The sequence below is a fragment of the Pedobacter sp. Leaf41 genome (assembly GCF_001422545.1).
Lineage (GTDB): Bacteria > Bacteroidota > Bacteroidia > Sphingobacteriales > Sphingobacteriaceae > Pedobacter.
In genome coordinates this window covers 1,499,460-1,550,853 of record NZ_LMLE01000001.1, presented here as the reverse complement: position 1 = coordinate 1,550,853, position 51,394 = coordinate 1,499,460, and the positions used below count along the sequence as shown (strand labels likewise).

Annotated in this window: 34 protein-coding genes, 1 tRNA gene and 1 pseudogene (1 of these 36 running past the window's edge); 24 read left to right on the top strand and 12 right to left on the bottom strand. The window is 39.9% G+C overall.

Features of this window, described 5'->3' with window-relative positions:
* From ASE92_RS06490 to ASE92_RS06460, 6 genes and pseudogenes are all read left to right on the top strand, one after another.
* Positions 1 to 474: gliding motility-associated C-terminal domain-containing protein (locus ASE92_RS06490; protein WP_157255644.1), on the top strand; the 474-nt coding region annotated here is incomplete at its 5' end.
* A gap of 57 nt (positions 475 to 531) precedes the next feature.
* Positions 532 to 1,506 (top strand): type IX secretion system membrane protein PorP/SprF, encoded by a 975-nt coding sequence (locus tag ASE92_RS06485; RefSeq protein ID WP_235527295.1) that lies wholly within the window; start codon positions 532 to 534, stop codon positions 1,504 to 1,506.
* Between the two features lie 1,187 nt (positions 1,507 to 2,693).
* Positions 2,694 to 3,953, top strand: a complete 1,260-nt coding sequence (locus ASE92_RS06475) for an esterase-like activity of phytase family protein (RefSeq protein WP_200926339.1) — start codon at positions 2,694 to 2,696, stop codon at positions 3,951 to 3,953.
* A gap of 1,053 nt (positions 3,954 to 5,006) precedes the next feature.
* Entirely contained in the window at positions 5,007 to 5,201 is a 195-nt protein-coding gene (locus ASE92_RS21455; RefSeq protein ID WP_235527294.1) for a hypothetical protein, read from the top strand.
* Complete coding sequence (locus tag ASE92_RS06465) at positions 5,162 to 5,593, top strand: DUF4369 domain-containing protein (protein WP_235527303.1); 432 nt, start codon at positions 5,162 to 5,164, stop codon at positions 5,591 to 5,593. Before ASE92_RS21455 ends, ASE92_RS06465 begins: the two co-directional genes overlap by 40 nt.
* Positions 5,594 to 5,792: 199 nt before the next feature.
* Positions 5,793 to 7,449, top strand: a pseudogene (locus ASE92_RS06460) (protein-disulfide reductase DsbD family protein).
* Between the two features lie 441 nt (positions 7,450 to 7,890).
* Here the strand turns inward: ASE92_RS06460 and ASE92_RS06455 are convergent.
* Together ASE92_RS06455 and ASE92_RS21255 are read right to left on the bottom strand one after the other, a co-directional pair.
* A complete protein-coding gene (locus tag ASE92_RS06455; protein WP_162237745.1) occupies positions 7,891 to 8,277 on the bottom strand; it encodes a TlpA disulfide reductase family protein in 387 nt (128 codons plus the stop codon).
* Positions 8,201 to 8,362, bottom strand: coding sequence for a hypothetical protein (locus ASE92_RS21255; RefSeq protein WP_162237732.1), 162 nt, complete (start codon positions 8,360 to 8,362; stop codon positions 8,201 to 8,203). Before ASE92_RS21255 ends, ASE92_RS06455 begins: the two co-directional genes overlap by 77 nt.
* 741 nt (positions 8,363 to 9,103) lie before the next feature.
* Between ASE92_RS21255 and ASE92_RS06450 the strand changes: the two genes are divergently transcribed.
* From ASE92_RS06450 to ASE92_RS06420, 7 genes are all read left to right on the top strand, one after another.
* Positions 9,104 to 12,022 (top strand): triple tyrosine motif-containing protein, encoded by a 2,919-nt coding sequence (locus tag ASE92_RS06450; protein WP_056849212.1) that lies wholly within the window; start codon positions 9,104 to 9,106, stop codon positions 12,020 to 12,022.
* Between the two features lie 396 nt (positions 12,023 to 12,418).
* Positions 12,419 to 13,303, top strand: a complete 885-nt coding sequence (locus tag ASE92_RS06445) for a polysaccharide lyase (protein ID WP_056849211.1) — start codon at positions 12,419 to 12,421, stop codon at positions 13,301 to 13,303.
* A gap of 492 nt (positions 13,304 to 13,795) precedes the next feature.
* Positions 13,796 to 16,936, top strand: coding sequence for a TonB-dependent receptor (locus ASE92_RS06440; protein ID WP_056849210.1), 3,141 nt, complete (start codon positions 13,796 to 13,798; stop codon positions 16,934 to 16,936).
* Positions 16,937 to 16,946: 10 nt separating this feature from the next.
* On the top strand, positions 16,947 to 18,476 hold the full coding sequence (locus ASE92_RS06435; protein ID WP_082454958.1) for a RagB/SusD family nutrient uptake outer membrane protein: 1,530 nt from the start codon (positions 16,947 to 16,949) through the stop codon (positions 18,474 to 18,476).
* Positions 18,477 to 18,644: 168 nt separating this feature from the next.
* Positions 18,645 to 19,952, top strand: coding sequence for a glycoside hydrolase family 30 beta sandwich domain-containing protein (locus ASE92_RS06430; RefSeq protein ID WP_235527293.1), 1,308 nt, complete (start codon positions 18,645 to 18,647; stop codon positions 19,950 to 19,952).
* 16 nt (positions 19,953 to 19,968) lie between these two features.
* On the top strand, positions 19,969 to 21,720 hold the full coding sequence (locus tag ASE92_RS06425) for a cellulase family glycosylhydrolase (protein ID WP_056849208.1): 1,752 nt from the start codon (positions 19,969 to 19,971) through the stop codon (positions 21,718 to 21,720).
* An 89-nt stretch (positions 21,721 to 21,809) separates the two neighbouring features.
* Positions 21,810 to 22,922 (top strand): multiheme c-type cytochrome, encoded by a 1,113-nt coding sequence (locus ASE92_RS06420; RefSeq protein ID WP_056849207.1) that lies wholly within the window; start codon positions 21,810 to 21,812, stop codon positions 22,920 to 22,922.
* 413 nt (positions 22,923 to 23,335) lie between these two features.
* Here ASE92_RS06420 and ASE92_RS06415 read toward each other — a convergent pair whose 3' ends face one another.
* From ASE92_RS06415 to ASE92_RS06400, 4 genes are all read right to left on the bottom strand, one after another.
* Positions 23,336 to 23,701, bottom strand: a complete 366-nt coding sequence (locus ASE92_RS06415) for an Arm DNA-binding domain-containing protein (protein WP_056849206.1) — start codon at positions 23,699 to 23,701, stop codon at positions 23,336 to 23,338.
* 224 nt (positions 23,702 to 23,925) lie between these two features.
* A tRNA-Lys gene (locus ASE92_RS06410) sits at positions 23,926 to 23,998 on the bottom strand.
* Positions 23,999 to 24,161: 163 nt separating this feature from the next.
* Positions 24,162 to 24,860 (bottom strand): NUDIX domain-containing protein, encoded by a 699-nt coding sequence (locus ASE92_RS06405; protein ID WP_056849205.1) that lies wholly within the window; start codon positions 24,858 to 24,860, stop codon positions 24,162 to 24,164.
* Positions 24,860 to 25,531: an HAD family phosphatase gene (locus ASE92_RS06400; protein WP_056849204.1), complete on the bottom strand. Its 672-nt coding sequence runs from the start codon at positions 25,529 to 25,531 to the stop codon at positions 24,860 to 24,862. Before ASE92_RS06400 ends, ASE92_RS06405 begins: the two co-directional genes overlap by 1 nt.
* A 129-nt stretch (positions 25,532 to 25,660) precedes the next feature.
* On the opposite strand from ASE92_RS06400, the gene ASE92_RS06395 reads away from it, so the two are divergent.
* Positions 25,661 to 26,812, top strand: coding sequence for an aldose epimerase family protein (locus ASE92_RS06395; protein ID WP_056849203.1), 1,152 nt, complete (start codon positions 25,661 to 25,663; stop codon positions 26,810 to 26,812).
* Between the two features lie 165 nt (positions 26,813 to 26,977).
* Here ASE92_RS06395 and ASE92_RS06390 read toward each other — a convergent pair whose 3' ends face one another.
* From ASE92_RS06390 to ASE92_RS06370, 5 genes are all read right to left on the bottom strand, one after another.
* Positions 26,978 to 28,147: an alpha-hydroxy acid oxidase gene (locus tag ASE92_RS06390; RefSeq protein ID WP_056849202.1), complete on the bottom strand. Its 1,170-nt coding sequence runs from the start codon at positions 28,145 to 28,147 to the stop codon at positions 26,978 to 26,980.
* 95 nt (positions 28,148 to 28,242) lie between these two features.
* Positions 28,243 to 29,064 carry an amidohydrolase gene (locus ASE92_RS06385; protein ID WP_056849201.1) on the bottom strand — a complete coding sequence of 274 codons (822 nt, stop codon included), beginning with the start codon at positions 29,062 to 29,064 and terminating at the stop codon, positions 28,243 to 28,245.
* Between the two features lie 8 nt (positions 29,065 to 29,072).
* Positions 29,073 to 29,402 (bottom strand): L-rhamnose mutarotase, encoded by a 330-nt coding sequence (locus tag ASE92_RS06380; protein ID WP_056849200.1) that lies wholly within the window; start codon positions 29,400 to 29,402, stop codon positions 29,073 to 29,075.
* A 1-nt stretch (position 29,403) separates the two neighbouring features.
* A complete protein-coding gene (locus ASE92_RS06375) occupies positions 29,404 to 30,258 on the bottom strand; it encodes a fumarylacetoacetate hydrolase family protein (protein WP_056849199.1) in 855 nt (284 codons plus the stop codon).
* Positions 30,259 to 30,286: 28 nt separating this feature from the next.
* The gene (locus ASE92_RS06370; RefSeq protein WP_056849198.1) at positions 30,287 to 31,051 is read right to left on the bottom strand and encodes an SDR family NAD(P)-dependent oxidoreductase; all 765 of its coding nucleotides are present in this window, start codon (positions 31,049 to 31,051) and stop codon (positions 30,287 to 30,289) included.
* A 338-nt stretch (positions 31,052 to 31,389) separates the two neighbouring features.
* Between ASE92_RS06370 and ASE92_RS06365 the strand changes: the two genes are divergently transcribed.
* The 7 genes from ASE92_RS06365 to ASE92_RS06335 all read left to right on the top strand — a co-directional run bounded on the left by ASE92_RS06365 (position 31,390) and on the right by ASE92_RS06335 (position 46,656).
* Positions 31,390 to 34,134: a hypothetical protein gene (locus tag ASE92_RS06365; protein WP_056849197.1), complete on the top strand. Its 2,745-nt coding sequence runs from the start codon at positions 31,390 to 31,392 to the stop codon at positions 34,132 to 34,134.
* Entirely contained in the window at positions 34,134 to 35,687 is a 1,554-nt protein-coding gene (locus ASE92_RS06360; RefSeq protein WP_056849196.1) for a glycosyl hydrolase family 65 protein, read from the top strand. The genes ASE92_RS06365 and ASE92_RS06360 overlap by 1 nt, the downstream gene beginning before the upstream one ends.
* A 141-nt stretch (positions 35,688 to 35,828) precedes the next feature.
* Positions 35,829 to 37,406 carry a glycoside hydrolase family 28 protein gene (locus tag ASE92_RS06355; RefSeq protein WP_056849195.1) on the top strand — a complete coding sequence of 526 codons (1,578 nt, stop codon included), beginning with the start codon at positions 35,829 to 35,831 and terminating at the stop codon, positions 37,404 to 37,406.
* Between the two features lie 6 nt (positions 37,407 to 37,412).
* The gene (locus tag ASE92_RS06350; RefSeq protein ID WP_056849194.1) at positions 37,413 to 40,220 is read left to right on the top strand and encodes a glycoside hydrolase N-terminal domain-containing protein; all 2,808 of its coding nucleotides are present in this window, start codon (positions 37,413 to 37,415) and stop codon (positions 40,218 to 40,220) included.
* Between the two features lie 84 nt (positions 40,221 to 40,304).
* Positions 40,305 to 43,793, top strand: coding sequence for a malectin domain-containing carbohydrate-binding protein (locus tag ASE92_RS06345; protein WP_056849193.1), 3,489 nt, complete (start codon positions 40,305 to 40,307; stop codon positions 43,791 to 43,793).
* A 311-nt stretch (positions 43,794 to 44,104) separates the two neighbouring features.
* Positions 44,105 to 45,673 carry a sodium:solute symporter gene (locus tag ASE92_RS06340; protein ID WP_056849192.1) on the top strand — a complete coding sequence of 523 codons (1,569 nt, stop codon included), beginning with the start codon at positions 44,105 to 44,107 and terminating at the stop codon, positions 45,671 to 45,673.
* Between the two features lie 50 nt (positions 45,674 to 45,723).
* The gene (locus tag ASE92_RS06335; protein ID WP_056849191.1) at positions 45,724 to 46,656 is read left to right on the top strand and encodes a dihydrodipicolinate synthase family protein; all 933 of its coding nucleotides are present in this window, start codon (positions 45,724 to 45,726) and stop codon (positions 46,654 to 46,656) included.
* A gap of 160 nt (positions 46,657 to 46,816) precedes the next feature.
* Here the strand turns inward: ASE92_RS06335 and ASE92_RS06330 are convergent, their stop codons facing one another.
* A complete protein-coding gene (locus ASE92_RS06330; protein ID WP_056849190.1) occupies positions 46,817 to 47,686 on the bottom strand; it encodes an AraC family transcriptional regulator in 870 nt (289 codons plus the stop codon).
* 228 nt (positions 47,687 to 47,914) lie between these two features.
* Here ASE92_RS06330 and ASE92_RS06325 point away from each other — a divergent pair, with 228 nt between their 5' ends.
* The 3 genes from ASE92_RS06325 to ASE92_RS06315 form a co-directional block, all read left to right on the top strand.
* On the top strand, positions 47,915 to 49,546 hold the full coding sequence (locus ASE92_RS06325; RefSeq protein ID WP_056849189.1) for a fucose isomerase: 1,632 nt from the start codon (positions 47,915 to 47,917) through the stop codon (positions 49,544 to 49,546).
* 17 nt (positions 49,547 to 49,563) lie between these two features.
* Positions 49,564 to 50,232 carry a DUF3826 domain-containing protein gene (locus ASE92_RS06320; RefSeq protein WP_056849188.1) on the top strand — a complete coding sequence of 223 codons (669 nt, stop codon included), beginning with the start codon at positions 49,564 to 49,566 and terminating at the stop codon, positions 50,230 to 50,232.
* 535 nt (positions 50,233 to 50,767) lie between these two features.
* Positions 50,768 to 51,394 carry the 5' portion of a SusC/RagA family TonB-linked outer membrane protein gene (locus tag ASE92_RS06315; protein WP_056849187.1) on the top strand. 2,535 nt of this gene lie beyond the right edge of the window, so 627 of the gene's 3,162 nt are visible here — the first part of the coding sequence; the start codon lies at positions 50,768 to 50,770; the stop codon falls past the right edge of the window.

Below are 51,394 nucleotides of genomic sequence, written 5' to 3'. Positions count from 1 at the left end.
TACTCGGCCTTTGATAAATTATCGGTTGAAATTGTAACGCAGCCTAAAAACGGCAGAGTGGTGGTAAACGCCGATGGAACGGTAACCTACACACCAAATGCGGGCTTCACCGGCGAAGATGTGTTCACCTATCGCGTTAAAGATGCCTTCGGCTACTACACCAACGTGGCATCGGTAACACTTACGGCCAATTTCATAGGCATCAAAGTGCCAAACCTGTTTACGCCGAATGGCGATGGCATAAACGATGTGTTCGAGATCAGGGGATTGAACCAGTACCAATCCAACGAATTACAGATCGTTAACCGTTGGGGCAATGAAGTTTTCAGGGCCAAAGGTTACCAGAACAACTGGACAGGTGAGGGGCTGAACGAGGGCACTTATTATTACCTGCTCCGTGTTAAAAAAGCTGGAAGCAATGAAGTTGAAGTGTTCAAGGGTTACATTACTTTGATCAGGGCATTTAAAAACTAACACATGAAGCTTAGGGAAATCAGGAGTTCAGMCCTGATTTCCCCTTAAGATATTAAGATGATGAAGAAATTATTATTGTTATTCGGGTGCTCCATCCTGTTTTTTGCAGTACCGGTTGTTGCCCAGCAAGATGCTCAGTACAGTCAGTACATGTTCAACGGCATCTACATCAATCCGGCCTATGCGGGTTACAAAGAGGTTTTGAATGTGCACAGTTTTTACCGCAGTCARTGGACGGGGATTACCGGCGCACCCAAAAGCATGTCGCTCGCGGTAGATGCGATTGCAAACAGTGGCAACGTGGGGCTGGCGCTTCAGGTATCGAGCGATAAACTGGGTGCACAGACCAATCTGGCCGTTTATGGCAATTACGCCTACCGGATCCGGTTAAACGATGATGGAAGTTCGCGRTTGGCTTTGGGTTTAGGTGTTGGAATGGCCCAACTGGGCATTGATGGTTCGATGCTGAATCCCAACGATCCAGAACCTTTTCAGCCGGTCGGCGTACAGAGCACCATTGTTCCGGATGCCAGGGCAGGGGTTTATTTTGCAAATGACAGATATTATGCCGGCTTCTCGGTTGATAATCTGATTGCCACMTACATCAACATTGATCGTTACGCATTCATCCCTCAGCCAAAACCSCATTACTACCTTACTGCAGGGGCTCTGTTTCCCATAAATGAAGATTTCCAGGTCAAGCCCTCGTTCCTGTTGAAGGATGACAGGGGCGGACCGACGAGTCTGGACGTCAATGCTTTTTTGATGATCAARGARTTTTTGTGGGTTGGTGGATCTTACCGGACAGGGGTAAAGCTTTACGATAAAAGCTACCTTCAGAGAGACCTTACACCCAGAAACTCGGCAGTGGCCGCGATTCAGGTTTTTCCGACCGAAAAGCTGAGAATTGGTTATGGGTACGATTTCTCGATTGGTCCATTACAAGGGTACAGCGGGGGTACACACGAAATTTCGATTTCCTATTCCTTCATCAGGCCAAATATCAGAATGGCGACACCAAGGGTTTTCTAATAAACCAAGGGTTTTCTAATAAACGCAGACTTTCCATAAATGCTTCCTGATCAATCCGCCAGGCAGACACATCATTTTAAACCATTTACACAGAAGTAAGCTGGATGGTCCATTACAAGGGTACAGCGGGGGTACACACGAAATTTCGATTTCCTATTCCTTCATCAGGCCAAATATCAGAATGGCGACACCAAGGGTTTTCTAACAAATTAACGGCGAGCATTTAGGGTTACTTAAAAGCTTTCTCCTTTGCATCAAGGTTTACAAGGGATAGGGATGAAGCCAAAAATCTTAATGCAGAAAATCATCCTCAAAGAACTGAACCATGCCCACACTTCACTAGAAAGGGTCAAGCACATAGCATCAATCGTAATCCTTTAGAAACCAGATCTGTTACCTCGCCAAATATAGGTTTGATCAAACTCCTGAACATACAGGCTTGGTAGAATTGTGTAGAGAAATGAATAGGGGAATTTTGTACCATAATTATTGTGCGCCCTGATTCTATTTCGTGGTGCTGGACATGATCAGCCACCGTATCATTTCAGTATTTTCGAGAAGCACCAGGGCTTGTTAACCGCCTATGTCAGCGGATGAGTATTTGTTAACAAGGGTTGTAGTATTCAATAATGAAGCCCATTGAAGCAAAGATATATAAAGATCCGACACACTACAACGCGGATTTTGAAAACATTAAGCTGCTTTGGTTTAATTTTAAAAGAAGCAAAAGTGCTAAAAACGGGTATAAAACTTGGAGAAGGTGTTGCAGGGGTAGTAAGAAGCAGTATTCGTTGATTTATTGGAGGGCGAAATAATTCATTTCTCTCAAAAATTCTCTTTGGAGGCAATGTTTACAATGTCGGGGACATAGCAGAAAAAAATGATTTTAGCATTACTGACCTTTTCAGAAGAGAAAGTCAGATTTCTTTATAATCAATAACCTTTCAACAAGCAAAGGTTGGCTATTAGGTTTATGTGCTACAACTAAAGATTGTTGATGAAAATATCATAATTGTGTGCTTTATATTCTATCGGCCGGGGCAAACGCGAGGGGTCGTAAAAAAATATAGGTTGGAGAATTTGTTGCTACAGTAACATTATCTTCATATCCGCTTGCTTGATTTGCGCTTTAATTAATCAATCTGTAAATGAAGAAAGAACTAATTATTCTCAGTCTCGCCTTGTCAATGGGCATTTTGTCATGCAAAAAAAATCCCGGAGATCAGGGGTCGGCTACGGTTGTTTATCCGGATATGGCCGAGGCAGCTGATCCTGCGACATTATTTACCACTGCCACCGGCGTTAAGGTTTATAATGGCGGCTTTGGTTCAGCTGTAGCAGTTGATCCCAACGATGCTTCGGTCTTTTACATGCTCACCGACAGGGGATCGAATGTGGCAGGTCAGCTGGCCAACTCGATCATTATTGGAAAACCGGACTTTACGCCCCAGATCGGAAAGTTCCGCCTGAAAGATGGGAAATTGGTTCTGGAGCAGACTATTGAGCTTAAAAATTCGTTGGGTGCAAAACTGAATGGCATACCAAATCCAATTGGAATGGGCGCTTCAGGCGAGACCGCTTATGATCTTCAGGGTCAGGTGATCACGCCGAGTGCGGATGGCATCGATTCGGAAGGGTTGGTAAGAGCTTCAGACGGCACCTTCTGGGTAAGCGATGAATATGGGCCACACCTTGCGCATTTTGATGCAAGTGGTAAAACCATAGAGCGCATTAATCCTTTTGGTACCGGAACAGGAGGAAGAAAGATTCCCGCGGTATTCGCTAACCGAAGGCCCAACCGTGGGATGGAGGGGTTAGCGATTACCCCAGACGGCAAAACACTGGTGGGTATGATGCAGTCGCCTATGTACAATCCTACCAGGGGCGCAGTTTCAAGTTCCGTTGTGCTCAGAATTCTAACCTTTGATATTGCTACAGGCGCAACCAAGCAATATGCTTATTTGATGGACAATTCTAGTCTGACCGGAGTAAGCGATATCGTTGCGGTTAATGCTACGACATTTCTGACTATCGAAAGAGATGGATTGTTTGGTGGGGATGCAACGAGTCCTGCAGCCTTTAAAAAAGTCTTCAAAATAGATATCAGTATGGCTACGGATATTTCCGATCCTGCCAATGGTGCTACAGGAAAACTCTACGGAGGAAAAACGGTTGAGGAACTCAACAACCTCGCAGGATTAAGCTCCGCGGGCATTGTTCCGGTAAGCAAAACATTGGTACTTGACCTTTTGAAAGATCTTCCTTCTGTTTATCCACATGACAAGGCGGAGGGATTAGCCTTATTGCCTGGAAATTTGCTGGTTATATCCAATGATGATGACTTTGGGGTGGTTGACAATGGAGCGAGCGGCTTTGCTCAAAAAATACTTCCTATTACCAAATCAGTTGACCGGAACCGTTTGTCTTTTGTAAAAGTAAAGCTCTAAGCATTTGCCAAATCCTAAATATGCTTTCAATATTTATTAAGGATTCCAATATTGTTTTATTTCTTTAGGGTTAGGCGTTGAAAGTGTGTTATCACTTCTAATACCTAACCATTTTTTTTGTGACTGGAGAGCTCAACTCATCTCATTGAGCTTATAATATGGAGAGTTCGAAGGTCGTCTATATATAAAATACTGTTGTTAAGCTTCGGTAGGCTTTAATGCTATAGCGAGGCGTCCTGTTGTGAAGTTTTATAGTATGTTTAACTTCTCCTGTTGGTGGAAACATTTAATCAAAAATTGATGTCCGCTTAATGTTCTGTTCGTAGAATTAGTGTGTAGAAAATTATTCATAAAATTTACCTTAGTTAGTTTCAAAGAGCCATAGCGGATGCTGTGGCTCTTTCCTTTCAGGTGCTTTTTTTACGCGTTATGATTATGGTTGAAACCCGCAGCCTTAGCTATTGTCATCTTAGAAAATCAAATTCCACTCTTTTCTATATCCTTTCCATTTAATTTTATGGCTAATTCAAAGCACTCCTGCTAAAGGAATTTACAATTACGGGTGATTAAAAGAGTCTGTTTCAATTCTCGGGTCTAGCCGAAAAGTCGAGCAGATGTAATTGCCCTATCAGAAGCGGCTATTTTCACCAAAATGCCCACCTATCGCCGTACGAACTTGGGTTGGGATTATTTTTCTTTTTATATAAAATTTAACTTTTTTGTATTTCTACTACTCCATTCGCGCTTTACAACTGTCAGTACATTAATTAACCTAAAAGTTGCCAACAATGTATTAAGTAAGATCTAAGAGACAGCTGGCTTTTTGAAAAAGCTTTGGCTGAGGACATAAATGCCTCGTAAAATGGTGGTCTGATGAATTTTTAGATAAAACTGAAAACTGCATCTGTAATTGTCGTGATAAAAAGAATAGTTGGATTTATCTGATAATGTCTTTTCGGATAAAATGCGACTGACGAGTTGTTTTCGAAAGAATTGAAGACACCGCAACGAATAAAATATTCACTTTAAATTTATAAAAATAAAATTATGAAAATGTTCAATATTAAAATACTGCCTTATTTGATGGGGACCACGGTGCTTTGCATGACACTTAATGCCAGCGGTCAGAAAAAGCGGAGAGCGCAATCGAAGTTTCAGGCAACTTTGATGATAAGGCAAATTTTGAACTTAGCCTCCAGTACAGAAAGATTGGAGGAGGTAGGATGGACTTTGACAGCGCAAAAGTAGTAAAAGGCGTGTTCAGCTTCAAAAAAGTGACAAAGGAACCTATAATTCTTACGATTGAAGTTAAGGGAAAAGAACCTGGAAGGGGCGGACCTAGAAACTATGAAAGTTTTTACTTGAACCCCGGTGAAGTAAAAATGACTGGTTCAAGTCAATTTAAAAAAACACATGTTTCGGGATCCGGGACCATCGGAAATAAAGATTACAGGGCGTATTTGGATTCGGTGAACTATTATATATCACAGATTAATGCAATTAATAAAGCGGTTCCGGCTAATCTTCCAAAAGAAGCCAAAGAAGCACGATATAGTAAAAATATGGATTCCATATTTGCTGTCCGTGATAATCGGGTATTCCTGAAACAAATTAAGGAAAATCCTAATAGTTTACTCTAGGTATTAGCCCTGAACGAGTATGCCTCTGAGCCGGTATGGAGGCCCCGAAAGAAAATTCAGCCCGAACTTATCGAGCAACTTCTCTCGACATTACCTGAAAAATATCAGTCTTATCCTTCATTGGTTTCACTCAAACAAGAACTCCAGGTTTCCAAAGCGACAGGTGCGGGCAAACCCATTAATTTAGCAGTGAAGTAAGATGAAGTGTATTAAATGTTTTTCGTTACTCTTAATTTTTCTGCTCTCCATTTCGATTAGCAGTTATGCGCAGGAGAATGTGCCACCGGGAGATCTGGAATTTACAGACATTACCCCGCCTGTTGATTCAGTTGTAAAGAAAGAGGATAGTATAATTAAAAAACCCTTAAAGACAGCCTCGATTGAGGTTAAGGCGCCAACGGTGGAGAAACTGGAAAAGACCACATTTTTGGGGATTTTTATTTCTGGTTTTGTGGGCGGATTGGCAGCGCTATTGATGCCCTGCATCTTTCCGATGCTTCCTCTGACGGTAAGCTTTTTTACCAAAGGCGCATAGAAAGGGAAAGCTTTTTCCATAGCGGCTTTATATGGATTTTTTATCATCTTAATTTATGTTGTACTGGGGCTGCTGGTGACAGTCGTTTTTGGGGCAGATGCACTGAACAGTCTTTCGACCAATGGGATTTTTAACTTTTTATTCTTTTTACTGCTGGTCATTTTCGCGGCTTCCTTCTTTGGAGCATTTGAGCTAACCCTTCCATCCAAATGGGTAAATAAGATGGATGCAAATTCTGATAAGGGTGGTGTTGCAGGCCTTTTTTTTATGGCTGGAACGCTGGCGCTGGTTTCTTTCTCTTGCACGGGCCCGATCATTGGAACACTCCTGGTTCAGGCAGCGACAACCGGTGCCTTATTGGGGCCTGCAATAGGTATGTTTGGCTTCTCACTTGCGCTTGCGATTCCCTTTGTTTTATTCGCACTTTTTCCCTCTGCCATGAGCGCACTGCCAAAATCCGGCGGCTGGCTGAACAGTGTAAAGGTGGTTTTGGGATTTCTTGAGCTTGCCTTTGCTCTTAAGTAATGTAGATCTGGCCTATCACTGGGAGTGGTTTGACCGGGAGATCTTCTTGGTACTGTGGATTGTGATCTTTGCGATGATGGGTTTTTATTTGTTGGGTAAGCTAAAATTTTCCCATGATAGTCCGGTTGCCTATGTCTCTGTTCCAAGGCTCTTTATGTCGGTGATCATTCTTTCCTTTACCATATATTTAGTGCCGGGATTATGGGGTGCACCGTTGAAATCTGTTTCTGCTTTTCTTCCTCCGATGGAGACGCAGGATTTTGACCTTTATACCCAATCTCTGATTGGCGGTTCTCATAGCCCAGAACAACGTCCATTGGATGAAAAGCCGCATAAGTATGCGGATATCTTCCATTCTCCGCTGAAGCTGAATGCTTTTTTTGACTATCAGGAAGGAATAGAATATGCCAAAAAGGTGAATAAGCCAGTGTTGATCGACTTTACCGGCCATGCTTGTGTGAATTGCCGGAAGATGGAGGCTAATGTATGGCCTGACCGTGATGTGTACAAGATGATCAGTCAGGATTATGTACTGATACAGCTTTATGTGGATGACAAAACTGATTTGGCCCCTGAAGATGTTGTGATTAGTTCGACAGGAAAAAAACTGAATACCATAGGCAAAAAATGGAGTGAACTGCAGGCTTCAAAGTTTAATTCTAATTCCCAACCCTTTTATGTACTTCTGGACCCGAGAAAAGAACAGCTTATGGTTGCCCCGCAGGGTGCTGATTATACTATTGAAAATTATAAAAAATTCCTGGAAGCCGGCTTAAAAGCTTTCCAGAAAGGTTAACTGGAGTATTGTAGAAGTTTACGACAGCGTTTTAGTTTATTTGTTAATGATTGAATAAGGGGCAGCTGGATAGCTCGCCCTTATTTATTATCTGTAAAAGACATTTAGCAGCTTCAAGAAGGTTTTTTATGCTTGAATTCCTGAAATATTTGCGGCATAATTTTTTGTTTTAGCTAGATAATAGTGATATCTATCTAATCCATGAATTAGGAAAGTATCTTTTGAATGATTTCTCTTGGATTCACCTCCCCAGAATTTGAGTCGATCAGTTATCAGATGTTATGTCACCCAATTATTCTAGTTTACCGAAGATTTTGATCGGATAATGGAAATTTAACCCTTTCAACTAAAGAAAAGAGTGTTGTTGAAGATTTTTTTAGTTGAAAGGGTAGAGCAAATTTTGTGAAAATATGTGATGCTCGTTTAGGGAAATCTGGCGACTTAAGATTTAGTCTTGGCCATCTCGATCATCATTGTCAGTTCATCTACCCCAGCTTCGTTACTGCCGTCAAAACCTGTGAGCTTAAACCTGACATTCCCTGTGCCGTCAATCACGAATTTTGCCGGAATACCATTTACTTTATAACTGCTCAACACTTTATTGGTTTTGTTCTGCGGGTCTTTATTATCCATCAAAACTGTAAAGTTATATTTCATGCTTTTGATGTAATCAGCTGCATCTTGTGTAGGGGTTGCTGAGCGTTCCCAGGTATGGATGAAAAGGAATTTGACGTTTTCATTATCCTTAATTTTATTTACGGCCATCTGCATCGCCGGAAAGTATGCCTTGCACGGTGCGCACCAGGTAGCCCAGAAATCCAGGATCACGATCTTTATTTTTAAAATCAGATAAGGAGACTTGTTGGCCTTCAAGGTCAGTCAGGGTAAAATCTGCTGCCTGCTCAGATACCATTTCACTTGTAAGTTTAGATAAGCTTTGAATTGCAGGAACTAGGCGAAATTAATAACTGGGGCTTTAATCATTTTGTAACACCTTCCGCTCGTTAAAATACATGTTTCAATCTTTGCCTGAAAATATCTTCCCAAAGGCATGTAAATTAAGCTAAGCAATTAACCCTGATATCTAGAGTAATAGCATGTTTTTTAGCCAACTTTTAAAAATCATGATTATGAAAACTTAACAAAAGTATTGTCAACCCCTCATTGTATTTGATATATATTGATATTTACAATTGGTAGCAATGTTCTTGGCGAACTCTGCAATGGTAAGAAAGGCTTATAGATCACTTCAGAACTGGTGTTTAAGATTGATCTTGAGGCGAACTTCAGTTATTTTGATTCAGAAAAGAGCTTGATGGTTAAGGAAGTAATTGTGAAAATAAATATGCTAAATACCAGTAATCAATAGATTGTTTCCTTAGATTTCGTGAAAAATATTAATGAAGCTTGTAGGTGTTCACCGAAAAATAAGGTTTAGTTAACCTAATCCTTAAAGCTATAAAATATGAAAAGGATAATATCAATCTTATTACTATCATGGTTTAGTTTAACAGTTCCCCAGAAAGAAAACATGTATTTTTTTCGAGTGATAGATATCGATGATCTATAACCGTGCTCATTTAATCGGGCTATCTCCCAAGTTGCCAGATTTGGAAATATATTTCTATAATTGTATAATTCATCCCCTAACCAAATGATCAAAACGCTGATATTCCTGATTGCTTTTTTCGTCGCCGGTTATTCCATGGCGCAGGAATTGCTGGGCACACCCAAAATCGTCAATTATACAAATGAAGTGTATAAGGGAGGAATTCAGAACTGGGATGTGAAACAGGATCGGGGCGGCATTCTTTACTTTGGAAACAATGAAGGATTGCTGACCTTTGATGGCAGATACTGGAATCTGCATCGTTTGCCTAATTTTACCGCTGTACGATCTCTTGGGATTGATTCCAGAAACAGGATTTATGTAGGCGGCCAGGATGAATTTGGTTATTTTTTTCCTGATGCGCAAGGAATTCTCCGCTATCATTCGCTTTTATATTTACTGCCAGAAGACTTGAGGAAACTAGCCGATATCTGGGATATTTCAATCGTAAAAGATGAAGTCTTCTTTCGCTCAAACAATGCTGTGCTGCACTACAAAAATGATGTGGTCAAATATTACAAAACCGCTACTACCTGGCTTCACCTGGGAGAGGCAAACGGAAAGATTTTTGCTCAGGTGAGAGAAAAAGGGTTGCTACAGTTTGACCAAGGTATATGGACTCCCTATTGTGCAGACACTGTACTGAAACAGGCCAGCGTTACCTCTATCATGCCATTTGGAAGGCATTCTATTCTCATATCTACATTGAAAAGAGGATTGTTTATCATTTCGAAAGGAAAGCTAACCTCTTTTAAAACTAAGTTTGATCCTGTACTGTTCAATGACAGGATTTTTTTCGCTAGCCAAATCAGTTCAGGTCAATACGCAATAGGTACCACTTCGGGAGGAATTTACATCATGAACAGGGTGGGCCAGGTGGTTCAAAAATACAATTATCGGGAAGGTTTACAGAATAACAATGTCCGAGGTATTTTGTTAGATAAGCATAAAAATGTGTGGCTCGCTCTTGATGATGGAATTTCATATATAGCCATTAACAGTGCGATCAAGAATATTTTTCCGGATAGAACTAAGCAGATCACCAGTTATGCTTTTAGGAAGCACAATCAATCTATTTACATCGGTACATCCAACGGACTTTACTGTTCCGCAATCACCGGCAATTCTGCTGATATAAGCTATTCTGTTTCTAACTTTCAGGAAGTGAAAAACACCAAAGGCCAGGTTTGGGGACTCAATGAATTCAACAACCAATTGCTTATGGCCCATGAAGAAGGGACATTTCTGATCAATAATAATGTAGCGGTGCCCATGTATAGTTTGCCAGGCACGTGGATGTTCGAGTCTCTTGAAAACATCATTCCCATTACAGATGTGATTGCCGGAACTTATACCGGACTTCAGAAACTTGCCTACAGCAATGGAAGATTTAGCAATATGGGTAAGGTCGAAGGCATCAAAGAGACCCTAAGGTTCATCGTTGCAGATAACAATAATCCTGACTTAATTTGGGCCTCGCATCCATACCATGGCGTTTATAAAATTTTGCTGAAGCCTGATCACAAGAGCATTTTAACTGTTAAAATGTTTACTGATGTAGATGGGCTACCTTTCAAACTCTACAACTACGTTTATCGGATCAAGAACAGAGTAGTGGTCGCAACTGCTAAAGGAGTTTATGAGTTCGATTCAAACAAAAATCGGTTTGTCCGTGTCAGCTTGTTTGGAAAGTTGTTGGATGATACACCGATTCAGTATCTGAAAGAAGATAATGACGGAAATGTTTGGTTTGTAAGCAATAAAAAGGTTGGGGTTATTGATTTTAGCAAGCCTTCTGGTAAAAATAATTTCAGCATTTTTTACATGCCTGAACTTGATGGGAAAGTGGTGGGAGGATTTGAATCAATCTATGCCCTGGACGATAAGAATATTTTTATTGGGGCAAATAAGGGAGCTTATCATATTAATTACAGCAAATATATCCGGAATATAACCAGACCAAATATTGTGCTCGGAGCTGTAAAGCTACAAGGCAAAAGCGATAGCCTGGTTTTTGGGGGATACTTTGTAAAGAATAATGCGATTGCCGAGCGGCAGGACGTCTCTCATATTCCAAGCTTTAACAATGAGCTAAACTCAATTCATTTTGAGTTTTCATCTACACTTTTTGAACAGGATAAGAATTTAACTTTCAGCTATCAGTTGGTTGGTTTCGATGATCATTGGTCAGTCTGGAGCGATAAGAGCGAAAAAGACTATACCAACCTCCCGGCCGGGTGCTATACTTTCAATGTCAAGGCAAGGTCTCATATTAATAACGAATCGAAAGTTTTGAGTTATGTTTTTGAGGTTAAGCATGCCTGGTACGATACCTGGTGGATGAAAATAATATACATCTTCTTAACTGCGCTTGCGATTAAAGTGTTGATCAAATGGCAGAAAGCAAAACATCAGAAGGCCCAGCATCGCATGAGTTATCTGCATCAGCTTGAGCTTGATCGAAATGAGAAAGAAATTATCAGACTGCAGAATGAGAAATTGGAAGCCGAAGTGAATTACAAGAATAAGGAGCTTTCTACCATGACTATGCACTTGCTGCAACGTGGAAAAGTTTTGGCCAAAATCAAGGAAGTTATCTCTGCAGTAGTTAAAAACCATGATATTAAAGATAGTAGCACCAGCTTTCGTCATCTCATCCGGTTGATCAAAGATGTAGAGCGAAAGGATCAGGAACTGGATCATTTGAGTGTGCATTTCAGCCATGTGAATACCGACTTTTTCAATAAGCTCAAATCCAGGTATCCTGAACTCAGTCAAAATGACTTAAAATTCTGTGCTTATTTATCGATGAACCTTTCTACAAAAGAAATGGCCCAGCTGATGAATGTTACCATTAAAGCGGTGGAAGTGGGCCGGTACAGACTTAGAAAAAAGCTACAGCTTAAGCCTGAAACTAATCTCTACGAGTTTTTGAATGAAATTTCCAAAACAAAAATGATTTAATTCATCTCCTGGAAATCAATTTTAATTTGTATTAACCAAGTTAGAATTACGCTTGATTTGATGCTATCCCTTTCATTTTGCGCTGCTGTTCGATTGGTTCGTCAGATTAATTTCTATACTGAAGGATAAGCTTATCATGAAATTGATTATTAATTAGAAATGGCTTTATTAACAGGTTGTTAATGCTATTATTTCAAACGATTGAAACGTTAATAAAAGTAGCTTTTTGTAGTATTTTAATTATGCTATTGTATTCTTTATCTGTCTGGTTGGTAAATTTAAGAAAGCAACTATCCATCATTTAGAAAACAGACAGTCCTATCATTTCCCTCAGTACAGCCTCAAGGAGATTGTCTGAGCAGCTTAACAAATCAGTTCATTTCTAACCAAATTCTTATGAGTTCAAAAATCAATTTATTATTGGCGGGCATTGTCATGCCATTATTTTTAAGCATCTTCTCTGGCTGTTCCAAGGAGGAACAAAGTCAAAATCAGTTCTCTACCGCTACTGAGGAGAAAGTTAGTTTGGAGAAAACCATGGCAACAGCTGCCGCCCAGGCCTATCCCAGTAATATTAATACGCAGTTTAGTCGAGCCGATGGTCCGTATAGTTCCATTGCTGCAAGTGCAGATTTTGGTGGAGCAGCACTTTCTGGCTGGAATCAGGATCGTGCCTACATTTCAAGTGGCTGGGCCAGGGCTACGCTGGCCCCTAATGCAGTCTCCAATGGCTTGATTGCCGGTGCAGATATATCCGATGGATCAGCATATGAGGCTGATTTTAAAGTTCGTTTTCATTCTCAGTTCGACTGGAGCCGTGGAGGTAAAGTGGGCTTTGGGTTTCTGATCGGCGAGGGCAACACTGGTTGTGATATTGCTACCGATGGCAATGGAGGAAGTCTGCGACTGATGTGGTATAATAACGGCAGCCGGGTTTACTTTCAGCCGTATGTGTACCATAGGGATATGGCCGGCCCTTGTGGAGATACCTTTGGAAAAAGTTATCCTTCGAGCGGAAGCCTGGTAAAAGGTCAGAGCTATAATGTTCATCTCTACGTGAAGGCTAACACCGGATCCAGTACAAACGGTTGGGTGCAGGTGAAAATCAACGGAACCGCCGTCTTGGATCAGGCCATTCGGTGGACGACCAATGATGCGCAAAGACTGATCAAGCGCCTTTCCTTCCATAATTTCCGTGGTGGAAAGGATGTTGCCGTATGGGGAAGCAGTCAAACCAGTTACATCTATTTCGATGACCTGGTAGTAAATAAAATTCAGTAAACTGGCACCTTACAGCATGAAGCTTTACCTCATCGTAAGCGTAACTGCAACAGTTCCGGGCATGGATATTCCTGCCCGGTCTTTATTCTCTTTTACCGATTTAGCCATCCCTTGTTTTTTAATCTTCATACTATACCGAACAACCTTTAGGCAGTTGCTTTCGGATGTAAGGGATATGAATGAATCAAAATAAACCTACTATTGGTTGCAATTCCATCCACTGAACTTCTTAAGGCAGGACTTTATTTGTACTACATAAAACTCAGGGTGTTTATTTTTAATCATCTGTTTATCAGTATTTTTCATTGCGTATGTAGGGTCAATGTAGGGGCAGTTTATATCTTTTTGTCAATAAAGTAAGTCTTTGTATGGTTGCTGTAGTAGTGCTGAATTGTGCGATTTTCATTTACCGCTTTAGATTTGATTTCATAATCCGGCAACCAAATCCGGATCTATATAACTAACCAAATATTAATTTAAAATTGATTTTCTATGAGAAGAAGATTTACATTCGTATTCTTCATTTACTGTCTCTTGGCATTTCCCTTTGTACTTTATGCTCAGGATATTGCCGTTACAGGAAAGATCACCGACCAAAAGGACGGTAGCCCATTACCGGGCGTAACAATTAAGCTTAATGGATCTTCCAGGGCAGCATCTACCGATCCTAATGGTGTGTTCACTATTCAGGCGCCTGTTGGTGGAACGCTTACCATCAGCCTAATCGGGATGAACACGCAAACGGTTACCATACCTTCGGGAGGGAAGGTTAATGTATCATTAACACCCAATTCTCAAGACTTGACTGACGTTGTCGTGATCGGTTACGGCGTGCAAAAGAAAAGTGTGGTAACTGGTGCGATCTCAAGTGTTCGTGCTGCGGATTTGGAGAATCAACCGACAACCACCAGGATTGAGCAAGCGCTTCAGGGTCGTACTTCTGGTTTGACTATTGCTGCACAATCTGGCCAGCCTGGCTCTGCATCAACTGTTCGGCTTCGTGGATTTACTTCCTTTGGAGGTAAAAATGATCCATTATGGGTAATTGACGGGGTTGTGGTGGATAATGGGGGTATTGGTTACCTTAACCAAGCTGATATCGAGTCGATTGAGGTGCTTAAAGATGCGGCTTCAGCAGCTATTTATGGCGCCAGAGCTGCTTCAGGCGTGATCATCGTGACTACCAAAAAAGGAAAACAGGGTAAAATTGAAATGAGCTACAATGGCTATTACGGACAGGCCAAGGCAGCAAAGAAACTCGACCTCCTAAACGCCACGGAATATGCAACGTTGAGAAATGAAGCATATACCAATGATTATGTTTCAGGAACATTTACTTTGCCTTTCGCCAATCCAGCGGCATATGGCGAAGGTACCGATTGGCAATCCACGGTATTCAATGACAATGCAGGCAGACAAAACCACGAATTCTCCATCAGTGGGGGCGGTGAGAAATCCACCTTTTACCTTTCAGCAGGTTATTTCAAGATTGATGGGATTGTAGCAAAGGACGTCTCAAAATTCAACAGGGCAAATATCAGGATCAATTCTACACATAGACCCTATAAATGGTTGACTATCGGAGAAAATCTTGGTTACAGTCATGCCATTACTAATTCTGTGGGGAATACCAACAGTGAGTTCGGTGGACCGCTAAGTTCTGCGATCAATTTAGACCCCATCACTCCGGCCATCATCACTGATCCTGCCGTTGCCGGAGCTGCTCCATACAGTACCCAGCCGGTATTTCGCGATCAGTTTGGAAATCCTTATGGTATTTCCACAAGAGTGGCGCAGGAGATTACCAATCCACTTGGAGACATTCGAAGAAGAATCGGTAATTACTCGTGGGACCATAACATTGTGGGAAATGCTTTCCTGGAAGCGGAACCGATCAAGGGACTTCGTTTTCGTTCCACTTTGGGTTCGAAACTGGCTTTTTATGGCAGTGATGGATTCAATCCGATTTATTACTTAAACTCTTCTACAACCAATACCAGAACGCAGTTTTCACGTAACATCAATTACGTAATTACCTATAACCTGGAAAACACGTTGTCTTACACCCGTTCATTTGGCAATCACAATCTAAGCTTACTAGTTGGTCAGGGTTCCTATAGCGACGGGTTCAGCAGAAGTGTAAGCACCACGTTTTTCGACGTTCCCGCTCAGGATTTTTATTCTGCCTCAATGAGATTCAAACCGGTTGCTACAAACAGAACTTCAGACGGCAGTGAGGGCACTGATCATAAAGTATTCTCGCTTTTCTCCCGATTGACCTATGATTATAAGGAAAAATATCTGTTTTCGGCATTGATCAGAAGAGATGGTTCGTCACGCTTCGGTGCCAATAACAAATACGGTTATTTCCCTTCAGGACAGATTGGTTGGGTGCCAACCAAGGAAGACTTTTTTCCTCAAAACAAGGTGGTTAACTTTTTAAAACTTCGTGCCAGCTACGGAGTGACAGGTAATGATGGAATTGGAGATTTCGCTTATGTGCCATTAGTGGGAAGTGGCAGAAACTACACTTTCGGTAATGAGAACATCGTGAATATCGGTTACAGTCCTGCGGCTTCCGCGAATCCAGATTTAAAGTGGGAGGAAACCCGCCAGACCAATATAGGTATCGACGCCACATTGTTCGAAAATGTTAATCTGGTTTTGGATTGGTATAAAAAGAAAACAGTAGGTATCCTTCAGAATCCGCCTGTACCAGGATACATTGGAAGCGGAAGTCCGGCAGCCAACATTGCAGATATGTCCAATTCAGGATTTGAGTTCGAGCTCGGTTATCGCAAGAAGTTCGGAGAGATCAACTTCGGCATCAGTGGCAACGGATCATTCCTGAAAAACCGAATTGATAAATTGAGTCCCGGTATTAACTTTATTGATGATTCCCAGGCCACTTTCCAGACACTGGGCAATATTACCCGTACACAGATCGGTCATTCTTATAATGAGTTTTTTGGCTATGTGAATCAGGGAATTTTCCAGAGCCAGGCAGAGATCAACGCTTATCGTGGTCCAAATGGAACAGTTTTACAGCCCCTGGCAAAACCGGGTGACGTAAAGTTTGCAAATTTAAATAACGATGAAGCGATTGATGTGAATGATAGAGACTTTATCGGGAATGGTCTTCCAAAATTCACCTATGGAATCACGCTAAACCTGGGATTCAGAAACTGGGACCTGATCGCTTTCGGTAGCGGCGTGGCTGGCAACATGATTTTTCAGGGACTTAGACGCCTGGATATACCAAATGCGAATTATCAGACTTCAAGGCTGGATCGTTGGACACCAACCAATCCGTCAGCTACACAACCAAGGTTAACAGATGCGGATCCGAATAAAAACCTGACCAAATTTTCTTCCCTGTATCTCGAAAAAGGAGATTATTTCAGGCTGAGGACTTTTCAGATCGGATATACTTTGCCTAAATCCATAGTCAGTAAAGTAGGTCTGCAAAAATTCAGAGTCTATGTGTTATCTGAAAACCTGTTTACCGCCACAAAATACACGGGCTACGATCCGGAACTAGGCTCAAATAACAGTGGAAATGCTTTTAGTATCGACAGAGGTTTATATCCTCAAGCCCGCTCTTTTGTATTTGGTATCAACGCTAATTTTTAAGGAAATGAAAATGAAAAATAAATTGACTTATGCCATCATCATTGCCGCAGGTTTAGCGACAGTAGCTGGCTGTAAAAAATATCTCGAAATCAATCCACAGGAACGTATTCTGCTGGATAACTATTATAAAACCCCGCAAGAGGCAAAAGCCGCACTTATTGCCATTTATGACCGTTTTGGTTTTCAGGCTGGTGGTTTATATGATAAAATTGCGATTATGGATGCTGCTTCTGATGATCAGATTGCCGGTGGTGGAGGTCCTTCAGACATCAATGATCTGCAAGTAGTAAATAATTTTACCCTTAGTGCCACCGTAGGCCCTCAGGGATATCTATGGAACAAAGGCTACGCCGGCATATTCCGGGCAAATGTCTTCCTATCAAAAGTGGGAGATATCAGCATGGATGCAACCACTAAGGCCAATTATATCTCCGAAGCCAAGACTTTAAGGGCAATCTTTTATTTTGATCTGGTTCGTTTTTTCAAGAACATTCCTTTACTCACCGCCGCAGTTGATCCAAAGGAAATTTATAACATAACACAGGCTGCCCCAGCTGATGTTTATGCACTTATTGAAAAAGATCTCACAGAGGCAATTCCGGGTCTTCCTAATACCGTGGTGGCTAGAACAGATGGAGGCCGCATTACAAAAGGTGCAGCACAAGCTATTTTGGGGAAAGTTTATTTATGGCAGGGAAAAAATGCGGAGGCGGCCGAGCAGCTTGCCCTTGTGAACGGAACTTCACCTGGACAGGCCAATTCGGTTTATGGATATAGGTTGTTAAGCAATTATGGTGACCTGTTTAAGGTGGCCAATAAATTCAATGCCGAATCCATCCTGGAAATTGTTCACTCTAATTCTTCTAATGGAGGTTGGAATGATGCTGGTGCTTCTGAAGGAAATCTGCTCAACATCATCACCGGACCACGTGGTTATAAACCAGGTCCTGGCGCTCCGGATTATTATTCGGGATACAGTTTTCTGCTTTTCACCAAAGAATTTTTTGATTTTATTCATTTTGATCCGCGAAATAAAGCCACTGTTGCCAATTTAGACAGCTTGCAGCGAAATGGAATCGCTACCTACGAAGCGGGCTATCAAAACACGGGTTATTTTCTCGAAAAAACAATCGGAAGAGTAGCCGATAAAGCGCCTACCGGACAAACTGAGCTTAATTTCCCACAGAATGCTTATGAAATACGTCTTGCAGATACCTATCTTCTCGAAGCCGAGGCATTGCTAGCCAGTAACGCAGCGGTAGGAACGGGGAGCAGGGCGTACCAACTGCTTAATGCGGTTCGTGCCCGGGTAGGATTAAACCCTGTTGCCGTAACGCTTGATAACATCATCAGAGAAAGAAGGGCTGAGCTGGCAGGCGAAGGCCATCGTTTTCTCGATCTGGTTCGTTGGGGTAAGGCGGCAAGTTTGTTGGCTTATAAAGGCTTCAAGTCTGGAAGAAATGAGATCTTTCCAATCCCGCAGGCAGAATTAGCCAATACCAAACTGGAGCAGAATAAAGAGTACGGGGGTACAAAATAACTTGGTTAGTACTATTGTTTAATTGTTAGCAGGAGAGGGGGGCGATCCTCTTTCCTGTTTTTTAATCTATGATCCGATATGAGGAGACGAATACCCTTAATTTTTTTAATATTTTTTTTGCTTCTGAACGGCTTTGTGAACGGCCAGGTTGTGCAACAATGGCTGACCATGGCTGATCGATCAGTGCTGTTTACACGTCAGGCTGATCTTTTGCCTTCTACTGCTTCAAAAAATAATGAACCAACGATCACCATTGATGATCGGCAGAAATTCCAGTCTGTAGATGGTTTTGGTTTCGCTTTAACTGGCGGAAGTGCGCAGCACATCATCAAGATGTCGCCACCTGCGAGGGCAGCACTATTGCAGGAACTTTTTGCCACCGAGGGAAATTCCATCGGTATAAGTTACCTCCGCCTGAGTATGGGCGCTTCTGATCTGAACGAGAAAGTATTTTCCTATAATGATTTGCCCGAGGGTCAGACCGATCTTTCGCTTGAGCGTTTTGATCTTTCTGAAGATAAAAAGGACATTATTCCGGTGATGAGGGAGATTTTGGCCATCAATCCAAAAATAAAAATTATGGCATCGCCATGGTCGCCGCCGCTCTGGATGAAAACCAGTTACGATGCACGTGGAGGAATGCTGAAGCCGGAATATTATGATGTGTACGCCCGCTATTTTGTTCGCTATATTCAGGAAATGAAAAAGGAGGGTATCGCTATTGACGCCATCACGGTACAGAATGAGCCACTGCATCCAGGAAATAATCCCAGTTTGTTAATGGCGGCTCCAGATCAGGCGATTTTCATTAAAAACAATTTGGGACCAGCATTTAAGGCCGCCAATTTAAAAACGAGAATCATCATCTATGATCATAATGCAGATCGTCCGGATTATCCCATCAGCATTTTGGATGATCCGGGGGCGAGTCAATACATCGATGGCTCGGCATTTCACCTTTACGGTGGTAAGATTGAGGCATTGAGCGATGTTCACCGTGCCCACCCGGATAAAAACATCTATTTTTCAGAGCAGATGGTGGTTGAACCGCCTGATAGCAAAATAATCAATATTATAAATCCTGTCAGGAGGCTGATTATCGGTGCTATGAGAAACTGGAGTAAAAATGTAATTGAATGGAACCTTGCGGCCGATCCGGATAATAAACCTTTTACCGACCGCGGCGGCTGCTCCATGTGTCAGGGTGCAATTACCATCAATGGCGATCGCTTTACGAAAAACCTGGCCTACTATTCTATTGCCCATGCCTCAAAATTTGTTCGGCCGGGGGCGGTAAGAATCGCCTCTAACGAACTGGTGGATTTACCAAACGTTGCCTTTAAAACTGCGGATGGTAAAATGGTTCTCATCGTTGCCAATACGGGCAATGAACTGATTAAATTTAACATCACTCATCACCAAAAACAACTTAGTGCCAGTTTGCAGAAGGGCGCAGTGGCAACTTATATTTGGTAACTCATTAATTAAAAATATGTCTCGTTTATATTCAGCTCTCTTCGTTATTTTAATATCTGGCTTAAGTTTAAATGGCTTCAGTCAGGGTTTTTTGAGGGCAGACGGAAAAAAGATTGTCAATGGTAAGGGCGAAAACGTACTGTTGCGTGGTATGGGACTTGGTGGCTGGATGTTGCAGGAAGGTTATATGCTCAAAATTGAAAAGGAAGGCCAGCAATACAGAATACGCGAACGCATTGAAGCCCTGATGAGTCCGGCGCAAACGCAGGAATTTTATGATGCCTGGCTGGCCAATCACGTTCGAAAAATTGATGTAGATTCAATGAAACGCTGGGGCTTCAATTCTGTTCGCTTGCCTATGCATTATAACCTTTATACGTTGCCAGTGGACAAAGAACCTGTGACCGGCGAGAATACCTGGCTGCAAAAAGGGTTTGAGTTGACGGATAGTCTGCTTTCGTGGTGCAAGGCTAATAATATGTATCTCATTTTAGATTTACATGCCGCTCCTGGTGGTCAGGGTAATGATGTGAATATCGCAGACCGCGATCCTGCTAAACCTAACTTGTGGGATAGTAAGGCTAACCAATTGAAAACGATTGCTTTGTGGAAAAAAATTGCCCTAAGATATAAGGATGAACCTTTTGTTGGTGCATACGATATTCTGAACGAGCCAAACTATGGATTTCAAAATCCTTCGGCAGACCCTAACGGCACGCAGGAGAAGCTTAATGCGCCTTTGAGAAAATTAATGATGGAGATCACCACTGCTATTCGTGAAGTGGATCAGCAACATATGATTATTGTGGAAGGCAACGGCTGGGGCAATAATTACAATGGAATTTTTCCACTATGGGATAAAAATATGGCGATCAGTTTCCATAAATATTGGAATTACAATGATCAGGCTTCCATTGCACATATGATTAAAGCCAGAGATGATCAAAATGCGCCAATATGGCTAGGGGAAACCGGAGAAAATTCAAATGTTTGGTTTAGGGATGCCATCTCACTTCTGGAAAGCAATAATATTGGCTGGTCGTGGTGGCCTTTGAAAAAAATTGGCGTGAATAATCCTTTGGAGATCCGATCTAATCCTAATTATGATGCCCTGGTAAAATACCTTAATAAAGGCGGGAATAAGCCCAAAGAGAGTAACGTGTATAGCGGCCTGATGGAACTCGCAATTTATAGCCGACTGGAACAAACCATTATCCATAGGGATGTTATTGATGCCATGATTCGTCAACCTTCCAGTAATGAAACTAAGCCTTTCAAAAATCACCTGATCAAAAATGGTTCGATGATATATGCCGTTGATTATGATTTGGGCAGGAACAATATTGCTTATTTTGATCTTGATACGGCCGATTATCATGTTTCGACTAAAAAGCGCTCTGCAGGAAACAGGGGTAGAATTTACCGGAATGATGGTGTAGATATTGCCAAAGATTCTACGGAATATGAACGTTATTATGTAAACAACGTTGAAAAAGGGGAATGGTTGCAGTATACGGTCAATGTTCCGAAAAGTGATAATTTTACACTTAAAATGAATACTGCTGCCGCACATGGGAATGGAAGGATGACCATTATCGTGGATGGGAAGATGATTTTCAAAGCTGTTGCTGTTCCGGAAACAGGCAGTGAGAAGAAATTTGTTCCGTTTGAGATTAAGGATGTACCGCTTAAAAAGGGAGAACACAAAATCAGGATCGTAGCAGATGAAGGTGGCTATAATTTTAGCTATATTCAGTTCATCAAATAACCAATTATAATATCCCTTTGAAAGCTTCTATTCGCATCTACTTAATTTTATCTGCCCTATTTTTTATCGTAATAGGGCTTTCCAGGTGCATGAATACAGATGATGTTTTGCCAAAAGATCAAAGGGGGGAAGATTATGCGGGGGCTAAGGCTTGCATGAAATGCCATCAGGATCTTTCCACGAGCTATGCGCACAGTGCTCATGGCTCCACCTCAAGGCCTGTAGTAAATGCCGAGTTACTCGCGGTATTCGATCGGGATTCCAACACTTTTCATTACGACGGACAGCGAAAGGTAATCGTTGAACAAAGAAAAAATGGCATTTTTCAAACCGCTTATCTGGATGGAAAGCAGGTTCGTTCAGAGCAGTTCGATATCATTTTCGGCTCTGGGGAGAAGGCTTATACCTATGGTTATTGGAAGGGGAAAAAGCTGTATGAGCTGCCCCTGTCATATTTTAGTGCAATCCAAAATTGGGCCATCAGTCCCGGCTTTCCAGGCAACAACTATTACTACGAACGCGGCATTACCAGCCGTTGTTTTGAATGTCACGGATCGTACGTTGAAAAAAAACTGACTCAAAATTCCGCATTTTCCCAGGAGGAAGAAATGGAGACAGGATCAATTATCTATGGTATTGATTGTGAACGCTGCCATGGTCCGGCAAAAGCACATGTGGTTTTCCATACCGAAAATCCAGATGAAAAATCAGCGAAGTTTATTGCCGTTTTTAAATCATTAAGCAGAAAACAGAAAATGGATGCCTGCGGCGTATGTCATTCAGGAAATACTTTAATGAGCCAACAATCAGTTTTTTCATTTAAACCCGGAGACGATCTCGATGATTTCTATGTTCAGGATTTTAGAGGTTTTGGTGGTGCTGAATTGGATGTGCATGGAAACCAGAGTACCATGCTTCAGAGCAGTGCCTGTTATGTTAAATCATCGGCGATGACCTGCCAATCCTGCCATCAAACGCATGAAAATATCAAGGGAAATCTCAGCGCTTATTCGCAGAAATGCATGGGCTGTCATCAGTCAATAGCTCACAGCAAAAATACGCTATCGAAGGGGATGTTAACTGCTAACTGTATTGATTGCCATATGCCAAAAGTTGCTTCAAAACTGATCTCTTTTAAACAGGCCGGACGCGATCAGGTTAGTCCCTATCCGCTACGTTCCCACCGGATTGCGATTTATTAATTTCTTTTCAACTCAAGGCTTTATACATTTTAAAACCACTTATATTAATTTTAAAGTGCCAATTTCGGTACAGCTGATTATCGATTAATATAAATGCGCATAGCCCTCTTAGGTTTCTTTTTACGGCTGATCGGGCATTTAATCAAAAATAGGGCTTAGCTTATCGCTTATCACCATAATTTTCGTATCTGGCAGCCTTGATGGCTTTGAGACATACAGATTGGTATCAATGCGATCTCTTCCAGTTAGGCTGCGATTTGTCATTATGGCTAATTATTGGACTGTTTTGAATAAGCTGGTGTTGATGCAATGGTTGGATAAACCAGAGTAGATTGACCCCATCTTCTCAGAAATAAAATTCTTGTAAAGTTTTGTTTGCCTGCGTGTTATTAAATTGGTGGGAAGGGGTCAAACTAATTGATTTGTCCAGTGTGTGCTTTTTCTTCCTTGCCTAGGAATTTGCATTTTACACTATCGGCGGTTATTTCGGCTCCATCCACGCTCAGCTGGCTATGTGCAGCATAAACTTTCGCTTTCATATTTTCTAGATAGGCATTCAGGATTTTAAAATATTCCTTTGTGCCGATGACTTTTCCGGCTTTTGCATTCCAACGCTCTGGCTCGCAATTTCTGCTTGTTGACATTTCCGCACGAATCCCGTCCACCGTAATTCTTAAAAAGATAAAGTAAACAGCCCCATTTGTGTAGTTCTTTGGTCTTTTCAAAAAGAAAAGCACGCTAAAATTAGTTTTTATAACGATAATATTAAGGTTAAACAAAAATAGCTTTGCAGTTTCATTGATACAAGATGTTCATCTATTAAACTAGTTGAATATCAATGTTTTAATACGAATTAGGGGAGTTTGATATTATAAAGAACGGCGCTCCGAATGACGCATATTTTATATGCGATTTCGTGCATAATTTGGCATAACCCATAAAAGAAAAAAGCTTGCAATCATTTGATTTGCAAGCTTTTACGTAGTTTTGATACTATCTTCTGTGATCCCGCTGGGATTCGAACCCAGGACCACTACATTAAAAGTGTAATGCTCTACCAGCTGAGCTACGGAATCATTTCCTTTTGTTTAAGGAGGTGCAAATATAGAGATAAAAATTAATCGAACAAATAAATTTAAAAAATTATTAAAAAAATATTTCAAAGTTAAAAAAATGTAAAGCCAACTCGTTGATTTTGAATTTTGTAAGCTTGCATAGCGTTTGAAAAATTTTTTAGAATTATTTTATAGTCTTTGGAATAAAGTTCAAAAACGATTGAAATTGTGCCTTATGTTTGTTTTTATCCAACTTGAAATAAAAAGCACCACGCCTCGAATTCGATTTATCTTTTTCATTTTGTTTAATTAGCAGTCCGCTGGCAGTAATTTTACGAATAAAGTTGCGGTTATCAATCGGTGAGTCGTAAACCTGCTCGTAAAGTGCTTGTAATTGTGGGATGGTGAATTTCTTTGGCAGCAGCTCAAACAAAATCGGGTGTAATGCCGCCTGGTAACGAATCTTCGCCATAGCAGCCTTAACCATATCGTTATGGTCGAAAATCAGTTCGGGTACTTCTTTTAACTTAAACCATTCTGCGTGGTATTGATCGTTGATCTGTTTGCTATATTTGTTAATGTCAATCAAAGCGAAATAAACAACCGAAATGGTGCGTTCGATAGGGTCACGGTCTGGGCGACCATAGGAATGGAGCTGCTCCAGGTAAACATCATGTAAGCCTGTTAATTCTAAAAGAATCCTTTTTGCAGCGCCATCTAAATCTTCAGTGTCGCCAATAAAACCGCCCATTAAACTCCACTGATCTTTGACCGGTTCAATCGCCCTTTTAATTACTAACAGTTTAAGCTGATCGCCATCGTAACCAAAAATAATGCAATCTACAGCAACAAGGACGGGTTTTTGATTTGAATATTTTCCCATTAAAAAAGAGAGTTAAGTTTTTTGTCGTTATAATCACTAATAAAGCCTAAGATGTTCGGGTATCCATCAAATTCCTCGATGCTGTGGGTGGTGGTGAGCACGATGCATTTCATTCCAGCATTTAATGCTGATTCGACGCCTTTCGGCGCATCTTCAAAAACCAAACAATCTTGCGGCGAGATATCTAATGCTGCAGCTGCCTTTAAAAATGTTTCAGGATCTGGCTTGCTAATTTCGACATCATCTGCACTCACTATCGCGTTTAGGTAATTGCGAATGTTTAATCCATCAACAACGAAATCGATATTAAACGGAATTGCTGCAGAACCAATGGCCATCGCGATATTTTTTTGCCTTGCGAAATCTAAAAACTTGTCTAGTCCGGAAATTAAAGCCAGATGCGGAAAATAGCCTTCCTGATATTTTTTCTCCTTATCCATAGAAAGCTTTTCTATTTCTGATGGAGAAAATTTATTGCTACCAAATACCCGCTCTAAAACTTCGTGGTTTTTGCCATACATCTCGTGCTTAATGGTTTCGTAATCTAAATTTGCACCTAAATCTTCATTCATAATGGAATGCCAAGCCATGGTATGGTATTGCATATCGTTGATCATGGTGCCATTCAAATCGAACAGAAATGCTGTAGGTTTGAAGTCGAAATTTTGCATAAGCCGCTAAATTATGTGAAATTTTTAGATGTGAGCTAATCCAATCAATATTACCTTAAATTTAATTGATAATCGTTGGAATAACGTTAATTTATTTTTCATACTTTAGCCTTAACCAAAATAAATCTTATGAAACGAATTTTTTTAAAAGGCTTTCCAATTGCAGCAATTTGCTTAGCGGCCACGTTATATTCCTGCAATCCAAAAAGTGAAAAAAAGGATGAAACAAGTGTTCAGGCCGATTCATCAAAATATAACACCACACTTGATGGCAAAGAAGTGAAGCTTTTCACCTTGAAAAATAAGCAAGGTGCAGTAGTTACAATTTCCAATTATGGTGGTCGAATTGTTTCGCTTATGGTACCCGATAAAGATAACAAGCTCACCGATGTGGTTTTAGGATATGATAGTATCGGAGCCTATCGCAAAAAAGGAGAGCCTTTTTTCGGTGCTTTAATCGGTAGATATGGTAACAGAATTGCTAAGGGAAAATTTAGCCTAGAGGGTAAGGAGTATCAACTTCAGTTAAATGATGGGATAAACACTTTACATGGCGGAACAGATGGTTTCTTTTCAAAAGTTTGGGAAGCCAAGCAGTTAAACGGACAAAAATTAGAACTTACTTACATTTCTAAAGATGGCGAGGCGGGTTATCCCGGAAAGCTTGATGTGAAAGTGGTTTACAGCCTATCGGAAGATAATTCATTAACAATTGATTACACTGCTACCACAGATAAAACAACGGTGGTTAACTTAACCAATCATGCCTACTTCAATTTAAATGGTGAAGGAAATAAAACGATTTTAAACCACGAATTAATGATTGCTGCTGATGCGTATACACCTGTTGATTCAACGTTGATTCCTACAGGTAAGTTACAACCAGTTAAAGGCACTGCTTTTGATTTTAATACCGCCAAAGCCATAGGCAAATCAATTGATGAAAATGACCAGCAGTTGAAATACGGTAAAGGCTACGACCATAATTTTGCACTTAAAGCAAATGATGGTAAAACTGCTGTTGCAAAGGTTAAAAGTCTGTCGACAGGAATTATATTAGAAGTTTTTACCACTGAGCCTGGCTTACAGTTCTACAGTGGAAACTTTTTGACGGGTGCAGATAAAGACGGAAAAGGTGGTAAATCGTATCCTCACCGTTCGGCCTTTTGCCTGGAAACACAACATTTCCCAGATGCACCGAATCACCCGAACTTTGCTTCAACGGTATTAAAACCTGGAGAAACTTACAAAACCAGCTCTACTTATAAGTTTTCTAAATAAGCCCCCAGCCCCCTGAAGGGAGAGTTGAAAAGCAAGCTGGCTGTTCCTAAATAGACTTCCACTTGCTTGGAATAGATATAAATACAAAAAGCAAGACCTACCAAGTCTTGCTTTTTTGTTTTGGATCATGTTATCTGTGCTATGCAAAGTCCCCTTCAGGGAATTTTAAGGGTGTAGTAACCGATCAGGAAACTGAGTAATTTTCTCAATGGTTAACTGCTGCATAATCTGATACAAATGCGTTTTGAACATATTGATGGTATGATCACCACCTTCATTGCCAAGCGCACCTACGCCATACATAAAAGGGCGGCCCATAAAATTAAATTCCGAACCTACGGCATGTGCCCTTGCTAAATCTACACCTGAACGAATACCTCCGTCCATCATAATTTTAAGCTTTGATTTGTATGCCGGATTAGCGGCGAGTTTGATTAACGAATTGATAGAGGATTCGCCTGCATCAATTTGTCTGCCGCCATGGTTAGATACAATTACACCATCTACACCAATTTGAATCGCTGCCTGCATATCTTCATCGGTAGCAATTCCTTTAAGTACCAAAGGTCCTTTCCAAATCTCGCGGATAGCCGAAACTTTTTCGATATCAACTTTTCCGGTGAAGGTTTTGTTCATAAATTGCCCCAATTGCGACATATCCATGCCTTTTTCCATGTAAGGTTTTAATGTTGCGAAAGAAGGAATGCCATGTTGCAGCGTTTTTATTCCCCATAGTGGACGGGCAAAAGCTTGCAGAATATTATTGACAGACATTTTTGGTGGGATAGAAAGTCCACTCTTGATCTCTTTGTATCGTAAACCAAAAGCCGGTACATCAACTAAAACGACCAGAACCGGGCACTCTACTGCTTTTAATCTTTTAAGGATATCATCTCTTAAGCTATTTTCTGTCGGATGATATAATTGGAACCAGGCTTTTCCATCCGATACTTCAGCAATACGTTCGATGCTGCTCGTAGATACCGTACTGAGCGTATATGGGATATCTGCTTTTGCTGCGGCCCTCGCTAAAATTTCTGGTGCGTTTGGCCACATTAAACCTTGCAAACCAATCGGCGAAATTCCAAACGGTGAACTATAACGGCGACCGAAAAGTTCGACAGACATGTCAATATCACCACCCACTTTTAAGTAGTTTGGTTTTAAATAAATGTCGTCAAAATCGTTTTCGTTTCTAATGAGGTTGAGTCCTTCATTGCAACCCCCTTCGAGATAGTCGAAAGCAAACTTTGGAATTCTTGACTTCGCCTTAACTCTTAAATCGGCAATGGAGGGATATTGTGGATTATAAGGGAATGTGATCTTTTTACTCATATTAATTTGTTCATTATCTATTATTTGGTTCTAGAGGCGAAAACTAATATTTTAAATTAAATTTTCCATCCTGTTCTATCGGCCTGGTTTAATTATCAGAGTTTGTAAAAAGCACTTGCATTCTCTCCAAAAATAAGTTTTCTTTCGGCATCAGTAAATTGCATTGCATACTTAGTTACCAAGTTAAACCAATCCTGGTATGGCCGACTGATGAGCATTACTGGCCAATCACTGCCATACATCACTCTTTCGCAGCCAAAATTCTCAAAAATCACATCGAAACAATTAAATATTTCGACTTCCTTCCAGTTTTTCCAATCGGCTTCGGCTAACAGTCCAGAAACTTTGCATGATACATTTTTGTTTTGCGCAAGCGTTTTGATATGACCAGACCATGTTTTGAGGTCTTGAGATTTTACATCGGGTTTAGCACAATGATCTAAAACCAGCGGTTGATCTGGAAGTTGGTCAACCAGTTCCAAAATACTTTTCAGTTGGTTATGGTAGCAAAGTAAATCATAGGTGAATGCAAACTCGTTAAGCTGCTTTACGCCATCAACAAATTTCGGATCCACAATAAACTCGTGGCTTTCGGCCTGCAAAACATGCCTGAAACCCTTAATCTTTTTAAAGTTTTTCCAATGACTTAATCGATCTGGTAAATTTTTGTCTTTCAAATCAACCCATCCCACTATTCCTTTGATCATTTCATTTTGCTCCGCAAGCGTAAGCAAAAAATCATTTTCAGCTTCCGACTGGTTTGCCTGAACTGCAACACAACCTGAAATTTGAAGCTCATTGTAAGTTCGCATCAAATTTTTTGGAGAAAAGTCTTTCCGGATGGCATTCATTTCCTCTGAAATCCAACTGTCTCTAACAGGCTCGAAATTCCAGAAATGTACGTGAGAGTCGATCATAATAATTGTTATAGTTTAAAAATCTGGTCCATCAATCTCCATTTTTCGCCGGGTAAAGCACCGGGCAAGGCTTGCTGATATTTCCACATCAACTCTTCCCATTCCTGCACTTTCGCATTCTTTAAATCGGCTGCTGTTTTCTTTTCAAAAGTAAAGCTGTCGTTTACATCCATCACCATGAAAAGGCGGGTTCCGGAAAGGTAAATTTCCATGTCATCTATCCCAGAAGATTTAATGCTTTGTAAAATTTCAGGCCAAACCGATTGATGATACTGCTTGTAAGCAGCAATTAGGTCGTCATTGTCGATCAAATCGAGCGTAAAGCAGTATCTTTTCATGTTAGTTTCCGTTGTAAGCTTTAACAGTTTGTTTGCTGCTGCCTAAGCCGTCAATTCCCAATTCTACCACATCACCGGCTTTTAAATACCATGGTTCAGGTTTTTGGCCCAAACCAACACCTGCAGGTGTTCCGGTAGTAATCACGTCGCCAGGTAAAAGTGTCATAAACTGGCTGATGTAGGAAATCATGAAAGGAACATTGAAAATCAGATTCGATGTGTTTCCATCTTGTAATGTTTTACCATTCACGGTTAGCCAAAGGCGAAGATTGTGGACGTCAGCAATTTCGTCTTGGGTGGCAATAAATGGGCCGATAGGGGCGAATGTGTCGCAGCTTTTACCCTTAACCCATTGTCCGTTTCTTTCCAGTTGGAATTCGCGTTCGCTGTAATCATTATGCAAAACATAACCTGCAACATGATCTAAAGCGTTTTCTTCTGAAACATAACTGGCTTTTTTGCCAATCACGATAGCCAGTTCCACTTCCCAGTCAGTTTTTTTGCTGTTTTTTGGAATCACTAAATCGTCATTCGGACCAACGATTGCTGATGTTGCCTTAAAAAACAAAATAGGCTCCGTGGGGATCGCCGCATTGGTTTCTGCAGCATGATCTTTATAGTTTAAGCCTACGCAAATAAGTTTTGATGGGCGAGCAAGCGCTGCTCCCAAACGTACATTTTGATCAACCTCTGGTAAATCAGCCGACTCAAGATCTCTCTTTAATTTTTCCAAACCGTCGCCACCAAAAAAGGTCTCGTTATAATCATCAACCAATGATGAAGCGTCGTAATATTTTTCATTGATAATCACACCTGGTTTTTCAAATCCTGGTTCGCCAAATCGTATTAATTTCATTTTAGAAAGTATTTATATTGTATTTTATCTAATTATTTAATGTAGTAAAGCCGCCATCAATAGGATAATCGCAGCCGGTTATAAAAGAAGCTTCATCGCTACATAAATATAAAGCAAGGGCACCAACTTCCTCCGGCTTCGCCATCCTCCCAATTGGTTGAGTTTTCGAAAGTTTCTCAAACATTTCATCAATATTATCTGGATAGTTCTTTTGTAGAAACCCATCAACAAAAGGCGTATGCACTCTGGCTGGAGAAATAGAGTTGCATCTGATATTTTCGCCGATATAATCTTTTGCAACGCTCATGGTCATCGCTTTAACTGCACCCTTTGCAGTGCTGTAAACAAAACGATCTGGTAGTCCGATTAATGCAGCAATGGAAGCCATATTGATAATTACACCACCGCCAGCTTCCCGCAATTGTGGGATAGCAGCGTACAAGCAATTATATACGCCTTTTACATTCACACGCATTACCTTGTCGAAATCAGATTCTTCAGTGGTATCGGCCTTACCAATATGGGCAATGCCAGCGTTGTTTACCAAAATGTTAATCGCTCCGATTCTACTGAAAATTTCTTTTACTGCCTGATGGTCAGCAACGTCGCAAGCGTAACTAAAAGCCTTTCCGCCAGCCGCTTCAATTTCTGATAACGCTCCGGCAGCTTGTTCTACACCCAGCTCGATGATGTGCACTTCTGCACCTTGTTTTGCCAATATGGTCGCTATGGCTTTTCCAATTCCACTTCCACCACCTGTAACTACAGCTCGTTTATTTTGTAATGAAAACATATTTTTTTTCAGATTAATAATTGATAATTTGGTTAAAATCCTGATCGAAATCGGAGTAAGAAGCAAATATATACAACGCTTCTCTTTGTTTTTGTTTTTACACTTACAAATAAAGCAGATATTCTCGATTAAAAATTTGATCTTCTTACCAAAATACTTGCTGATGTTGTCATATTGCCTTTAAAGTTATTGAAAGATGGTTTACCTTGCAGAAATATTACAAAATCCAAAGGCTATAATACTTATATTTGAATAATTTATTTATATTTAAATAAGCTTTTTAACCAAATGTTATTTCCTTAGCCTTGTTTTCAAGGTTTGTTATTAGAGCCAACCGAATGAGAAATTTTCTGATTTTTATTTTCCTTTTTATTTCGAGCAGTGCGATAGCGAATTCAGTAACGCCAGCAGCAAAATCAAAAACCATCTATATATCCTCGCAAAGTGGTACACGTGAAAAGTTTGGGTTGAAACGCCTGACGGATGCGTTGATTGCAAGTGGTTATAACGTTAAGTTTAGTGTGGTTGATTATCGACAGAAGTTTGTAAAGGGTAAAAATTCTATTGTTATCGGCACTGCAGACGACAAAATTTTTAAACCGCAATTCCCGGTTTCAATTGTCAACAAGGCTTCTACAGCTGGTAAAGAAGGTTTTTCCGTTTCTTATGATCAAGATGGAACCCTTTATATTATAGGTGCAGACCATTCAGGAACCCTTTATGGTTGTTTGGATTTGACCGATAAAATTGCTGAAAACAAAGTTCTCCCAGCAAAGCTTTCCTATACCGATCATCCGGAAATGGTATTAAGGGGAACTTGCATTGGCCTCCAAAAACCCGATTATCTCCCTGGTCATGATGTTTATGAATATCCTTATACGGAGGAGTCTTTTCCATGGTTGTATGATAAAAAGCTATGGATAAAATATTTGGATATGATGGTTGAAAACCGTTATAATTCTCTTTATTTATGGAACGGACATCCATTTTCATCCTTGTTAAGGCTTAAAGAATATCCTTATGCGGTTGAAGTGGATGATGCGACTTTAAAAAAGAACGAAGAAATTTTCCGTTTTCTAACCAGTGAGGCTGATAAACGTGGAATTTGGGTTATTCAGATGTTTTATAACATCATTATCCCGAAACCTTTTGCAGACAAACATGGCTTGAAGACCCAAGACAGGAACCGTCCGATTATTCCTTTAATTGCTGATTATACACAGAAATCTATTTCTGCTTTTGTAGCAAAATATCCAAATGTGGGTTTAATGGTTGCGCTAGGCGAGGCCATGGAAGGTGTCGGTCAGGATGATATTGACTGGTTTACCAAAACCATTATACCCGGAGTGAAAGACGGTTTAAAGGCAGCCGGAATTAAAGAGGAGCCGCCAATTGTTTTACGGGCGCACGATACTGATGCACCGGCGGTGATGAAAGCAGCTTTACCTTTTTATAAAAACTTATATACCGAAAATAAATTCAATGGCGAGGCTTTAACAACTTACGAACCTCGTGGTGCATGGGCAGAGCTCAACCGGAAATTGGCAGCCATTGGCACGATAAACATTTCAAACGTTCACATCCTGGCAAATCTGGAGCCTTTTAGATATGGATCTGCAGATTTTATTCAGAAATCGGTTATAGCGATGAATAAAATATACAACGCTAAAGGTTTGCATTTGTATCCTCAACACAGCTATTGGGATTGGCCTTATGCCGCCGATGATGTGAAAGGAAGGATTTTAGAGGTAGATCGCGACTGGATTTGGTACAAGGAATGGGCAAGATACGCCTGGAAATCAGAACGTGATCGCCCACAGGAAATTAATTATTGGGGCAAGCAGCTTGCTGATAAATATGGTTCGAGCTTGGCGGATGGAAAATCAATCTTGAATGCCTATGAAGAGTCTGGAGAGATATCGCCAAAATTATTGCGTAGGTACGGCATTACCGATGGCAACCGCCAAACCTTAACTTTAGGTATGCTGATGACGCAGTTAATTAACCCTTTCCGTTACGGTTTATTTACATTGATGTACGAATCGGAAGCGCCAGAAGGCGAGATGATTATTGAGTACGCTGAAAAGGAATGGAAAAAACAAGGTCACATTGGCGAAACGCCTGTTCAGGTTGCTAAAGAAGTGGTGGAACATGGTAAAAAGGCATTGGCATCTATCGAAAAGGTAAAAGCAACCAAAGATATTGAAGAGTTTAATCGCCTTAAAAACGACATGTATTGCTATGACGAAATGGCTAATTTCTATGCAGAAAAGGTAAAATCAGCACTATGGATTTTGAGGTATAAATACTCTAACAACGTTGCCGATTTAGAGCAGGCATTGCCTTTTTTGCAAAAAAGTGTGGATCATTATGCTAAACTGGTTAAGCTTACTGAAAGCAGTTATTTATATGCCAATAGCATGCAAACCAAACAAAGAAAAATTCCAATGCGAGGAGTTGATAAAACTTTTATCCATTGGAAAGAAATGTTGCCTGTTTTTACAAAAGAATTAAACCATTTTAAAAAAAGCATCGATTCTTTAAAATTAGTAAACGGAGCAGCTGTTGCTAAAGTTATGCCTTACAAAACTGCTGAAGTGAATGTACTTAACGAATCTTCAAAATACATCATCAACAAAAATGTGGAGGTATTTACAGATACCACCGTTCAAATCAAAGAAGTTGCCGAACAATTGATCGGTTTGAGAGGAATAAAAATTTCAAAGGAAAAACAAGTTAAAACGGCTACTGAAATCAAATTTTCGACTAAAGCTCCAGTAAAGTTATTGGTGGGATTTTTCAATCAGAAAAACCCAAAATACCTGGCGCCACCTCAGTTGGAAACCGATGCAAGTGCAAATAACTATGGCCAGTCGGAAATTAAAATTTCGAATGCTTTGGTGATAAACGGCTTTCCGCCGGCAAACGTACATGCTTATTCATTCCCGGCAGGAACGCATACGTTAAATTTGGGTAAAGGCGAATGTTTAATATTAGGTTTTATTGATGATAAACAAGAACTGCGTATCTTCAATGCAGGCTTAGATGGTAGAGGAAAAGATATAGACTGGTTATTTGAATAATGAGAAATACACGAAATTTTATAGCGACCATTTCCTTGTCGGTTATGGCGTTTACGGGCTTTACACAGCAAAAATCTATTTTAGGCACTGAGAAATTAAATAGATATGTATCGTATTTTAATTCAATTGATGACGAAGCGGTAAAAAATTATATTCCAAATGCCGACGCTTTTAAATGGCTGGCAGATCAGGCGCCTTTATTCGAATGCCCTGATTCTGTTCTGGAACAAAATTATTATTACCGTTGGTGGACCTTTAGAAAGCATTTGGTTAAAACACCGGAAGGATTCATTTTTACCGAATTTATTGAACCTGTAAAACACGCTGGAAAATACAACTCTATCAGCTGTGCTTTAGGGCATCATATTTATGAAGGCCGTTGGTTAAAAGACAATAGCTATTTAAAAGATTATATTAAATTTTGGCTTTATAAGGCCGATGTTGGTCAAACAAAACAACGTTTTCATCAATTTAGCAGTTGGGTTGATGATGCCGTTTATCAGAACTATCTGGTAAAACCTGATCAGGGTTTTTTAAAAGAAATTCTTCCGGCACTTGATGAAGATTATTCCAAATGGGAAACTCAGCGACAACTTAAAAATGGCTTGTTCTGGCAACATGATGTGAAAGATGGAATGGAAGAATCAGTGAGTGGCTCAAGGAAGGATCAAAATCAACGCCCTACCATTAACAGTTACATGTATGGAAATGCTGTGGCTTTGGCGAAGATTGCTGAAATGTTTAGCGATCAAGCTTTGGTTTCAAAATATCAATCAAAGGCTAAAGCGATTAAAAAATTAGTGCAGGATAGTCTGTGGAATTCATCTGAATCATTCTTTGAAACCAGGAAAGCAAAAGGTGGTTCGGCTGATGTACGCGAAGCCATTGGTTTTACACCTTGGGATTTCAACCTGCCTGATGATAAGGCAGAATACGCAAAGGCATGGAATCAATTATTGGATACCGCCGGCTTTAAAGCTCCCTGGGGATTAACTACTGCCGAGCGTCGGGAGCCAACTTTTAGAACCCGTGGTACGGGTCATAGCTGCGAATGGGATGGTGCACTTTGGCCTTTTGCAAGCTCGCAAACCTTAAAAGGGCTTTCGAATTTGCTCACAAACTACAAAAATCACGGTAAAATGAGTGCACAGGTTTTTTACCAGGAACTGCATCAATATGCGGCTTCTCATGTGAAAAATGGCAAACCGTACATTGGCGAATATCAGGATGAAAAAACGGGAGAATGGCTAAAAGGCGATAATCCTAGAAGTAGTTTTTATAATCACTCCACTTTTAACGATTTGATTATTAATGACCTGATTGGATTAAAACCTCGTCAGGATAATATGTTAGAAATCTACCCATTAATCCCTAAAAATAAATGGGATTGGTTTGCTTTGGATAATCTAACATACCATAATAAAATAGTGACTTTAATCTGGGACAAAACCGGGAAAAAGTACAATAAAGGAAAAGGTTTTACGGTGTTTGTTGATGGAAAAGAAATTTATAGATCTAAAACATTGAAGCCTGTAAAAGTTGAGATGAACTAAAGAAAGCTGAAGACAGTAGTTAGTTTGACAGTTCGTCCTTTTCGCGACGGCGGAAATCTTCAAGCAGCATTTCCTGCTTTACGCTTAGTTAACTGTAAATGATCACATCATAAATTAAAAATATAAATAGTAATAAACAAAATGAAACACATCCTAAAGTCGCTAATCTTTTTACTATTAACAGGTTTTTATTTTTCCGTTAACGCACAATCGTTCTACAATGTTACCAAATATGGTGCGAAGAATGATAGTAGTAAATTGGCTACCGCTGCCATCAAAAAGGCAATTGATGCGGCATCAAAAGCAGGTGGTGGAACAGTTTATTTCCCAGCGGGAAAATATCTTACTGGTGCAATACATTTGAAAAGTAATATCACCATTTTTATTGATGCTGGTGCTGAATTGCACTTCAGCGATAACTTTGATGATTATTTGCCAATGGTGGAAAGTAGATACGAAGGGGTTGATGTTAAAAGTTTTTCGCCATTATTTTATGCTTATAAAGCGGAGAATATCTCCATCATAGGGCGTGGACTAATTGATGGCCATGGCAAGAAGTGGTGGGATTTTGTGGAAGGATATAAAGAAGGGCAAGCTCGTTCTAAATGGCAATATGAATTCGATAAATTAAACAAAGACATTCTTTTGCCAGATGATCCAAAGCAAATGAAACGAGGTTTTCTTCGCCCGCCTTTTATTCAAACCATGTTTTGTAAAAACGTACTAATCGAAGGCATTACCATACAGAATTCTCCATTCTGGACAGTTAACCCTGAGTTTTGCGAAAATGTAAAGATTCATGCAGTAACGATTAACAATCCGCACTCCCCAAATACGGATGGAATTAACCCGGAATCGTGTAAAAATGTTCACATTTCAGATTGCCATATTAGCGTTGGCGATGACTGTATCACGATTAAATCGGGTAAGGACGAGCCTGGAAGAAGAATGGCAATTCCAGCCGAAAATTATGTAATTACCAATTGTACGATGCTATCCGGTCATGGCGGCGTGGTGATTGGCAGCGAAATGTCTGGCGATGTGCGAAAAATTACGATATCTAATTGTGTTTTTGATGGAACGGATAGAGGAATCAGAATTAAAACTGCAAGAGGAAGGGGTGGTGTAGTGGAAGAAATTCGGGTGAGCAACATCATCATGAAAGATATTAAGCAGCAAGCCATTGTTTTAGACATGCAGTACGCTAAAACGAATGTAGAACCGGTGTCTGATCGAACCCCAAGATTCAGAAATATCCACTTCAGCAATATCACAGGCCAGGTAAACCAGGCAGCTTACCTCAATGGTTTAGAAGAAATGCCGATTGAAAATATCACGTTTAACGATATTAATATGGATGCAAAAACCGGCTTCGATATCAGTTTTTCAAATAAAATTGAATTTCATAATGTACAGGTGAACACAGAAATCGGTGCTTCTTTAAAGGTATCTAGAGTAAATAATCTGGTAATTAATAATCTTAAAACGTACACTCCGCATAACGATGCCGCAGTGGTAGACTTAAAAAATGTAAGTAATTTATTTCTTTACAATTCTTTTCCAGTGGCAGGAACAGGCACTTATTTAAGGTTAAGCGGTGCTGGAACGAAAAATATCTCTTTAGGAAATAACAATTTTAGAAACGCCAGGGTAGGTGTAAGAAAAGAAAAAGACGCCTTCGAAGCGATAGACTATGTTTCTGGTGATAAAGGACAATAGAACCCGATGAAAGTTAAATCGATTATTGTAATAGCTACGCTCTTATTTACCATCAAGGTTTCTGTTGCTCAACAAGCCAAGCAGGAACTCTGGTATAAACAACCTGCAGAAAAATGGACCGATGCCTTACCAATTGGAAACGGAAGAATTGGGGCAATGTTCTATGGCGGTGTAACTCACGACCATATTCAGTTTAACGAAGAAACTTTATGGACCGGAAAGCCTCGCGACTACAATCGGAAAGGCGCCTATAAATATCTTCCGGAGATTAGAGAACTACTTTTCGAGGGGAAGCAAAAAGAGGCTGAAGCACTTGCTCAGAAAGAATTTATGGGCCTGCAAAGCGAAGCAGGTAATCGTAAAGCATGGGTGGCGGAAATGAAGGAAGGTAAGGGAATGACTGGAAACCCTGCTTCAGCGAATTATGACGACAAACTCTGGAAAACAATTGCGGTACCCGCTTACGAAGGTTGGGAAACTGTGGGTTTAGCTAATGTTGATGGTTCAGTTTGGTTTAGGACAACCTTTGATGTAGCACAAAGCTGGGTAGGTAAAGATTTAGTACTTGATCTTAACAAAATTTTCGATCAGGACTTTACCTACGTAAATGGCCAATTGGTTGGCAATACCGATGGCCCCGATGCCAGAAGATATACTGTTCCTGCAAAACTGATTAAACCTGGTAAGAACGTAATTGCGATCCAGGTGCTTAACTATTACGATCGTGGTGGGATAGGTGGATATAAGGATACGAGTAAAAAGATCGGTATTTATCCCGTAGGTGCAACAATTGAACAGGGCGTTTCGTTAGTGAAAACCTGGAAATATAAAATTCAGGATCAAAATCCTCCAGCCGTTCCACAGTATCAAGCCAGTTATCAGCCTTTTGGTGATTTGAATTTACAGTTTGCTCATCAAGGTTCAATTAGTAAGTATAAGCGATCTCTTGATTTAGCCACTGCAACCGTTCGCACTGCTTATCAGGCAAATGGAGTTAATTTTATTAGAGAGTATTTCGCGAGTGAGCCTAACCAGGCGATCGTGATAAATCTTACTGCTGACCGTAAAAAATCAATCAGTTTTACTGCTGCTTTATCTAGTTTACATCAAAAGTCTGTGGTAAAAGTGTTACCGAATAACACACTTTCACTTACCGTAAATGTGAAAGATGGCGTATTGAGGGGTGAAAGCAGGTTGACTATCCAGGTTAAAAATGGATCGATAAAAACAATCGGTGAAAAAATTAAGGTTACAAATGCTGATGAAGCGACATTATATTTAACAGCGGGAACTAATTTTATAGATGCTCAAAACGTGTCTGGCGATCCAGCGGTGGCAAATATGCAAGCGCTAACCTCGTTGAAAGGTAAGTCGTACGAAGAAGTGAAGAAAAATCATGTTAAGGAATACCAGAGTTACTATAATAAATTCAAAGTTAATTTTGGTACCTCAGAAAATGAGATACTGCCGACTGATGAACGTTTAGTAAAATTTGCCAGCGCCAATGATCCTGCTTTCGCTGCACTTTACATGCAATATGGTCGCTATTTGTTGATATCCAGTTCAAGGCCTGGTACACAACCGGCAAATCTTCAAGGGATTTGGAATGATTTACTTACTCCACCATGGGGAAGTAAATACACCACAAACATTAACATGGAGATGAACTACTGGCCAACGGAAATTCTAAATCTTTCGCCATTAAATGAGCCTTTGGTTAAGAAGATAGAGGGTTTGGCGAAGGCTGGAGCCGAAACCGCTCGTGAATATTATGATGCCCCAGGCTGGGTTTTGCACCACAATACTGATATTTGGAATGCTACGGCACCTATCAATGCCTCCAATCATGGAATTTGGGTAAGCGGTGCCGCCTGGTTAAGTCAGCATTTATGGGAACATTATGCATTTAGCCAGGATAAACAATTCTTAAAGGAAGAAGCCTATCCCTTGATGAAAGGAGCGGCGTTGTTTTTCGATGCTTTTTTGGTTAAAGATCTGAAAACAGGTTGGTTAATCAGTACGCCTTCCAACTCTCCGGAAAACGGTGGCTTAGTGGCCGGTCCAACGATGGATCATCAGATCATCCGTACCTTATTTAAAAATTGCATTGCTGCTGCCGATATTTTAGGTGTTGATCCTGATTTTAGAAATTCATTGACAGCAAAGCTGAAGTCAATTGCGCCAAACCAAATCGGAAAATACGGCCAGTTGCAAGAATGGTTAGAAGATAAAGACGATACCACTGATAAACATCGTCACGTTTCCCATTTATGGGGTGTATTTCCCGGAAATGACATCACCTGGAGTCAGGATGAAAAGTTGATGAACGCCGCAAAACAATCTTTGCTTTACCGCGGCGATGAGGCCACGGGTTGGAGCTTGGCATGGAAGATTAACTTTTGGGCAAGATTTAAAGATGGCGACCATGGCATGGAAATGGTAAAAATGTTGCTTAAACCAGCGAAAAGTGGAGCCGGATCTTATGTAAACTTATTTGATGCCCACCCGCCGTTTCAGATTGATGGAAATTTTGGTGGTGCGGCCGGCATCGCAGAAATGATTGTACAAAGCCACCAGGGATTTATCGATATTCTACCTGCCTTACCAACAGAAATCCCTCAGGGAGATGTTAGTAGTTTACGGGCCAGAGGTGGTTTCGAGATCGAATTATCTTGGAAAGACGGCAAATTAACATCGCTTAATATCCTTTCTAAAGTTGGCGGTAAATGCAAAGTCAGCTATCAAAATAAAGCAATAGAATTCGATACAAAAGCTGGAGAAAGCTATAAATTGAATAAAGATTTTAAATTCTAACAATCGTCATTGCGAGGTACGAAGCAATCTGATTCATTAGTAAGATTGCTTCGTGACTCGCAATGAAGGTCAGGGCTAAGAAATATGAAGAATAAAAAGACATCATTTATCATTTTTTTTCTGTTTTTACTATCGAATACCCATGCTCAAAATCTTCGAAAAGATATTTCCCTCAATGCAAATTGGGAAACTGTAGCCAATGAAAAAGATATTAAGGCGCATGATGGTTTCCAATCGATCGGCTTTAAAGTTTTCAACTGGAAAACTGTAAACGTTCCCCACAACTGGGACCAGTACGAAGGATATCAAAGAAAACTTCACGGCAATAAACATGGTTACGCCTGGTATAGAAAAACCTTTAAAAGCAATGAACTTAAAACCGGCAAAAGGTTTTTCTTATACTTTGAAGGTGTTGGCTCTTATGCCACCATTTGGCTAAATGGAAACAAAGTTGGTTATCATGCTGGTGGAAGAACTACTTTTACTTTAGATGTGACGGATGTTATTAAATTAAATAATCAGGAAAACTTATTGGCTATTAGGGCAGATCACCCGGCAAACATCCAGGATTTACCCTGGGTTGATGGCGGTTGCTCTGCAGAAAGGGGGTTTTCTGAAGGTTCGCAACCTATGGGTGTTTTCAGACCTGTACATCTCATCGTAACCAATGAGTTGCGAATTGAGCCTTTTGGTGTTCACATCTGGAATGATAATAGGATTTCAGAAAAATCTGCCGTGTTAAATTTTGCTACTACTGTCAAAAATTATGGTTCAAAACCTAAATCAGTAACAATATACAACCAGTTGTTAGATGCTGAAGGCACTATCGAAAAAGCACTGCCAAAAAAAATAGTTATCCCCGCAGGGAAAGAAGTTGTAATTAATCAAAAAACGGATGAGATTATCAATCCCAAATTATGGTCGCTCGAAAATCCATATTTATATACTTTAAAAACTTCCATTATCGAAAATGGTAAGGTAATAGATGAAATAAAAACGCCTTACGGAATCAGATGGATTAGCTGGCCAATTGGTGAACAGGCAAATCAAAAAGTATTTCTTTTAAATGGGAATCCAGTTTTTATCAATGGAATTGCAGAATATGAGCACTTAATTGGCAACAGTCATGCTTTTAGCAATGAGCAGATTCGTTCGCGGGTAATGCAAATTAAATCTGCGGGTTTCAACGCATTCCGCGATGCGCATCAACCGCATAATTTACTTTACCAAACCTATTGGGATGAGCTGGGTATTTTAAGCTGGACCCAAATGGCTGCTCATATTTGGTATGATACGCCTGAGTTTAGAAAAAACTTTAAATCATTACTGGTCGACTGGGTTAAGGAACGCAGAAATAGTCCGTCGGTTGTATTGTGGGGCTTAGAAAATGAGAGTACTTTACCCGAAGATTTTGCAAGAGAATGCACCGAATTGATCAGAAAATTAGATCCAACGGCATCATCGCAACGGAAAGTAACCACTTGTAATGGGGGTAAAGGAACCGATTGGGATGTACCGCAAAACTGGACAGGAACTTACGGAGGCAATCCTGCAACTTATGGAGAAGACTTAAAAAGACAGGTTTTGGTTGGCGAATATGGTGCCTGGAGAACGATCGATCTCCATGAGGTTGACGCAAACGGGAAAGGTTTTACTGAAAACAAAATGACCGATTTAATGGAAACGAAAGTTCGTTTGGCAGAAACGGTAAGAGAGCAAACTGCAGGTCATTTCTTCTGGTTATACAGTTCACATGATAATCCGGGTCGGGTACAGGGGGGAGAAGGCCTGCGAGATTTAGATCGCATTGGTCCGGTAAATTATAAAGGAATGTTTACCCCATGGGAAGAGCCGACTGACGTTTTTTACATGTTCAGAGCCAATTATGCGCCAAAAGCTACTGAGCCCATGGTTTACATTGTTTCTCATACCTGGCCAAATCGCTGGTCAAAACCAGGGATAAAAGACAGCATTGTGGTTTATTCCAACTGCGATGAGGTAGAGCTTTTTAATGATGTGGATGGATCATCTTTAGGCAAGCAGAAACGTGGCGCCATTGGAACACATTTTCAATGGAATAAGCCAAATGTTAAATATAATGTGCTTTATGCGGTTGCATATGTTAATGGAAAAGCCGTGGCGAGAGATCAAATTATATTAAATAGTCTTCCAAAATCTCCAAACTTTGATCGCTTGGTAATTAATACCGATTTTTTAAAACCTCAAGATAAGTACAACTATTTATATCGGTTAAATTGCGGTGGCTCATCTTATCAAGATCATTTCGGGAACCAATGGTTGGCAGATCAACAGTTATCTTCCAATACTGAAAATTACGGTTCAACCTCCTGGACTTCCGGTTTTCCTGGAGTACCTTCATTTTTTGCTAGTCAGCGAAGAACCTTTTCGCCAATCGCGGGCAGTTCAGATTGGAAGCTCTTCCAATCCTTCCGTTATGGTAGAGATCAGCTGAAGTTTAGTTTTCCTGTTCCAAAAGATGGCGAATATTTAGTAGAGTTATATTTTATTGAACCTTGGCTGGGAATCGGCGGCGGCATGAATGCTGAAAAAATGAGGTTGTTTGATGTAGCAATTAACGACAAAACCGTGCTAAAGGATGTTGATATTTGGAAAGAAGCAGGTTCTAATACTGTTTTAAAGAAAACAGTAAAAGTTTTCAGCAAAGCGGGACAATTGACGATATCGTTTCCGCAGATCAAAGTTGGGCAGGCGCTTATTTCAGCCATTGCCATTGCCAGCTTAGATAAAATTCAAATCACTGAAAATCAGTCTAATTCGGTTGTGAGCATTCCATCTGGAAAGAATTTTAAACTCAGTAGTTGGATGGATATTGGCGATAAACAATTTATAGATTCGTCTGTGCAATTTACTTCCTTGCCACCTAATTTATATAGCGCAGAGTGGATTAAAATCAGTAAAGATAACAAAGATTTTGTTTTTAAGGTGAATGCAGTAGCTGATGTTTTCGTGGCTTTAAATGAAAGCGATGAAAAGCCAGCCGATTACGAGGATACCAAAACGCAGATTAAGAACAGCGATGGAGAAAGATTTATAGTCTTCCGTAAAAGGTTTTCAGCAAACGACCAGGTTTCAGTGAATGGCAAAATCAGGACGATAGCCATTGTTAAGCCAAGTGAACTTGAGCCAGCTTACGATTTGAAAACGGTGACTAGCTACAAAGCAACCGATGCAAAACTAGCAGGTCAAAGCATCGTTAAACAAAATTTAATGGATAAGCAACGCGTTATTTTTAAAGAAAGTAGCGGTGGAATTTTAGAATGGTCGATAGGCGTTGGAGTGGCCGATACCTATTCTTTAACCATCAAATACCATAATCCATTTTCAAAAATTTTAAAAGCTAAAATCGAATTTCTTTCTGCGGATGGCACGTTAATGAAAACAGAACAGGCCGAATTTGCCCCAACAAAATCAGGTAAATGGAATTATCTGAATACCAATACGGGCAGCATGATCAATGCAGGAAGTTATAAAGTGCGTTTAATTGCAACAGATGCGAAAGAGCTGGCGATTGATGCTTTGGACGTGCAATAGGATAGCATCAGTTGCGAGTTACCGGTTATTAGTTACCTGTTTAGGCTTTCTTCATTTACGGGTTGAAGGTTGTAGGTTAAAGGTTATGAATTCGTAAAATAGTGCTTAGCCTTCAAACGATTACTAGCGGATATAAACTCATATTGGACAAGTTTGTATTTTTCGGCTTGCAGACCTGTAACTGATAACTTGCACCGTAACACTATTCTTAAAGATAAGATGGTACAAGATGTAGCCAAAATCTTATATAAATGCTGATGTTTAGAAATGCATATTTGTTTTAACCAAATTAATAAACGAGCCAATAAGTAATGAAAGGTCTTCCTATTTTCGATCTTGCGATAATCTTCATATACCTTGTTGGGATGATATTAGTTGGGGTATATTTTTCAAGAAAAAATAAAAACTCCGAACAATTTATAAAAGCTTCGGGCCTTATTCCCGGATGGGCAATAGGTTTATCAATTTATGCCACGTTTCTAAGCAGCAATACTTTTTTGGGTGTTCCAGGGAAAGCCTTTGGAAGCAACTGGAATGCATTTGTTTTTAGTATTTCCATGCCGCTGGCCGCTTGGGTAGCCTCAAAATATTTTGTTCCTTTTTATCGCAATACAGGAGAAATCTCTGCCTATACACATTTAGAAAAACGTTTTGGCGCCTGGGCAAGGGTTTACTCCGTGCTTTGTTTTTTACTCACGCAACTCGCCAGAATGGGATCCATTTTTTTCGGGATAGCGTTAAGTTTACAAGCGCTAACCGGCTATTCCATGCAAATGATCATGATTGTGATGGGCATCTGCATTATATTTTACACGGTGTTAGGTGGAATCGAGGCAGTAATCTGGACAGAAGTGGTGCAGGCTGTAGTGAAAACATTCGGCGCTCTACTCATCCTGTACCTCATTATGACCAATATGCCTGGCGGCGTTTCTAAAATCGTGGAAATTGGTAAATCGGCAGATAAATTTAGTCTGGGAAGTTTTAAAATGGATTTTGTCGGCTCTTCGTTTTGGGTAGTATTGCTGTATGGGTTTTTTATCAATTTGAATAATTTCGGGATGGACCAGAATTATATCCAACGTTACCATACCGCATCGTCAAGTAAAGCTGCATCTAAATCCATATGGCTTTGTGTATGGTTATATATTCCAGCATCGCTATTGTTTTTTATTATAGGATCTTGCTTGTTTGCCTACTATGAAGTTAATCCCGACTTGGTGCAGTCCATCAAACATCAGGTAGCACTTGAAAGATTGCCCGTTGGTACAAGTGCCTCAGAGGTTTTGAAACTTCAAAATGCATTGCTTCCATCAGATTACGGCGATAAGATTATGCCGCATTTCATGGTCACCAAAATTCCGATGGGGTTGGTTGGATTAATCGTTTCAGCAATTTTATCGGCAGCAATGAGTACCATCAGTTCCGGTATGAATGCATCTGCAACGGTTTTCTCTGAAGATATTTACAAGCGATACATCAAACCCGATGTAACGGAAAAACAGAATCTGTCGCTGCTACACATTGGAACGATGGGTTTTGGCTTATTGGGGATGATTGCCGGAATTGCAATGATTGGCGTCAAAAGCATTTTGGATGTTTGGTGGGAACTATCTGGGATATTTGCTGCTGGTATGCTGGGTTTATTTTTACTTGGAATTATTAGTAAACAAACAAAAAACCACGAAGCAATAATCGCAACCATCATCGGAATTGTTGTCATTATCTGGATGACATTTTCCACCCTATTACCACCGGAGTATGAAAATTTCAGGAACCCTTTGCATAAAAACATGATTATCGTAATCGGCACGCTGACCATATTTTTAGTTGGAATTCTCGTTACCAAAATCAAGAAGAAAAAAATAGAACCTGCAAATTAACATCACTGGATTTGCACAAATTATCATATTAAATCCCACATCAATATAAAATGGAAAATGCACAAAAAGGGTTTATCCCAGTAATGCTTACACCTTTTTTAAGTAACGGCGAAGTAGATTATCCTGCCCTAACACAATTAACCGAAATCTATTTGCAAGCGGGTTCTTCTGGCTTATTTGCTAATTGCCTTTCGAGTGAAATGTTTGAATTAACTGAAAAGGAACGTATCCAAGCCATTAAACATGTAATAAAAGTAGTAAATGGTTCGGTACCGGTGGTGGCTACCGGAACCTTTGGCGGTACAATTACTAAGCAAGCAGATTTTGTTAAAGAAGTGAGTGATTTAGGCGTTGAAGCTGTAATTGCCATCACAGGTTTGTTGGCAGACGAGCAGGAGAGCGACGCTGTTTTTAATGATCGGGTTTATGACTTGCTGAATCAAACTGGCAAAATTCCCATCGGCTTTTATGAATGTCCTGTGCCTTACAAAAGAGTTTTGAAACCTGAACAGTTGGCGGATTTTGTATCGACAGGAAGAGTAATCTACCACAAAGATACCTGTCTGGATTTAACACAGATTAAAGAAAAACTTAGGCTAACACAAGGCAACGCTTTTGGTTTATACGATGCGTATATTGTGCATGCGGTAGAATCTTTAAAGGCGGGGACGTCTGGTTTATCCTGCATTCAGGGCAATTATTTTCCGGAGTTAATCGTATGGCTTTGCGACCACTATAATGATGAGAGTCTGGTAGAAGAAGTAAATGCTGTTCAACAATTTTTAATCGATAACATGGATGTAATGCACAATGTTTATCCAATAGTTTCGAAATATTTTCTTCAAAAACGAGGGTTAAATATCTCAACATTTACGAGGAGAAATGTAGGGTCATTTACACCGACCATTGTTAAGGAGGTAGAGAAATTATATGACGATTACACTGCTTTAAGAACGGATTTAAATATTCAGGTATTTATTTAGTTTGGCCGCAGATTCTAAGATGATAATCAATAATTTTAAATCTCTGCACTTCAGTATTACAAATTGAACGATTTTTTGTGATTTCGTATCAGGCGAGTTGCAAAATCATAATTAATTATTCTTAATCAATATTCGGATCTGTGGCCCAGATATTATGATGCTAATTCAAATACTTTCGTTTATAATCTAAGGGCGTCATCCCGGTAACTTTCTTAAAATGCCGGTAAAAGTTTGAAACGTTGTTAAAACCGCAATCAAAACAGATCATTTCAGTAGGGAGCTTATTTTCTATTAGAAACCTGCAGGCGTGGCTTACCCTTATCTCAATCAGGAAATCATAGAAAGTCTTTTTGGTCATCAACTTAAAATAACGGCAAAAGGAGGTAACGCTTAAATTGCTCAAATTAGCTACCTCTTCAAGTGTAATGTCCTTTTTATAGTTGCTTAAAGTGTAATTACAGATTTTATTAATGCGCAAAGTCTCTGATTCGTTCGATTGATAAAAAGTATTTTTGCTCGTCACGATGGTCGAATACTCGTCAGTTTCGGCCAATGTTTTCAGTATAGATAACAGAATAATAATGCGGTCTAAATTTGTCGCATCAATAGCAGAACGCATTAGCTTAACCAACTTTTCTTTTGCAGTTCCATTAATAACCATTCCACTTTTTGCTTTTTCAAATAGCTTTGGCAATAAATAGGCTTCGGGTAAATTGAGCATATATTTTCCCAGGCAATCGGGCAAAAAATGAATTACCATCGCTTCGGTGTTAAGCTCCCGGTTATTTTGGAAGTACTCATCCTTACAGCGCCAGGTGTGAGGTAAGTTTTCGCCCAGGAGAATCAACTCATCCGGCTCAAAATTACTGATGTTATCGCCAATAAACCGAACACCTTCTCCTTTCATTACATAATGCAATTCCAGTTCTGGATGATAGTGCCAAATATTTCCAAAATCAGGTTTAATATCATGACGGATACTAAATGAACTTTGAAGCGTAACAGGAACTTTATGAAAGTGAGGTTTCATATTTATTGAACTAATATTTGGTTAAGATTAAATATCGTTATTATTTAATCGTGCTGCTAATTGACTTAAAGTTAGTAAGTTTTATGGTAACATCCTATATTAATTTGATAAAAACGATTATTAAATAACGTTTTCTATTGTTGAGTTTTGTATATAGCCCAATAAGGTTTAACCAAAATATAAGCTGACAAATTATTTTTCTATAAATTTTTTGTTCATTAATAAATTATGAGAGAAGGTTATCAAGGAGAAATTTTGCTTGTTTCTAGCGGAGATTTACGACTTTCAGCAAATCAAAATTGCTGGCCGGCGCAAGTTGCAATGGAGAATGATTTAACTGTTGCCATTGAAAAATTAGGTGGGAAAGTCAAAAGAGCTCATCAATATAATTCAGAGAAAAAACACGGTTTTATCGACTCGCAAAGAATGGGTATGGATATTTTTAGAAATATTGATCCAAACCAACCTTTAATAGTAGCAGAAAGTGTTTGGCAATATTCTCATCACGTTCTTGCAGGTTTAATTACGCATAAAGGTCCGATATTAACGGTAGCCAACTGGAGTGGGCAATGGCCTGGTTTAGTAGGAATGCTCAATTTAAATGGGTGCTTAACCAAAGCGGGCGTTTCTTACAGCACTTTGTGGAGCGAAAATTTTACCGATGAATTTTTTATCGATGCTTTACAAGAATGGATTTCAACCGGTAAAATCACTTACGATCAAAGTCATGTTAAAAGCTTAGCGCTAAACAAAATACCGGCAGAAGACGAAAAAACAGGAAGAACATTTGCCCATTCGTTAAAAGAGAGCAAGGTTATAATGGGTGTTTTCGATGAAGGCTGCATGGGAATGTACAATGCCATCATCCCTGATGAGCTGCTCCATAAAACAGGTTTCTTTAAGGAACGATTGAGTCAATCGGCACTTTACGCAGCGATGTTGGAAATTACAGAGAATGAGGCTGAAGAGGTTCTTCAATGGTTGCTCAAAAAAGGAATGACATTTAATTGGGGAACAGATGAAGTGACCCAACTTACCCGCAAACAAACACTGGAGCAGTGCAAAATGTATATTGCAGCCTTGCGCATTGCTGATGATTTTAGTTGCGACACCATTGGAATCCAATATCAACAGGGTTTAAAAGATTTAACCGTTGCCAGCGATTTGGTGGAGGGATTACTCAATAACCAGGAGCGCCCTCCGGTTTATTCAAAGTCAGGGGAGGAACTTTATCCTCAAAACGCATTGCCACATTTTAACGAAGTTGATGAATGTGCTGGTTTAGATGCTTTGGTAACTTATCAACTTTGGAACGAACTAGGGATGTCTGGTGAAACCACTTTACATGATATCCGTTGGGGAGAATATTACAAAGGTGGCGACGTTGATGGTTTTGTCTGGTTATTTTTAATTTCGGGTGCTGCTCCACCGGCACACTTTATTGATGGTTATGCTGGCGCCAGTAGCGATCGGCAACCGGCAATGTACTTTCGCTTGGGCGGTGGGTCTTTAAAAGGAATAAGTAAACCTGGCTTTATCGTTTGGAGTAGGGTATATGTGAAGGATAATGAATTACATTGCGATTTAGGCGTGGGAGAAGTGGTCGCCCTGCCGAAAGAAGAAACCGAAAGAAGGTGGAATGGAACCACACCAGAGTGGCCAATTATGCATGCTATATTAAAAGGTGTAAGTCGCGATCAGTTAATGGCCAGGCATCAGGCGAACCACATTCAGGTGGTTTACACAAATGATGAAGCCAATGCGCATGAAGCTTGTAGAATAAAAGCTGCAGCTTTGGACGAATTGGGTTTAAAAGTGCACTTTTGTGGTGATGTCAACTTATCAAAAAATAGAATTTAATTTAAATATACTCAAACATGAAATTATCAATATTAGCTTTGCTATTAACTTTTTCTACTGTAGCAACAACTTTTGCTCAAAAAATGACTCCTGAGGAAAAAACGAAGTACGTAAAATCAATTACCGAACGTGCTGATAAAATTGTGGCAAATCTGGGAATTGCAGATGCGAAAAAAGCGGAAAAGGTTAGGAATATTATCAGAGATCAATACAGCAATCTAAATGATATTTATGCTGTTAGAGATTTAAAAGCAAAGGAAATTAAAAGCAAACTGGAAGGTAATAAGGTGGAAAGAGATTCTGCTTTGGTTAAGCAAAATAGAGGGGTGATGGAATCGTTGGCCAAACTTCATAATAAATATATCAGCAAGCTTTCTGCTCATTTAAGCCAGGATCAAATTGATTTGGTAAAAAATGGAATGACTTACAACGTTTTGCCAATTACTTATAAAGCTTACCAGGAAGAGATTTTGACGCTAACTGAGGATCAGAAAAAACAAATTTTGGTTTGGCTCACTGAGGCCCGTGAATATGCAATGGATGCAGAATCATCGGATAAAAAGCATGCTTGGTTTGGGAAATATAAAGGAAGAATTAATAATTATCTTTCTGCTGCTGGTTACGATTTGAAAAAGGAAGGTATTGAGTGGGAGAAAAGACGTAAAGCCAAAGCCCAAGGAAATTAATTTATTTGGCCGCTTTTTTAACGGTTAAAAAGCAGCCAAAATTTTTTAACATTTTTTATTTAAGAATATTTCATTTATATATGAATATTATTTCTATATTGTAACCTAATTAAAAATTGTAATAACGGTAACTATTGCTTGTTTTGTTTTATTGATAATATAATACAATAACAAGCTTAAAATTTTATCAAGACTTTATAATTAAGCTTTTTTTAATAGTTTGATTATACTTTCTAACCAAAACAAACATTAACAGAATCAAAGAGATATGAGCCATCTTAGTTAAAATTTGATCAGGTTACTTTGTAAAAAAGCAGCAACCTAATTCCTTTATCTAACTAACAAGCAATAAGGAACTTCAAAATTTAAGCAAGCCACCCATTTTTCAACCAGAAAACTAACATTAATTAAGCTGTAAAGTCAAAATAAAATTTGCTTCACATAAACATATTTAACAAAATAAATTTGATACAAGCCAGCTTGTTCAACCCTCAATTGAATGTAATTAGTATTAAAAACTAACCAAATAATAAATATGAACTTAAAATTTTTACGCAAATTATCTTGGGTATTAGCACTCATGACAATTATCAGTACTTCGTTGTTTGCACAGCAGCGACAAATTACTGGTAAGGTTGTTGATAAAAAGGACGGGCAACCCGTACCCGGAGTGACTGTAGGCATACGTGGGAAAACAAATAATGTTAGCACGAACGATAGGGGCGAATTTGCATTAATCGCCGACCCAGCAACTGATGCTTTGGTTTTTTCTTTCATAGGCTATGTAAGACAAGTAGTTCCATTAGCCGGAAAAACTAGCGTCACCGTTAACTTTGTTGAAGATAATACTGCATTAGATGATGTGGTTGTTGTAGGTTACGGTGTTAAGAAAAAATCTGAAGTTTTAGGTTCTGTAGCTACTATTACAGGAGCAGAAATTCAGGATATTCCTGCTCCTAATCTTGCCGGAGCCTTAAGAAACAGAATTGCTGGCGTTGGTGTAGGGCAGGTATCAGGTAGGCCTGGTGCTCCAATCACATTAAACATTAGGAATTCGACTGTATCTGAGCAAGCACGATTAAATGGTGCGACAGATGAACCACTTTATGTAGTTGATGGGATAACTGTAACAAGAGATGCCTTTGATAACATTGACCCATCG

What these genes read in the sequence shown, in the direction of transcription:
- ASE92_RS06475 (WP_200926339.1), top strand. Translation starts at nt 2,694, where the DNA reads ATGGGCATTTTGTCATGCAAAAAAAATCCCGGAGATCAGGGGTCGGCT.
- ASE92_RS21455 (WP_235527294.1), top strand. Translation starts at nt 5,007, where the DNA reads ATGTTCAATATTAAAATACTGCCTTATTTGATGGGGACCACGGTGCTT.
- ASE92_RS21255 (WP_162237732.1), bottom strand. Translation starts at nt 8,362, where the DNA reads ATGGTATCTGAGCAGGCAGCAGATTTTACCCTGACTGACCTTGAAGGC.
- ASE92_RS06450 (WP_056849212.1), top strand. Translation starts at nt 9,104, where the DNA reads ATGATCAAAACGCTGATATTCCTGATTGCTTTTTTCGTCGCCGGTTAT.
- ASE92_RS06445 (WP_056849211.1), top strand. Translation starts at nt 12,419, where the DNA reads ATGAGTTCAAAAATCAATTTATTATTGGCGGGCATTGTCATGCCATTA.
- ASE92_RS06440 (WP_056849210.1), top strand. Translation starts at nt 13,796, where the DNA reads ATGAGAAGAAGATTTACATTCGTATTCTTCATTTACTGTCTCTTGGCA.
- ASE92_RS06435 (WP_082454958.1), top strand. Translation starts at nt 16,947, where the DNA reads ATGAAAAATAAATTGACTTATGCCATCATCATTGCCGCAGGTTTAGCG.
- ASE92_RS06430 (WP_235527293.1), top strand. Translation starts at nt 18,645, where the DNA reads ATGGCTGATCGATCAGTGCTGTTTACACGTCAGGCTGATCTTTTGCCT.
- ASE92_RS06425 (WP_056849208.1), top strand. Translation starts at nt 19,969, where the DNA reads ATGTCTCGTTTATATTCAGCTCTCTTCGTTATTTTAATATCTGGCTTA.
- ASE92_RS06420 (WP_056849207.1), top strand. Translation starts at nt 21,810, where the DNA reads ATGAATACAGATGATGTTTTGCCAAAAGATCAAAGGGGGGAAGATTAT.
- ASE92_RS06405 (WP_056849205.1), bottom strand. Translation starts at nt 24,860, where the DNA reads ATGGGAAAATATTCAAATCAAAAACCCGTCCTTGTTGCTGTAGATTGC.
- ASE92_RS06400 (WP_056849204.1), bottom strand. Translation starts at nt 25,531, where the DNA reads ATGCAAAATTTCGACTTCAAACCTACAGCATTTCTGTTCGATTTGAAT.
- ASE92_RS06395 (WP_056849203.1), top strand. Translation starts at nt 25,661, where the DNA reads ATGAAACGAATTTTTTTAAAAGGCTTTCCAATTGCAGCAATTTGCTTA.
- ASE92_RS06390 (WP_056849202.1), bottom strand. Translation starts at nt 28,147, where the DNA reads ATGAGTAAAAAGATCACATTCCCTTATAATCCACAATATCCCTCCATT.
- ASE92_RS06385 (WP_056849201.1), bottom strand. Translation starts at nt 29,064, where the DNA reads ATGATCGACTCTCACGTACATTTCTGGAATTTCGAGCCTGTTAGAGAC.
- ASE92_RS06380 (WP_056849200.1), bottom strand. Translation starts at nt 29,402, where the DNA reads ATGAAAAGATACTGCTTTACGCTCGATTTGATCGACAATGACGACCTA.
- ASE92_RS06375 (WP_056849199.1), bottom strand. Translation starts at nt 30,258, where the DNA reads ATGAAATTAATACGATTTGGCGAACCAGGATTTGAAAAACCAGGTGTG.
- ASE92_RS06370 (WP_056849198.1), bottom strand. Translation starts at nt 31,051, where the DNA reads ATGTTTTCATTACAAAATAAACGAGCTGTAGTTACAGGTGGTGGAAGT.
- ASE92_RS06365 (WP_056849197.1), top strand. Translation starts at nt 31,390, where the DNA reads ATGAGAAATTTTCTGATTTTTATTTTCCTTTTTATTTCGAGCAGTGCG.
- ASE92_RS06360 (WP_056849196.1), top strand. Translation starts at nt 34,134, where the DNA reads ATGAGAAATACACGAAATTTTATAGCGACCATTTCCTTGTCGGTTATG.
- ASE92_RS06355 (WP_056849195.1), top strand. Translation starts at nt 35,829, where the DNA reads ATGAAACACATCCTAAAGTCGCTAATCTTTTTACTATTAACAGGTTTT.
- ASE92_RS06350 (WP_056849194.1), top strand. Translation starts at nt 37,413, where the DNA reads ATGAAAGTTAAATCGATTATTGTAATAGCTACGCTCTTATTTACCATC.
- ASE92_RS06345 (WP_056849193.1), top strand. Translation starts at nt 40,305, where the DNA reads ATGAAGAATAAAAAGACATCATTTATCATTTTTTTTCTGTTTTTACTA.
- ASE92_RS06340 (WP_056849192.1), top strand. Translation starts at nt 44,105, where the DNA reads ATGAAAGGTCTTCCTATTTTCGATCTTGCGATAATCTTCATATACCTT.
- ASE92_RS06335 (WP_056849191.1), top strand. Translation starts at nt 45,724, where the DNA reads ATGGAAAATGCACAAAAAGGGTTTATCCCAGTAATGCTTACACCTTTT.
- ASE92_RS06330 (WP_056849190.1), bottom strand. Translation starts at nt 47,686, where the DNA reads ATGAAACCTCACTTTCATAAAGTTCCTGTTACGCTTCAAAGTTCATTT.
- ASE92_RS06325 (WP_056849189.1), top strand. Translation starts at nt 47,915, where the DNA reads ATGAGAGAAGGTTATCAAGGAGAAATTTTGCTTGTTTCTAGCGGAGAT.
- ASE92_RS06320 (WP_056849188.1), top strand. Translation starts at nt 49,564, where the DNA reads ATGAAATTATCAATATTAGCTTTGCTATTAACTTTTTCTACTGTAGCA.